Origin of the sequence: Methylocystis iwaonis (assembly GCF_027925385.1) — a bacterium.
GTDB classification, from domain to species: Bacteria; Pseudomonadota; Alphaproteobacteria; order Rhizobiales; family Beijerinckiaceae; genus Methylocystis; species Methylocystis iwaonis.
This window is the reverse complement of the sequence record NZ_AP027143.1, coordinates 230139-287809: the sequence shown is the minus strand read 5'-3', so window position 1 is coordinate 287809 and position 57671 is coordinate 230139. Positions and strand designations below refer to the sequence as shown.

General features: G+C 61.3%; 47 protein-coding genes, 1 pseudogene and 1 riboswitch (1 of these 49 only partly in view). Of the genes and pseudogenes, 11 read left to right on the top strand and 37 right to left on the bottom strand.

Annotated elements, in window-relative coordinates; translation table 11 throughout:
• From moxG to QMG84_RS19065, 3 genes are all read right to left on the bottom strand, one after another.
• On the bottom strand, positions 1-56 hold the 5' end (the start) of the coding sequence (gene moxG, locus QMG84_RS19075; RefSeq protein ID WP_202073197.1) for a cytochrome c(L), periplasmic. The gene continues 520 nt to the left of window position 1, outside the view; only the first 56 of its 576 coding nucleotides appear in the window; it begins with the start codon at positions 54-56; its stop codon lies beyond the left edge, outside the window.
• Positions 57-86: 30 nt separating this feature from the next.
• Positions 87-1004: a methanol oxidation system protein MoxJ gene (gene moxJ / locus QMG84_RS19070; RefSeq protein ID WP_281932239.1), complete on the bottom strand. Its 918-nt coding sequence runs from the start codon at positions 1002-1004 to the stop codon at positions 87-89.
• Between the two features lie 98 nt (positions 1005-1102).
• On the bottom strand, positions 1103-2977 hold the full coding sequence (locus QMG84_RS19065) for a methanol/ethanol family PQQ-dependent dehydrogenase (protein WP_281932238.1): 1875 nt from the start codon (positions 2975-2977) through the stop codon (positions 1103-1105).
• A 343-nt stretch (positions 2978-3320) separates the two neighbouring features.
• On the opposite strand from QMG84_RS19065, the gene QMG84_RS19060 reads away from it, so the two are divergent.
• A complete protein-coding gene (locus QMG84_RS19060) occupies positions 3321-4130 on the top strand; it encodes a trypsin-like serine peptidase (protein WP_281932237.1) in 810 nt (269 codons plus the stop codon).
• Here the strand turns inward: QMG84_RS19060 and QMG84_RS19055 are convergent, their stop codons facing one another.
• Positions 4131-5069 carry a cytochrome c gene (locus tag QMG84_RS19055; protein ID WP_281932236.1) on the bottom strand — a complete coding sequence of 313 codons (939 nt, stop codon included), beginning with the start codon at positions 5067-5069 and terminating at the stop codon, positions 4131-4133.
• A 264-nt stretch (positions 5070-5333) separates the two neighbouring features.
• Between QMG84_RS19055 and QMG84_RS19050 the strand changes: the two genes are divergently transcribed.
• Positions 5334-5762, top strand: a complete 429-nt coding sequence (locus QMG84_RS19050) for a DUF3617 domain-containing protein (RefSeq protein ID WP_281932235.1) — start codon at positions 5334-5336, stop codon at positions 5760-5762.
• Positions 5763-5966: 204 nt separating this feature from the next.
• Here QMG84_RS19050 and QMG84_RS19045 read toward each other — a convergent pair whose 3' ends face one another.
• From QMG84_RS19045 to QMG84_RS19025, 5 genes are all read right to left on the bottom strand, one after another.
• The gene (locus QMG84_RS19045) at positions 5967-7421 is read right to left on the bottom strand and encodes a TolC family outer membrane protein (RefSeq protein ID WP_281932234.1); all 1455 of its coding nucleotides are present in this window, start codon (positions 7419-7421) and stop codon (positions 5967-5969) included.
• 114 nt (positions 7422-7535) lie between these two features.
• Entirely contained in the window at positions 7536-8288 is a 753-nt protein-coding gene (locus QMG84_RS19040; RefSeq protein WP_281932233.1) for a hypothetical protein, read from the bottom strand.
• Between the two features lie 208 nt (positions 8289-8496).
• Positions 8497-9678, bottom strand: coding sequence for an HlyD family secretion protein (locus QMG84_RS19035; RefSeq protein WP_202073204.1), 1182 nt, complete (start codon positions 9676-9678; stop codon positions 8497-8499).
• Positions 9679-9701: 23 nt separating this feature from the next.
• The gene (locus QMG84_RS19030; protein ID WP_281932232.1) at positions 9702-10979 is read right to left on the bottom strand and encodes a glycosyltransferase family 2 protein; all 1278 of its coding nucleotides are present in this window, start codon (positions 10977-10979) and stop codon (positions 9702-9704) included.
• Positions 10976-12358: a TackOD1 domain-containing metal-binding protein gene (locus QMG84_RS19025; protein ID WP_281932231.1), complete on the bottom strand. Its 1383-nt coding sequence runs from the start codon at positions 12356-12358 to the stop codon at positions 10976-10978. The genes QMG84_RS19030 and QMG84_RS19025 overlap by 4 nt, the downstream gene beginning before the upstream one ends.
• A gap of 435 nt (positions 12359-12793) precedes the next feature.
• Positions 12794-12856, top strand: a riboswitch (Fluoride riboswitch).
• A gap of 91 nt (positions 12857-12947) precedes the next feature.
• Between QMG84_RS19025 and QMG84_RS19020 the strand changes: the two genes are divergently transcribed.
• From QMG84_RS19020 to QMG84_RS19005, 4 genes are all read left to right on the top strand, one after another.
• Entirely contained in the window at positions 12948-14537 is a 1590-nt protein-coding gene (locus QMG84_RS19020; protein WP_281932230.1) for an MFS transporter, read from the top strand.
• A gap of 94 nt (positions 14538-14631) precedes the next feature.
• Positions 14632-16122 carry an efflux transporter outer membrane subunit gene (locus QMG84_RS19015; protein ID WP_281932229.1) on the top strand — a complete coding sequence of 497 codons (1491 nt, stop codon included), beginning with the start codon at positions 14632-14634 and terminating at the stop codon, positions 16120-16122.
• Positions 16123-16124: 2 nt separating this feature from the next.
• Positions 16125-17354, top strand: a complete 1230-nt coding sequence (locus tag QMG84_RS19010) for an HlyD family secretion protein (RefSeq protein ID WP_281932228.1) — start codon at positions 16125-16127, stop codon at positions 17352-17354.
• 174 nt (positions 17355-17528) lie between these two features.
• Positions 17529-18755 (top strand): cation:proton antiporter, encoded by a 1227-nt coding sequence (locus QMG84_RS19005; RefSeq protein ID WP_281932227.1) that lies wholly within the window; start codon positions 17529-17531, stop codon positions 18753-18755.
• A 137-nt stretch (positions 18756-18892) separates the two neighbouring features.
• Here the strand turns inward: QMG84_RS19005 and QMG84_RS19000 are convergent, their stop codons facing one another.
• Together QMG84_RS19000 and QMG84_RS18995 are read right to left on the bottom strand one after the other, a co-directional pair.
• Positions 18893-20671, bottom strand: coding sequence for a carbohydrate porin (locus QMG84_RS19000; RefSeq protein WP_281932226.1), 1779 nt, complete (start codon positions 20669-20671; stop codon positions 18893-18895).
• Between the two features lie 536 nt (positions 20672-21207).
• Complete coding sequence (locus tag QMG84_RS18995) at positions 21208-24489, bottom strand: HAD-IC family P-type ATPase (RefSeq protein ID WP_281932225.1); 3282 nt, start codon at positions 24487-24489, stop codon at positions 21208-21210.
• A gap of 223 nt (positions 24490-24712) precedes the next feature.
• Between QMG84_RS18995 and QMG84_RS18990 the strand changes: the two genes are divergently transcribed.
• The gene (locus QMG84_RS18990; protein ID WP_281932224.1) at positions 24713-25012 is read left to right on the top strand and encodes a hypothetical protein; all 300 of its coding nucleotides are present in this window, start codon (positions 24713-24715) and stop codon (positions 25010-25012) included.
• Positions 25013-25049: 37 nt separating this feature from the next.
• On the top strand, positions 25050-26351 hold the full coding sequence (locus tag QMG84_RS18985) for an MFS transporter (RefSeq protein WP_281932223.1): 1302 nt from the start codon (positions 25050-25052) through the stop codon (positions 26349-26351).
• Between the two features lie 53 nt (positions 26352-26404).
• Here QMG84_RS18985 and QMG84_RS18980 read toward each other — a convergent pair whose 3' ends face one another.
• The 24 genes from QMG84_RS18980 to QMG84_RS18865 all read right to left on the bottom strand — a co-directional run bounded on the left by QMG84_RS18980 (position 26405) and on the right by QMG84_RS18865 (position 54814).
• Entirely contained in the window at positions 26405-27094 is a 690-nt protein-coding gene (locus QMG84_RS18980) for an ATP-binding cassette domain-containing protein (RefSeq protein ID WP_281932222.1), read from the bottom strand.
• The gene (gene devC, locus QMG84_RS18975; protein WP_281932221.1) at positions 27094-28263 is read right to left on the bottom strand and encodes an ABC transporter permease DevC; all 1170 of its coding nucleotides are present in this window, start codon (positions 28261-28263) and stop codon (positions 27094-27096) included. Before devC ends, QMG84_RS18980 begins: the two co-directional genes overlap by 1 nt.
• Complete coding sequence (locus tag QMG84_RS18970; RefSeq protein WP_281932220.1) at positions 28260-29180, bottom strand: efflux RND transporter periplasmic adaptor subunit; 921 nt, start codon at positions 29178-29180, stop codon at positions 28260-28262. Before QMG84_RS18970 ends, devC begins: the two co-directional genes overlap by 4 nt.
• Before the next feature lie 158 nt (positions 29181-29338).
• Positions 29339-30115 carry a DUF1295 domain-containing protein gene (locus QMG84_RS18965; RefSeq protein WP_281932219.1) on the bottom strand — a complete coding sequence of 259 codons (777 nt, stop codon included), beginning with the start codon at positions 30113-30115 and terminating at the stop codon, positions 29339-29341.
• 69 nt (positions 30116-30184) lie between these two features.
• On the bottom strand, positions 30185-31333 hold the full coding sequence (gene pigA, locus QMG84_RS18960; protein ID WP_281932218.1) for a prodigiosin MBC biosynthesis dehydrogenase PigA: 1149 nt from the start codon (positions 31331-31333) through the stop codon (positions 30185-30187).
• A 39-nt stretch (positions 31334-31372) separates the two neighbouring features.
• Positions 31373-32458, bottom strand: a complete 1086-nt coding sequence (locus QMG84_RS18955; RefSeq protein WP_281932217.1) for a nitroreductase family protein — start codon at positions 32456-32458, stop codon at positions 31373-31375.
• Entirely contained in the window at positions 32455-33183 is a 729-nt protein-coding gene (locus tag QMG84_RS18950) for a 4'-phosphopantetheinyl transferase family protein (protein ID WP_281932216.1), read from the bottom strand. Before QMG84_RS18950 ends, QMG84_RS18955 begins: the two co-directional genes overlap by 4 nt.
• A complete protein-coding gene (locus QMG84_RS18945; protein ID WP_281932215.1) occupies positions 33167-33514 on the bottom strand; it encodes a hypothetical protein in 348 nt (115 codons plus the stop codon). The genes QMG84_RS18950 and QMG84_RS18945 overlap by 17 nt, the downstream gene beginning before the upstream one ends.
• A gap of 31 nt (positions 33515-33545) precedes the next feature.
• On the bottom strand, positions 33546-36155 hold the full coding sequence (locus QMG84_RS18940; RefSeq protein ID WP_281932213.1) for a polyketide synthase: 2610 nt from the start codon (positions 36153-36155) through the stop codon (positions 33546-33548).
• 3 nt (positions 36156-36158) lie between these two features.
• On the bottom strand, positions 36159-37790 hold the full coding sequence (locus tag QMG84_RS18935) for an AMP-binding protein (RefSeq protein WP_281932212.1): 1632 nt from the start codon (positions 37788-37790) through the stop codon (positions 36159-36161).
• Between the two features lie 11 nt (positions 37791-37801).
• Positions 37802-39931: an aminotransferase class I/II-fold pyridoxal phosphate-dependent enzyme gene (locus QMG84_RS18930; protein WP_281932210.1), complete on the bottom strand. Its 2130-nt coding sequence runs from the start codon at positions 39929-39931 to the stop codon at positions 37802-37804.
• Between the two features lie 36 nt (positions 39932-39967).
• Positions 39968-40228, bottom strand: coding sequence for an acyl carrier protein (locus tag QMG84_RS18925; protein ID WP_281932208.1), 261 nt, complete (start codon positions 40226-40228; stop codon positions 39968-39970).
• A gap of 22 nt (positions 40229-40250) precedes the next feature.
• Entirely contained in the window at positions 40251-41264 is a 1014-nt protein-coding gene (locus tag QMG84_RS18920; protein ID WP_281932206.1) for a methyltransferase, read from the bottom strand.
• A 12-nt stretch (positions 41265-41276) separates the two neighbouring features.
• The gene (gene pigE, locus QMG84_RS18915; protein WP_281932204.1) at positions 41277-43820 is read right to left on the bottom strand and encodes a prodigiosin MAP biosynthesis aminotransferase PigE; all 2544 of its coding nucleotides are present in this window, start codon (positions 43818-43820) and stop codon (positions 41277-41279) included.
• A complete protein-coding gene (pigD, locus tag QMG84_RS18910; RefSeq protein WP_281932202.1) occupies positions 43817-46303 on the bottom strand; it encodes a prodigiosin MAP biosynthesis protein PigD in 2487 nt (828 codons plus the stop codon). Before pigD ends, pigE begins: the two co-directional genes overlap by 4 nt.
• Before the next feature lie 88 nt (positions 46304-46391).
• Positions 46392-49109, bottom strand: a complete 2718-nt coding sequence (gene pigC, locus QMG84_RS18905; RefSeq protein ID WP_281932200.1) for a prodigiosin ligase PigC — start codon at positions 49107-49109, stop codon at positions 46392-46394.
• A 51-nt stretch (positions 49110-49160) separates the two neighbouring features.
• The gene (locus tag QMG84_RS18900; RefSeq protein WP_281932198.1) at positions 49161-50807 is read right to left on the bottom strand and encodes an NAD(P)/FAD-dependent oxidoreductase; all 1647 of its coding nucleotides are present in this window, start codon (positions 50805-50807) and stop codon (positions 49161-49163) included.
• Positions 50808-50891: 84 nt separating this feature from the next.
• A complete protein-coding gene (locus QMG84_RS18895; RefSeq protein ID WP_281932196.1) occupies positions 50892-51344 on the bottom strand; it encodes a DUF6041 domain-containing protein in 453 nt (150 codons plus the stop codon).
• A gap of 259 nt (positions 51345-51603) precedes the next feature.
• Positions 51604-52137 (bottom strand): hypothetical protein, encoded by a 534-nt coding sequence (locus QMG84_RS18890; RefSeq protein WP_281932194.1) that lies wholly within the window; start codon positions 52135-52137, stop codon positions 51604-51606.
• A gap of 30 nt (positions 52138-52167) precedes the next feature.
• Entirely contained in the window at positions 52168-52617 is a 450-nt protein-coding gene (locus QMG84_RS18885) for a cupin domain-containing protein (RefSeq protein WP_350356521.1), read from the bottom strand.
• Positions 52618-52738: 121 nt separating this feature from the next.
• Entirely contained in the window at positions 52739-53143 is a 405-nt protein-coding gene (locus QMG84_RS18880) for a type II toxin-antitoxin system VapC family toxin (RefSeq protein WP_281932192.1), read from the bottom strand.
• Complete coding sequence (locus tag QMG84_RS18875; RefSeq protein WP_281932190.1) at positions 53140-53391, bottom strand: type II toxin-antitoxin system VapB family antitoxin; 252 nt, start codon at positions 53389-53391, stop codon at positions 53140-53142. Before QMG84_RS18875 ends, QMG84_RS18880 begins: the two co-directional genes overlap by 4 nt.
• 157 nt (positions 53392-53548) lie before the next feature.
• Positions 53549-54547, bottom strand: coding sequence for a GlxA family transcriptional regulator (locus tag QMG84_RS18870; RefSeq protein WP_281932188.1), 999 nt, complete (start codon positions 54545-54547; stop codon positions 53549-53551).
• A 117-nt stretch (positions 54548-54664) separates the two neighbouring features.
• Positions 54665-54814, bottom strand: a complete 150-nt coding sequence (locus QMG84_RS18865; RefSeq protein ID WP_281932186.1) for a hypothetical protein — start codon at positions 54812-54814, stop codon at positions 54665-54667.
• On the opposite strand from QMG84_RS18865, the gene QMG84_RS18860 reads away from it, so the two are divergent.
• The 3 genes and pseudogenes from QMG84_RS18860 (at position 54807) to QMG84_RS21485 (ending at position 56123) form a co-directional block, all read left to right on the top strand.
• The gene (locus QMG84_RS18860) at positions 54807-55451 is read left to right on the top strand and encodes a DJ-1/PfpI family protein (RefSeq protein WP_281932184.1); all 645 of its coding nucleotides are present in this window, start codon (positions 54807-54809) and stop codon (positions 55449-55451) included. The genes QMG84_RS18865 and QMG84_RS18860 overlap by 8 nt on opposite strands.
• A 17-nt stretch (positions 55452-55468) precedes the next feature.
• Positions 55469-55567 (top strand): annotated as a pseudogene (locus QMG84_RS18855) (IS5/IS1182 family transposase); the annotation flags it as partial.
• A gap of 358 nt (positions 55568-55925) precedes the next feature.
• On the top strand, positions 55926-56123 hold the full coding sequence (locus QMG84_RS21485; protein ID WP_350356520.1) for a type 2 periplasmic-binding domain-containing protein: 198 nt from the start codon (positions 55926-55928) through the stop codon (positions 56121-56123).
• A gap of 100 nt (positions 56124-56223) precedes the next feature.
• Here the strand turns inward: QMG84_RS21485 and QMG84_RS18850 are convergent, their stop codons facing one another.
• The gene (locus QMG84_RS18850) at positions 56224-56913 is read right to left on the bottom strand and encodes a spermidine synthase (RefSeq protein ID WP_281932182.1); all 690 of its coding nucleotides are present in this window, start codon (positions 56911-56913) and stop codon (positions 56224-56226) included.
• Positions 56910-57575, bottom strand: a complete 666-nt coding sequence (locus tag QMG84_RS18845) for a DUF938 domain-containing protein (RefSeq protein WP_281932180.1) — start codon at positions 57573-57575, stop codon at positions 56910-56912. The genes QMG84_RS18850 and QMG84_RS18845 overlap by 4 nt, the downstream gene beginning before the upstream one ends.
• Between the last annotated feature and the right edge of the window lie 96 nt (positions 57576-57671).

The window sequence follows — 57671 nt, the reverse complement described above, 5'->3', positions numbered from 1 at the left end:
AAGGCTCCGACCGCGGCGACGATCACACGCGCCGCATTTTTTCTTTGCTTGAACACGTTTTCTCTTCCTGCTCAGTATGCGCGCGTCTATTGGGTCACCGGCAAAAGGGGGACGCCTTCGGCTTTGAGGATTTCATCGATCTTCGGCTTGGCGGAGACCAGCGCGGTGTTGACGGCGTCCAGCAACGCCTTGTCGTCACGGCGAACGGCGACCGATTGTTCGAAGCGTTGCGGCACTTTTTCGCCATTGCTCTTCGCCGCGTCGTCTTCGATCAAGCTCATTCGCAAGGGAACGGTCGACGCCTTGACGTAACGCGCGACATCCGGCGCAAATCCCACTGCGATTTCGGCGGAGCCATTCACAACCTCGCCCACCATGCGACTCGGATCGATCTGCGTATATTGATTGCGCGCTGATCTGAAGTTCACGAGCGAGTAAAGATAGGCCATATTGTCTTCATATTGGCCCATGTCTTTGAGGAGCGCCTCGCCCGGCGAGCCAAAGGCGACGACGATGTGGCCAGCCTTTTTCAGTCGAGCGTCGTTCCACGACTTCACGTCGAGGCCGCGATCCTCCCGGCTCACGAAGACGTAGCCAGTCCGGTAATAAGGTCTCGACGTCGCGACGCGCGGATCGCCCGTATCGAGGCCGATGATGACGTCGCAGAGGTTCTTGTCGAGATAGTCGCGGACGAGATAGATTGCTGGCCGCTCGGACCACACGAACTGCGCCTTGCGCTTCAACGCGTCGGCGAGCGCTACCCCGATCTTGTTTTCGAGACCCGAGCCGTCTTCCAACGACAGCGGCGGTTGGTTCTTTGCGGCGCAGATTCGGAGCGAATTAGGATCGACGGCTTGCCCCGGCGCCTGCGCCGGATTCGAAGCCGCGTTGTTTACGGCGTCGCCGGAAACGCCAAGCGACGCAGCGGTCGCCGGCGCGGCGCCGAGGAGCGCCGCAGCAGCGACGGCGCTAAACCATGTAGACGAGCGAGTCGGACGCAACATCTTCGCTTCTTTCGTGAATTTCCTCGGGCGTTTGCCCGGGCGCAGATTTATGCGCCCGAGCAAACGTCTCAATTGCTTCTTGCAAAGCAGAGAGGAGATTAGTTGGCCTTGTATTCGCCGAGGTTCAGATCGTCGTAGGGACCCTTGCCGTCGAGCGCGAAGACCATCACGCCGCCGCCCATCTGCGTATAATTGGCGAGCTGCTTGAAGGCGCCGACCGCGCCAAGACCGGCCGTCGGATCCTGAAGGTCGAACACGAGACCAACGCCCGGCCAACCACCCACGCCGTACAGGATGGCGACATATTCGACGCCCTTGTGCTGATAGACGATCGGATGGCCGATGACGCCGGACGGAAGCTTGAACTTCCAGAGCAGGTCGCCGGTGTCGCTGTTGCGAGCCTTGATGAAGCCGTCGAGCGTTCCGTAGAAGACGACATTGCCAGCGGTCGCGGCGGTGCCGCCCCAAACCGCGAAGCGCTCCATCTTCTCCCATTTGAACTGGCCGGTGATGGCGTTGTAGGCCTTGATCTGACCCAGGCCCTCGCCCTTCTGGCGGTCGCCCTTCGGACCCGGAAACATGTTCAGCGTCGCGCCGACGAAGAACTGACCGGCGCGGTACGGAAGCATGAAGGGCTCCCAGTCCATGCAGATATGGTTCACGCCGAGGAAGAACAGCTCCTTGGTCGGGTCGTAGGAGTCGAGCCCCTGATTGTGATAACCCATCGCCGAGGGGCAAACATCCTTGGCGAGATGATCCATGCGGGTGCCATATTCGGGGTCGCGAACCGGCAGGCCGCTCTTCAGATCGACCTTTTTGAAGACATTGACCGTGTCGTCGATTTTGTCCGCCGAGACCAAGGTGCCGTCCGTGCGGTCGAGCGTGTAGACGATGCCGTTGCGGTCCGGATGGGTCAGCAGCTTGCGAAGCTTGCCTTCCTTATCCTTCTGCTCGCTGAGCATCATGAAGTTGATGCCCGCGTAATCCCATTCATCGTGCGGCGTCTTTTGATAGCCGAATTTCGCCGCGCCGGTTTCGAGATCGCGTCCCCAAATGGTCATCGTCCACTTGTTGTCGCCGGGACGCATCGTCTCGTTCCACGGCGCCGGGTTGCCGCTGCCGTAGTAGACCAGATTCGTGCCCGGATCATAAGCGAACCAGCCCCAATTCGTGCCGCCGCCGATCTTCCAGGCGTCGCCTTCCCAGGTCGAGGTGCCAAGGCCCTTTTGGCCATAATGCGGATTCGCCTTGTTGAAGTCGTCGCCGATCAACACGTCAGAATCGGGACCGGTGGCGTAAGCGCGCCACTTCTGCTCGCCGGTACGAACGTCATAGGCGGTCATATAACCACGCACGCCGAGCTCGGCGCCGGAGCTGCCGACAAGGACCACATCCTTGTAGACATGCGGCGCAACGGTCAGGGTCGAGCCGACTTTGAAATCGGAGTTTTCGATCTTCCAATATTCCTGGCCGGTAACGGCGTTCAGCGCGACGACATTGCCGTCGAGAAGCGTCTTGATGATCAACGACGGCGCCTTGCCATCGCCAGGCCAATAGGCAAGGCCGCGGTTGACGATGTCGCAGCAGGCGACGGCGCGCGCGGCGGCGTTCTGCTTGGGCTTGTGCTGCCAGAGAATGCGCGTCGGATCGCTCAGATCAAGCGCAAATGTATTATTGGGGAACGACGTATGCACATACATCTTGCCGTCGACGACGATCGGAGCGCCCTCGTGGCCGCTCAGCAAACCGGTCGAAAAGGACCAGGAAACCTTGAGGTTCTTGACGTTATCAGCGTTGATCTGCGTGAGCGTGCTGTAGTGGTTCGCGCTGTAGTTCTTGCCCTGCATCGCCCAGTTGTCTTCGCTCTTCGCAAGCGCTTCGAGCCGATCTTCGGCCTGGGCGACCGACGCCATAGTGACGGGCGCCGCGATCAGGACCGACAGCAGGGAAACGGAATTTAAGAATTTCCTCATAGACGAGTCCTCCTGCGACGTCCTGCAAGACCGTTGGCGGCTTCTTGAAAGGATGACGTCGCCTCGTGAAGACGCTCCAGCATTTCTCCAGAGTCGTCATGTTCGTTGAAGGTCGCTTCCTTGGAAGCGCTTGCCGCGCTTTATGGGAGAGACGATCCGCGAGCATATAAATTTAAGCGTCGCAGCGTGTCTCTACGATTTATCGGTAATGTGCCTCGGGAAAGATCGGCATATCGCCTCCCGGTATTTCCTACGCGCTGGCGCTAACGCGTCGTCATCTTGACGCGGGTCGACATGCGGTATCTTCTCCCGCCGAACTGCATGGCTATAAGAAGCATGACGCATGTCTGATCGTATGGTTTTTGGCCTTTTCGGCGCCTATCTGCTGACGCTCGGCGCCGCCGGTTTCGAGGGCCCGAAGGCGCCGATCGTCGACATCGCGCTGTATCCGCAGGACGGGCGCCGCCTGATGACCGACGCCGACTTGGCGCGCTTTCCTGGGGCTGGCGTGCTGATGTGCTATTCTGATTTTGGCGCGCTGGAGCGCGGCGCGGCGGCATGGCTGATCGGCGCGCATGATCTCGTCGTGGTAAACGCGCATAATTTTGTCGACAGCAAGCTGGTTCCGACGCACCCCGTGACGAACTGCTTTTTTCGTATCGCGGGCGGCGATTATTACTTCGACGGCGACAACGTGCGGTTCGGTGCGGCGGTGGAGTCCAAAGGCCTGCACATCACCGACGACTGGGCGCTCCTACGGCTGTTGCAACCGACGCCTGACAATGTGAAGCCGCAGCCCATCCCGGATGCGAGCAACATAATAACCGGACCGGGGATGAAGGTGACGATGGTGGCGCCCGCCGGACATTCCAATACGCGCCTCCCCGCCACGATCGAATTATGCGAGATCCATCGCATCGACGAACCGAGCGAGGGCCATGTACGGCGTGCGCGGCATGATTGTAATGACGGCTACGGCGGCTCCGGGTCGGGACTATTCTCGGAAGACGGTCGGCTGATCGCCATGCACAGCGCCTCGCTGGACATGAACCTTCAGAGGCCCTTCGACATCGAGACGCATTATGGCTCCGCCATGCTTTTCGAGGGCGACCTCGCGAAAGCCATTCGAGCAGCCGTCGAGACCCCGCGCTGATTATTCTTTCGGGGGGATGGTTCGTAGATAGGCGACAAGCGCGTCTAGATCCTCTGTCGACATCTTTGCGAAATGCGCCTTGGCGAGCGTCGACATGGGCGGCTTGAGCGGATCGCCGTTACGCGAGACGCCTTGCGTGATGGCGCGCGCGATCTCCTCGCTCGACCAGGCGCCGAGACCTTTCTCCTGATGCGCGCTGATGTTCGATGCGACAGCGACTCCGCCGGGAGTGCGGAAGATTTTTCCGCCCGCGCCAAGCCGGCTTACGTGATCGGGCGCATCGTCTTTTTCGCCACTGTGGCAGGACAGGCAGCGGGCGATCGAGGCGACATAGAGCCCGCGCTTGATTTTGTTGGAAAGCGCCGCGTCATCGAAAGGGGCCTCGGCGCCGGGTAGCGGATGCGGCGCCCATTCGCCATGTCGCTGTGGCGGTTGCGCAGGTTGGGTTCGAACGGGAGCTGCGGCGCGAAGAAAGGAGATGATCGCGTCGAGATCGTCTTTGGTCAACGCACGGTAGGAGTCGGAAGGCATCACAGGCGCGAGCTGCCCGTCCCGGCCGACGCCGGCGACAATGGCGGCGCCCAGCGCCTCGTCGCTCCAGCCGCCCACGCCCGTCTCTTTGTCGGGTGAGATATTCGAACCACGTACGGCATAGCCATTGCCGGAGAACGTCTGAGACCCGCCGGAGAAGCGCGCGGCGTAATCATAGCCCCCCGAGCCGCGCGGCGTGTGGCAATTATCGCAGGCGCCGAGGGCCTCCACCAGATATTGCCCGCGCGCTCTGTCGGCTGCGGCGGAGTCGCGGATGCTCAGGGCGGCAGCCCCCATGCAGAAGGCAGCAAGGAGAAATACGCGACTGATCATACGAACGACCCGAAACGCCGCGGTTGAATCGACATCGACGTTCCTACAACAGCGCCATTGTGACGTCTTCTTCATTATTTCCCGGCGACTCCAGGAAGAATCGGCGCTTCGCCGCAGCCCCCCGCCTCGCCCGGCAGATTGACGTCGAAGCAGCCTGCGTTATGGGAAATTGCTATGGTCGTAACATTATGACGACGAGAAGCATCGACGGCGGAACGACTCTCGAGCGGGATGCTTTCACCGAAGCAAGGGAAAAATCGGAAGGCGCCTTTACGGCGACGACTAGAAATGATTATGGCCGCACATCGGACCCTGAACGCTCAACGCTCTGCGGGAACAATGTTGAAAAGCCCCCTGCTTTCTCCCAGCCTGTTCGCCTTGGTCATGAGCCTCTCCGGTTCGGTGGGAGAGGCGCCGCCGACGGGCGCGGCGCAAACCGAGCTGCCAACAAGAGCTCCGGGTTTGTGGCGGATCACAACGGTTTCTCCCGAGATCGGGATGCAGACCAATGACGTCTGCATTGCCGAGGGCGACAGCGTCATCGGCCCTCGCGCGAGCGGCTGTGCGCGACCATCCGTCTCGCATGCAGGCGACCAAGTGATCGTCACGGTCGAATGTGTCGCGGGCGGCAGGCGCGAGGTTGAGAGCTTTCTGTTCACCGGCGATTTCAAATCCTGGTATCGCGCCCAATCCAAAATGAGCTCGGGAGCGATACGCTCCGGCTTCACGATCGACGCGAAATTGCTGCGAACGAACTGCCAACCTTGACGCCTGCGGCGTGTTCCGCCGCGCCCGGCGTCGAGCGTCACTCCGGGTAAGCGCTGCCTTCCCGGACGAATTACATCCAGCCCGTCTCCGGAATTCAGTCTCGCGCCCGACCTGAAGTCGCAGCTCGAGGTCGTTATCAACGGACGTCCTGCCAATCTGCTGATACTATGTGAGTTGCGTCGAAAGGTTACGAAAGATCATGCCCTACTCTGCTTGCTTGACGGCTGGCGGGTTCCACGCTTCCAGCCCAAACCATTGATCCTTGACTTGCTCGTAATGCGTCGTCGCGTCATAGACGGGAACGTCGAGCGCCAGCTTTTCCGCTGAAAGCTGCCCCATCGACGCCAGAAGGCCGAACCCGGAGAGAATGCGGTTGCGCTGAGCGTCCACCAGAGCAATCCTCGCGCTCAACAGCGTCAGTTGGGCGTTCAAAATATCCCATGTGGTTCGCAGGCTGATTTTGGCTTCCTGCCGAATGCCGGCAAGAGCGGACTCGGCGCTTCTGACTTGCTCCCTTGCCGAGGCCGCGAGCTTGCTCGATTCGTTCCAGGCGGCCCAGGCGGCCTCGACCGACTGCTTAATTTCGTTGACTTGCTGGTGGTAAAGAAACTTTGCTTCTCCAAGCCTCTCCTTGGCCTGCCGAGCCCGGGCATAGACAATGCCGCCTTCATAAACGGGTACATTCACTTGAACCCCGACCATACCTTGAAAAAGCCGCTCGTTCGGCGCGCCGACATATCCAACGTAATTGAAGTTCTGATTTACCGAACCGACAAGGTTCACTGTCGGCGCCAGCTCTCCTTCCGCAATTTTCACAGCAAGCTCGATGATGTCGACGTTGTATCGAGCCGCGAGCGCGGCCGGATGGTCGGTAAGGGCGAGCTGAACGGCGGCGCCAACATTCTGTGGCAGCATCCGATCCGGCGACCCGACAGCCGTCAACCTGTTCGGCGATCGTCCGATCAACTGGCTGTAGGCGGAAATGCTAGACTGAAGATTCACCGTCGACGTCGAGCGATCCAACTTCCCGCGAGCCAGATAGGATTCCGCCTGGAAGATATCCGTCTTGGTGACTTCCCCGCCGAGAAACCGTCCTTTGGTCGTCACGACCTGATTGGCGACGGCGCGGACAAAATTATTCCGAAGCTTGTAGACCGCGGCGTCGTGCAAAACATTCAGATAAGCCGCTGCGGCGTTTGCCAGAACGATATTCTCGGCATTGCGCAAAATCTGGCGAGACTGGAATATCTGAGCCTTCGCTTGGTCGATTCCGTTAAGCCCTCGAAAGCCGTTGAAGACATTCAGATTGACCAGCAAGCCTGCGCCGGCCGGCTGAGTCAATGTGTAGGACTTGAACGCGCTCGTCAGCAGGTTCTGCTGGAGGACGGCATAATTGCCGAGAAGATTCACCGTGGGAAGAAGGGTTCCGCGCGCCATCGGCAGGTTCTCGTCAACGCTGCGTGTGCTGGCCCGCTGTGCGTTCAGTTGCGGATTCGTGAGATAGGCTTCGGACAATGCGTCTGTCAGCGTTTCGGCGTGCGCGTGCGGCGCAAGCACGGGCCACGAGCAGGCAGCTAAGATGAAGAGCAGCGTGTGCCCCCCGATTGAAGGAACTCTCCTTGCCGGTTTCCCGAAGGGAAATTCTCTCGCCTGTCCCATCACAGTTTTCCCCTAACGATCCTTCGAGCTCCCCGAGAGAGGAGTGCGTTCAGCATGAGCGGGAAAAGACATTTGCAACGATCGACTCGCAGAAACCTCCATTATCGTTCGTTTTCAGCCGTCGACTTCTCCATACATTTGCGCGAGTGAATCGTAGTCGTGCAACGCCAGGCCCTCGTAACGGGGGGACCGGAATCGATCCGTGATCAGATTGTCGAAATCGACCATAGCGGAAGAAAAACGAGCTGGCGGCGTTCCGCGCCAAGTGACGCCGGGCTCGGCGTCACCGACCTCCGCCCCCATCCTCCAACGCCGGCCAGCCCCCTCGATCTGTGCGATTGCTGGAGCGGCCCACTCGAGCGCGCGTTTGGGATCGGATCGATAGGACATGATCGACAGCGAGTCAGCCCGTCTTGCAAGCTCGCGCATGAAGTTGGAGCCGCCTGTCGTAAGCGTCGCAAAAACCGGATTAACGGCGATGTCGATCTTTTGATAAGGCGCGGCGGCTCGCAAAAGGTCATAAAACTTCACCGAACCCTTCATAAGAGCGGGTCGCGTCGGTTTGTCGTTCCAATCCGGCACTGCATTGGGCTCGACATCGAAATGGAGCCCGTCGAACAATCCCGTTTCCACCGCCAACCTGACAAGTAAGGCGGCATGCTCCGGCAGTTGCGCTGGTCCCCACGCCCAGTCGGGCTCGCCGGCCACTGCATAAACGCGCCGTCCGTTTGAACGCATTGCGCGCAGCGTCGCGCAAGCGTCTCTGTCTCTGGTGAGAAGCGCCTCGGCGGCCGTCGGGGTGACGTAAACGAATAGTGTCGATATCCCGCGCCTCTCTGCGAAAGCCAGCATAGCGCCGGGGGACAAAACGCGATCCTTCCACACCCACATCGCCATGCGGGGCGGCGCGTTTCGCGCTTTCGCGAAAGCGCTCGCCAAAGGCGTTACTGCGCAGGCCGACAAGAATGAGCGGCGAGACGTCATAGCTGCTCTGATCATGTGAAGCGGCGCCTTTCGAGAAATGAGCGGCCGAGCAAGCGGCGGCGCGCGACTTTGCAAAAGGCGGTGGCATTGCTCACTTGCGCTGCGCCTTTTCTCGAGGCTCGAGCGGCGTCTCGCGCGCGGCCAAGCGAATCCCTAACATTCCATATTCAGGCGCTGGATTCCTATCGCGAGCAAAAGCGGCGATCAGCCATTTGGAGCTGGACACAACGGCGCTCACAATTGCCTCGGGCGCCGATGTAATAACATTCGAAGGCGCAAGCGGCGTCGTCACTCTGATTTTCGCCAAAAGCGGAAAGGCGCCGCCGTCTTCGATCGAAATTCGCGCGAGTTGCTGACGCTCTATCGTGCGGAAAGCCGATTGAAACTCGGCTGGCAATTGGTCGGTGATGTTCCCAACGGCCTCGATGCGCCCGACCTGGCGCTTGAAGCCATCCGTGATGACAACGGTTTGGCCCGGATCGGCTGCATAGATGCGGTTTGTCGGGAGATAGGCCAGAATGAACTGCTTTCCGTGGTAAATCTCCGCAATCTTGCCCGCTGCCCCCGGCGAGAGCACGGTCCCAGGGGTCGCGACATGCGCGCCGAGCGTTCCCGCGACCGGACTGATAATTGCGCCATCGCGGTAAGAACGCTGCGCCGCGTCAACGGCTTCCTGAAGACGGACGAGATTGCTGAGAACCGAAGCGCGCTCGCTCGTCAGGCCCGCCTGCTCCGCCCGCAACGACGCGACTTCGCGTTCGGCCTCGAAACGATCTCTCGTTGCTTCCAGCAGACGCGTCGTCGTGCTGTAGCCGCGCGCCATCGCTTGGTCCACGACGGCATAGGCGGCGCCGGAATGTTTTATGCGCTGCTGCGCTACTGGAAGCATAGCGTCGATCGCCGATAGCCGCGCGTCGATCTGGGCCTTGCGGACGTCGAATTGACCTTTGCGCGAGGTGAGATCGGAAATCAGATCGATCATCTGTGTCGACAGGACTTTGCCGATCTGATCGCCCGCCGCGACTTTGTCGCCTGGTCGAACCGAAATCGTCAGCAGTTGCGCGCTGAAGGAAGGCGACACGACTTCCTCGTCCTCGAGGACCATGCCGTTGGCCTCCATGAAGATCATCGGGCCGAAAACGAGAAACAAAACCCAGCATCCCGCGCCAACGAGCGCGGCCAGATAAATCTTGCGTGCAAGAGACTGGGCGGCGCGGGCTTGATTCTTCAGGTTGTCGGGCCGCGAAAGCGGACGCAATGAATGGAGCGTCATGGATCCCTGTCTCCTTTTTCGTCTTAGCGCCAGATCATGAGATCGCGTGACTTTTGCGGGACGTAGTTGTCACGGAGCGAAGATGAAAAAATGATCTCCGTGACGTAGGCATATAACCGGTTCATGCGCATGACGTAGGACTGGAACAAGCCAAACAACGGAACGAATGGCGCCAATCGCCAGAAAATGGGTTTGCCCGTGATGAGCACAGCCGCAAAAAACGTCACGACATCGAAGGTAAACAGCAGCATCGCGACCGCGATCAGTAAAAGAACTCCGAACTGACCGTAATTGACCAGGAGCCAGACGACATAAAATGGAGAGGCAAGCGTCGGCAGCATGTTGAAGATGATGAAATCCCACTGATGGAACGCTTCACGCCAGTTGAAGGCGGAGCTGAACGGGTTCATAAGCCGGGGATATTTGCGGTAGCGAACCCAGATGGCGTCACGCTCCCAGCGATTGCGCTGGCGCCAGAGATTGTAAAAGGAGTCGGGGACGTCCGTGTAGCAAACCGAATGTCTGGTGAAGACAACTCTGTAACCGCAGGAACGGAGGCGGAGCGTAAAATCCAAATCTTCGCCGCCGCCCACGTCCATGCCGCTGACACGCTCCCACGCGTCGCGCCGAAATGCGCCAAAAGCGCCAGAGACGCAGACAACTTGGTCGAGAACGTCCGAAAAGGCCTTCCCCAGCGAAATCGAAAGCAAATATTCGATTGCCTGCAGCGATGTGATGATCGACGCCTGCCAGTTGCGCACTAAAATGTTCCCGCTCGACCCTGCGATTTCTGGATCGCTAGCAAATGGTCGCAGCAGCTCCTCGATCGCATCCGGCTCGAAGGAGCAATCGCAGTCGATGACGACAAAGATGTCGCCCTTTGCGATTCGCGCCGCGAGATTGAGCGCGGCAGCTTTACCGCCGCGTAATTCCAGTCGGGCGACTGAGCTCACGAGATTTTCGCGCCTGGCTCGGGTCATGATCTCGTAGGTCCGGTCGTTTGAACCGTCATCGACACAGACGATCTCGAAGTTTTTGAAGGTTTGAGCGTGAAGCGAGCGGATGCACTTTTCGATCGACGCTTCTTCATTGTGCCCGGCGAGAAGAATCGAGACGGCAGGAAGGGGCCCTATCGGACCGGTGTGGCGGCGCTCGCCAAACAGCAATGCGGCGGCGGTGGCTTGCACGCCAAGGAAATAGCGAGGCGCTTCCGCAAGAATTGTGAGCCAAAGAAGCGCGAAGTAAGCCGATCCCGGCAGCGCTAGGAGAAAGTGCCAGGCGGAAATGACAGCGTCGATCATCGTGGCGCCTGCGCATTGGAGTTGGCGGCGGCGAGCGCCAGAAACTCAGTGCATGTCAGGACGGCATATTCGACCGACGGAGCGAGCGAGAGATGCCGCTCGAGGCGCGAGCTAATCTCGGGAAGAGCCCGTTCAACGTCCCGCTTCGCATCGCTCTCGATCATCACGAGGAACACAGGAAGCTCCTCGACGATCTCCGTGTCTTGCACGAAACACTCTCGAAGCAAGGAGCGGAAGAACGACCATGTTTGCTGCCAATTACGGCCCGCGGGCGGCGTTCCGGGCGGCTCATGGAGCCGCACTTTCAAAATACAGCCGACGGCGCCTCGCGAGGATAAACGGTCGGCGAAAGCGCGCACCGCGCCAATCATTCCCTGGTCGGGCGAAGAAGGCGGCAGTTTCGGCGCGGGCGAAATGACGAGGGCTCTCGCGGCGTCGGTGAGACTGTATCGATAAAAATCCTGCCTGCTCATATCGCCGGCTGCGATCGAGGCGCCGCAATTCAGGCAGAGTAACTCGATCCGAATGTCGCCCGACGAATGGCCGCATGCGTGACAGATGTACAGAGAGCCTGGACGGTCGTAGTCGAGACTAAAAAAGGTTAGGGCCTGACGACATTTGGGGCAAATAAGCCCGCCGGTTTCTTGTCGGAAATCTGACTCTGGACCCTGATACGCGCAGCTCAGATGATGCAGAACAGCCTGTTCAGTGACGTGCGGACTGCCACAGGAAGCGCAGAGTTCTCGAACGACGAGCCGGGCGGAACACGCACAATGGGGACAAGCCGCCACGGCGTCAAAAAACCGTCGCTCCAGCAGGCCATTCCCAACAAGGTCTTCCGCGGTAGTCACCGCTCCATCGACAGCGGCCTCGTCACGATAAACAAAAGCGTCTTTCGCAGCAGGATCGATCGAAGGAAGCAAATCGCTGTCTCGCACAAACAACCGCGCAAGAAGCAGAAGGCGTGGATCCGCCGCCTGAAAAATTGCAGGAGAAAGCTGCCTAATTCTCGCAATCATCGGAGACAGTGTGATCAGCGCCTCCGAGAGGGCGCGCGGAGAAGCCATGCCGATGCTGAGATCGCTACGGCGCTTGACGCGATTGTCTGCCGAGATTCCGGTGGCATCCACGACAGGCACGATCGCGGCTGCGGCTGGAGATAAGGCCGATGCAAGGAGAGAAATCGAAGCGGCGTCGTTGATGATTACAAAATCGGGGGCCTCATCGCGCCCGCAGGCGGCAATGCTGTGCGGCAGGTGACTTTCGTCGAGCGGAAACGGCAAGCTTAGAGCGCGCCATTGTGAGCCCGACGCCAAGCGCGTCTCGTTCGATCTCTCGGCACGCGCATCGAAAGAGGCTTTTCGCAAGGTCACTGACATCGCTCTCTACTCGATCATGCAAGCATTTTTGCGTCCGCCGCCAATGGAATGGAGTTCTCCACTTGGCTGAGAAAGCGCACCTTCTTAACCGGGGAGTATTTCCGACGTAAGCATACAGATTGGTCGATAAACGAAAGGCGATGCTACGTAATTGCCGTGCAGATGGGAGAAGGTTGCACACGTCGTGACTACCCCCGATGCGCTGCGGCGCCGGGACGCCATATGAAGGTGCGTGAAGGGTAGCGAGGCGCTTGCTTATCCCTCTGCGGCGGCGAGTGCTTGGCGCTTCGGCCGAGCGAGGCGCCATAAAGACTGTGCTCGAGAAGGACGGGGCCAGCGCCGCTCCCTCGGGGAGACGTAATCGCAAGCGCCCCTGCCCGCCCTCGCGGCGCGGAAAGCCAAGCGGTTGACAGGGATACGTCCCTTCGGCTTATAAATGGCGTAGGCGATGGAGTTCGCCTTATAACCGCCCTTGGGGCTGATGACTCCTGCTTGCGCACGCACGCTAGGAGTCCGCTTTGAAAAAGCCGTTGTTTTCTCTGCGCTTACAGCCGAGCCCGCGTCGGCCTAGCTTCGCAAGGGCGGCAATATGACCGCCTTCGACGACGATGATCGGCTGACGGGTTGGCGATTCCTCCTTTTTAATGCTGCGCTGGCCGTGGGCAACGTCATCGCTCTCTCCAACGTGCCCGGATATACGGTGCTGGCCCCCTATGCGGCTGGCAGCCTCCAGGGCGTCACGCCCAGTTTCGGCACCTGGGCGACGACGGACCACATGATGGGCATCGTGCTCGGCCTGCCTTTCGCCCGCTGGCTGTCGGCGCGCTATGGCGACTACCGGGTCTATGTCGCCGCTTTCGTCGCCTATGCGGTTTTTTCCCTCGCATGCGCTTTGAGCGAAACCATCTGGTTCTTCGTGCCGGCGCGCTTCCTGCTCGGACTTGCCGGCGGCATATTGCTGCCGATCGGCCAGGGGCTCGTCCTGAATGAACTCCCCGAAAAATACCGCCCCTATGGGGTCGCCTGGTGGGGCGTGCTCAGTATGGCGCCTTTCACCCTGGGCGTTTTCATGGGCGGATTCTGGGCCGAATATTTCAACTGGCGCGTGCTTTTCTATTCGAACATTTTCCTCGGCTTGCCGATCGCCGGGGTTGTCGGCGCTCTGCTCTATGGCCGTCCATTCGCCCGGCGGATCACGCGTTTCGACACCATAGGGGTGTTGTTGATCTCCGTTACTCTGGTCGGGTTCCAAACAGTGCTCAACCAAGGCAATGACTTCGATTGGCTTGGATCATCCTTCCTCACGATCGTCATGGTCGTGGTCGCCATCTCCCTCCCGATCTTTATCATCTGGGAGCTCGGCGAACGCCGCCCGGTCCTGGACCTACGGCTCTTTGGTCATCGCAACTATGCGGTCGCGACTTTTTGCTCGGTCTTCGGCTTTCTCTTTATCCAAGGCATGCTGTCGGTCTTTATCGGGCAGCTTCAGTTGCTGCTGGGGTACACCTCCTCGGGCGCGGGGACGGTATACCTTACGATGGCGCTGCTGGCTGTGCCTCTCGTCTCAGTGGTGCACCTTCTCGTAAGGCACGTTGATTTGCGCCTTTTTGCGAGCCTGAACTTCCTTGGCTTCTCGGTGACCATGACGTGGCTGGGCCTGTTCGATAAGCCTGCTTCCTTCGATCAGGTCACAGTGCCGATGATTTTCTTCGGCTTCTTCCTCGCGACGTTCTTCGCGCCGCCCGCCGCCATTGCAGTCCAAGGCCTTGGGGGCTCTCAACTCATCCGCGCCGCCGAAGAGCTTGCGATGCTGCGGACAGCGGCCGGCGCTTTTGGCATCACCCTGCAAGGCGTCGTGCAATTCCGGCGAACGCCTTTCCACCAACTCGACCTCGCGGATCAGCTTGGCGGCCGGCGCTTTCCGTCGCTCGATCTCCTTCCGCAGCTTCTCGATAAGCTGCAGGGGCTCGGGTTGAGCGAATCCGTGGCGCGGGCGCACGTCTCGCGTCTTATTCGCCAGCAAGCATTGCTTATGGGGCTCAACGACGCTTTCCTCACCGGCGCGCTCGCCTTTTTCGGCCTTGCAATTTTTGTCTGGTTGGCCAAACCGGCTAGGAAGCCCGCGCCGAAGCAAAGGTTGGAGCTCCTCCGCGCCAAGGAACTTATGGAAGAGCCCTAATGCCTTGCCTCAACCTAGATGGACTGACCGAATGATCCGGCGCTTGCAGAGGTCCATCCCTGTCGCGGCGGCCTTCGCGTCTCTAGGCGGCTGCATGCCCACGGCGCCGCAGCAACGGGCCGAGTTCATGGAGCCGCCGTCGATGAGCCGCACCATCGCGGCTTCCGGCGTCAAGAGCGTCAGCACGGAAAACGGCTGGCCAAGCTCGCAGTGGTGGAGAGCCTTTCGCAGCGCGGAACTCGACGCCATCATTGGAAAATCGCTGCTCGGCAATCAAGGCTTGAGAAAAGCCGCCGACACCCTGAAAGACGCCGAGGCGGCGGTCGACATCGCAGGCTCGCGTCTTACCCCCTATGTGGAGGCCGACCTCTCCTACAAGCAGTATCGCTACGCCGAGCATGGCGTCGCGGCGGGGCTCAATCCGCTGCAGGGAGGCAAACAAAAATCCGCTGCCTTCCTCAACCCGATTTCCGCCAAATGGGAGCTGGACTTCTGGGGCAAGAACCGCGCCTTGCTCGACGCCGCGATAGGCGACGCGCTGGCGCAGGCGGGCGAGCTCGAACAAACACGCTTATTGCTGACGACAAGCGTCGCCCGCGCCTATCTGCGCGGCTATATTCTGGCGGAGCAACTCAAGCTCGCCAAGGAACTGACGGGCTTGCGCCGCGAGCTGCGTCAGCTCGCCGAGACGCGTTACCAAACCGGCATCGAAATCCTCGACATCGTCCAACTGGCGCGGAGCAATGAAGAGGCGGCCGTCCGCCGCGAGGCCGCATTGACGGCGGCGATCGAGATTCAGGAGAACGCGCTCGCGCGCCTGATGGGCGAGGGGCCGGACGTTGCGCGCGGTCTATTCGCTCGGAGAAAAAGCGTTGCGCCGGCGCAGCCCGCTCTCCCGAGTAAACTCCCGATCGAATTGCTGGCCCACCGCCCCGATCTCATGGCGGCGCTACGTCGCGCGGAAGCCTGGGCCGAACGCATTCACGCCGCCAAAGCCATGTTTTTGCCCTCGATCGATCTGTCGGTCTCGGCGGGGCTGGAGGCCTCGGTCACCTCGACGCAATTCGCAAAGCTTGGCGGCTATTTGTTCAACCCGGGCGCCATGGTCTACAGCGTCACGCCCGGACTGCATCTGCCGATCTTCCAGGGCGGCAAGCTCACCGGCAATCTCGAATCCCAGCGCGCCGACTACGACCAGGCGGTCGACGCCTACAATGAGACGCTGCTCACCGCCGCGCAGCAGGTCGCCGACGCGCTCGCCACGCTGAAGCGCGCAAGGGCGGAGCACGAGTCGCAGGGGCGCTTTATCAGAGCGCGACGCGCCGAGGTCGAGCTTGCGCGCATCCGGCTAGGCGGCGGCCTGCAGGATCGGCGTGAATTCATCCAGCAACACGCCGACATGCTGGACGCCGTCTTTATCCAGCGCGGCATCGAAGGCGACCGACTCATCGCGACGGTGGATTTGTTTCAGGCTCTCGGCGGCGGCTATGACGCTGGCCCGCAAGCCCATGAGCCGAGGCCGGCGCCGGAGACCGACCCGATCACCCCGGTCGTCGATGTCGTCCAATCGCTTGGAGGAGGCTGATTTTGAACGCGGAACAGACAGACGCCCCGCTCTCCCGCAAAAGCATACGCGCGCGCCGCAATTTCTTGCTGAAGGCGGTGGCGATCGGAGTCGTCGTTGGCGTGTTGGCCGTCGCCTATCGCTATCTGACCTACGACCGGGACTGGGTGACGACCGACAATGCTTTTGTCAGCGGTAACATTCTTCCGGTGCAGGCCGACGCGACCGGCGTCGTCGCAAAGGTCCTCGCCGAAGAAACCCAACTCGTGAAGGAAGGCGACGTGCTCGTTCAGCTCGACGAGCAGCGGGCGCGCGCTGCGCTGGCCCAGGCTGAAGCAGAGCTTGGTCGCGCCGTGCGAAATGTTGGGGCGTTGTTCGCCAACCGCCGGCAGATCTGCCAGAAGGTCACGGCGCGCGCCGCCGTTCGCGAGCGAACGATCCATGATCTTGCACGCTATAAGCAGGCGGCGGCGAGCGGCGCCGCCTCCCGTCAGATTTTGCAGAATACCGAAGATACGCTCGCCGCGCAGGACGCTGATCTGCGGGAAGCCCGTGCGGAATATCAGGCGATGGAGTCGCGGCTTGGCGGTGTGACGCCAACGACACACCCCGATGTCGAGCTTGCCAAGGCGCGCTTCAACGACGCTTATATCGAGTTCCTGCGCCAGAGCATTCGAGCGCCGACGACTGGCTATGTCGCCAAGCGGCGGGTTCAAGTCGGGCAGCGTGTGCGGCCCGGCGACCAGATTCTCAACATTGTCCCCCTCGACCATCTTTGGGTCGAGGCCAATTTGTGGGAAAACCGCATGGCGCGGGTACGCCCCGGCCAGGAAGCGGTCATCAAAGTCGATCTCTACGGGTCGAGCGCGATTTTCCACGGGACCGTCGAGGGCCTCGTGCCGGGCTCCGGCAGCGTTTTCGCCACCTTGCCGCCCGATAACGCAACCGGCAACTTCATCCGCATTGTCCAGCGCGTGCCCGTCCGCATTGCGATCGATCCCGACGAACTCAAGAAGACCCCGTTGCGTCCGGGCCTTTCGACCGTCACATCGATCAACGTCGGCGCGGAGCCCGCGCCGCTCGCCGCCTCCACCGTCAAAACCTCGACGAGCGAATATACGACCGGGATATTCAATAAGGATCTTGCTGAAGCGAAGACTCGCGCGGATGAGATCGTCAAGAAGAATATCGTGCGCGACGTAAACGAAGGGGATGGCCGGTGCGTCATGGAAAGGGAGGCCAGCGCACACTGAGCTGAGCTTTCTAAATTACCAGGCAGGCTTCGGTATTGGCGCATTTGCGCGCAAGCGGTGCTTCCAATGATTTTATTTGGCGCAGCGGCAGGGACCGACCTCGGGTTTGCCGCGGCTCCGCAATCCAAGAAAACCAAGCGCTTTGCCGCGCGATAAAACACCACGGGGGACGTTATGGCAGGGATTTGGGCTCAAGTCGCATTGGTTTTCGCTTTAGCGCTTGTCGCAAGCGTCATCGCGCACCATTATCGCTTCTCGACGGCGCTTGTGGAAATTGTCGTGGGCATGGTTGCCGGCTCCGCGCTCGGCGCCCTCGGCTATTACGGCGCCTTCTCGGTCCAGGAGCCATGGGTCAAGGCGTTCGCGGGCATCGGCGCTATATTGCTGACGTTTCTTGCCGGAGCGGAACTCGACCCCGACGTCTTCAAAATGAAGTGGCGGGAGGCGGCGGCCATCGGCGCGGCGAGCTTTTTGCTGCCAGCAATAGGGTGTTGGGCGGCCGCCCATTATCTCCTTGGTTGGGAAAGCGCGCCCGCGCTTCTCGCCGGCATCGCCCTGGCGGCGACCTCCGTCGCCGTCGTTTATACGGTCATGATGGAATACGGTTTCAACCGGGTCGAATATGGCAAGACGATCCTTGCCGCTTGTTTCATCACCGACCTTGGAACCGTCATCACCCTCGGGCTCGTCTTCGCCCCCTTCACCTGGAAGACGCTGGCGTTCGTTCTTGCCCTCGGCGGCGCCTTTGTCGGCCTGCCAAAAATAACGCCGCGCGCTTATGCGATTTTTGGCGGCAAGCCGTCGGAATTCGAAGCCAAATTCTTGCTCTTTTGCCTGATGGGCCTCGGCGCGCTCGCCGTTTGGGCAGGCAGCGAAGCGGTGCTCCCCGCCTATCTGATCGGGATGGCGCTTGCGGGGAGCGTTGGGCGCGATGCCGCGTTGGTCAAGCGTCTTCGTGCGATCACCATCGGGTTATTGACGCCGTTTTATTTCGTCCGCGCCGGCTACTTCGTGTCCATCCCGACGGTGCTCATGGCGCCCTTCGGCGTCGTCGCGCTTCTTATCGTCGAGATCGGCGCCAAGATCGTCAGCGTCTACCCTGTAGCGAGAGCATTCAACGCGCCGCACAAGGACGCTATGTACACGACCTTGCTGATGGCCTCAGGACTGACTTTCGGGACGATATCGGCGCTCTTTGGCCTTTCCAACAAGATTATCGATGACGCGCAATATTCAACCCTGGTTGCCGCGATCATAGGAACCGCTTTGCTTCCAACACTCATCGCAAACAAGTTTTATTTGCCCCGCCATCTTCTACCCAAGGACGAGGCGGCCTTGCACACGCCCGCTCACCAGGCGGAGGTTGAAGAGGCCCTGGAAGACTCCGAAATACGATCCTGATCACGACCGGGAATCCAGAGCCGCAAAAACGCTGGCTTACTCTGGATTCCCGATCGCTCGCGACGCGAGCGTCGAGAGTGGCGACGAACCATTCGAGCGGATCGCGTATTACAGAACGGGCCGAAACGGCCGCACTTTTACCAATAAACCTGGGCGCGCGCTTCAAAGAGGTTCGGGTGCGCCCCATTCATATATGGTCCCTGACGGGCGGGCACGCCCGAGGTGAAGAAGGCGTAATCGTTCAAGGGCGCGGACGCATGCAGGACGTGAACCCAGTTGAACTGGAAATGAAGGCCGTTATCGGGATACCAGTTGAGCCCCAAGGTCACATTCTCCTGGCGCCCGCCTACCATACCCGCGTTGGCGATGGCTGCGGTCGCCGCAGGATTAGGCGCAATCGACGTCGTGTAAGCCAGCATATTGTAGAGGCCGGACCCAGAGAATGGCCCGCTGTTCAAATTGACCTCGCTGTAGCGCGCCGCGACGCCAATCGCGCCGAAGCCGCCTTCACTCAGCGGGTGCTTGATCTTTATCTGGGTGAAATTCGCGCCGAGTTTGTCACCGACGTTGTACGCGGCCGCGCGCTCCTCGCCGGTGAGATACCATTGGCCGTAAACATAGTAGCCGCTAAAATACTGCGAAGCGCCTCCCGGGGCGAAGGCGCCCGCCAGACGCGAGAGGAGGATATTGGTCGCGTTGCGATTGACGAACTGGCCGAAATACTCCGCCTGCAACGAAAAAGGCCCATGAGCCGCGGACAGCTCGACCCCGAATGTCTCGATGTTTTTGACGCAGTGTCCGGAAACGGCCGTCGCGCCGAACGGGAAGGCGACCGAGCCGCAGGAGAGATCCGGAGTCCCCAGCAGCCCTTGATTGAGCATATAGGCCTCCGAGCGAATTCGATTGCCGACTCTGAGCGCACGATCATCCGAAAGCCCCGTCGCATTGTTCGGTTGGTGAAAACGCCCCGATATCCCGACGTGCAGAAGATCATGCTCGGTCATGATCGGCGCATAAGTCATGCGGCCGGAGAGTTCGAAATATTGCCCCCCTCCCGTTGGGACCCAGCCCGCCTTGGCCGGAACGCCGATCACAGCGGGGGTTCCAACCGCAGGATTGGTATTGAGGTCTTCGAAGCTCGTCGTGAAGATGCCTCCCTTCGCCGACCAATTGCCGCCATATGCGCCGATCGCCGCGCCAAGATGACGACTGGGCGCGAATGTTTCGACCGGCATCGCCCGTTCGATGAAGTCACGGAATCGAGACGAGGATGTAAACTCGAGACTGAAGGGTTCGAAGTAGCTTCCCACATGGATAAACGCCGGGTCTTTTGTGAACGGCAAGCTGAGCATCGGATGTTGGAACGCGATATAGAAGTCGCGAATGCCCCCTTGGACCGGCGCGTTGAATGGCGTGCCATATTGGGAGCCGGCGAAATCGTACTGCAGCTTATAAAACCAGTATTTCGCCGCCTTTCCTTCGATTTCGAGACGCACCTGCCGCACGCCTGCCTGGCCATCCCAACCGTTGAGCGGCTGCGTCGCCCCGCCGCCGTCGAACTGCATCCGGCCGCCAATCTTGAAGCTATAAGCCTTGTCCTCGGTCTCGGCGTAGAGACCATTTCGGAAGGATACAAAGACGGGAGGCGGAGGCGGACCGGGCGGCCCTTTGACCGTTCCGGCGTTGGCGACATTGCCTGCTTGGCTCGCGGCCTGCCGAGCCTGTTCCTTCGCTTCGCGCGCCTCACGACGCAATTTGGCGATCTCCGCCTCGAGCGGCCGTAGCTTGGCGACGCGCGCTTCGAGCGCATGCAGGCGTGCTTCGATGTCGTTTGGGCTTTGTGCAGCGTTTCCACTCGTGGCTGTGAGAAAGCCACCAATCGCTACACCGACCGCGGTCTTATTCCGTAGCTTCATAATTGCGTCTCGCGTCGGACAGGTTCAGTCAGGCATGTTTTCGTAGAGATTGCGGCGTGAATGTGTCTTCACCAGACGCATTTCAGTGCGCGAAGCATTTGCCGAATAATGCAGAAACAACGGAAACAATTATACGCTTTGCTTAGACTATGAACCGCCTGCCTGGGCGCAACCGGTCCCATCGTCGCGCGAGGAGAGTCGCAAACCGCTCGAACGGGAAGAAGCGCCAGCGACCGGCGAACGGCTCATGGCGCAACAAGCGCGTGAAGACGTTTTCGGAATCGAAGCCCGCTTGCGCTCTACATTCTGCGCAGTCGGGGCCTTTATGAATATTGCGTGCTTTCGTCACGCGACATCGGCGACAAGGCGGTCGCAACCTCGGTATATTTCGATGCTCACACAGGCAACTTGCTTTCATTGAATCTGCCTACCGGTCTACGTGCCGGCGGGAAGAGCCAGTTGCTCGAAGGCCGGCGGGCGTCTTTGGTCAGGACAAAGCGGAGCGCCGCCCAACGCGCCAAAGCGCGTGGCGCGACTTATCTGGCAGGCCCGATTTGGAGCAACGCCTCTCCAGCCTGCACCTGCTTGCCATACTCGAGACGGCTGTCGCGGACGGTCCCGGCGCTGGGCGCCGTCAGTGGCGCGCCCCTCTCGAGCGTCGCACGCAGCGCCTCCTCGCGCCGGGTGATCTCCGCCCGGACTCGCGCCAGGCGGGCTTCCGCGCGCGCCGCCGCGCCGCGGGCATTGGCCCTGGCTGCGGCGTTGGACACGCGCCGGCTCACGACGCGGTCATAGGCCGCCTTGGCGCGTGCCAGCCCGGTCTCCGCCTTGCCCTGCGCAGCCTGAGCGACTGTCAGCGCCTTGCGCGCACGCGCGAGTTCTTCCTCGAGCTCGGGCGGAACGATCCGGGCGCAGACGCTCCCAGCCTCGACCAGAGCGCCGTCGTGGCATGCGACCGCCTCAATTCTCCCCGAGACCGGCGCGGACGCCTCGATCGGCGGCGGAACGGCGACGCGCTCCGCATCGGCAGTCCGGTCGCGCCCACTGCGGTCGATTGTCGCCAGCTCGTCGCGCGCGCTCTCGCGCGCGGCCTGCCAATAGAGCGTCCCGCCGGCCGCGACGACAAGAAGGAGGCCCGCCGCAATGGGCGCATACCGGCGGGCGAGTCCCGCGTCGGCGGCCGCGACCTCGGGTGGCGCCTTGGGAAGCTTGCGGCGCTCGCCCCACCATTTTTCGAGCTCCATGACCACGAGCAGCGATGCGCCCAAGGCGAGAAGCGCCCCCCATTCGGCAAGCGTCGGCGGCTCGATCCGTAACGTATCGGCGAGGACGGGCATATGCGCCGCCAGGAGATGGATGACTTGCGCGCCGATCACGCTTGCGACGAGCAGCGGACTCGAAAAGAGGCCCTTATAGAAAAGCGAGTGATGTTCCGAGCGCGCGTTCAACGCCTGGAAATTCTCGAAGACGACGAAGAGCAGGAGCAGCAGATTGCGCGCGCTGTCCGTGGCGTAGCCATGCTCGATGAGCCAGTAGAACAAGGCAAAGCCGACGCCGGCCATGACGAACGCCGAATAGACGTTACGGATGATCATCACCCGGTCGAAGATCGGCTCCTGCGGCTTGCGCGGAGGATAGGTCAGTTCGTCGCCTTCGGGCTTTTCGGCGGCCAGCGCGATGTGCTGAACGCCATTGGTGACCAGGTTGAGCCACAAGAGCTGCACGGGCAGTAGCGGCATGGGCAGGCCAAAGGGAATGGTCAGCAGAAACAGCAGCAGCTCGGCCGCGCCGGTCGAAACGAGAAGGAAAATGACTTTTCGGATATTGGCGTAGGCGACGCGGCCCTCCAGCACGCCGCGCACGATCGAGGCGAAATTGTCGTCCGCGATAATGATGTCGGCGCTTTCCTTGGCGACATCGGTGCCTTGCCTGCCCATGGCGACGCCGACATGCGCGTGCTTGAGCGCCGGCGCGTCGTTGACGCCGTCACCCGTCACTGCGACGAAATGGCCGTTGCGCGCCAGCGACAGGACGATCGCGAGCTTCTGGATCGGCTCGACGCGGGCGTATATGCGGGCGCGGCCGGTCAGGGAATCGAGCGCCGCCTCGCCGGCTTCCTCGGCACGCTTCACTTCTTCGCCCGTCACGATCTGATCGTCTGAAAAGACCATGCCCGCGTCCTTGGCGATGGCGGCGGCGGTGCCGGGCGCGTCGCCCGTGACCATCGCCACCGCAATGCCCGCGTCGCGGCACTTTGCAATGGCTTGCCGCACTTCCGGACGCAGCGGATCCTGCATGCCGACCATGCCGAGGAAGACGAGATTTTGAAGATGGCTCACGCCATAGCCGTGCTCCGGCTCCGGCGTCACCTCGCCCTCGGCGAAGGCCAGAACGCGCAGTCCCTTCGCCGACATCTCGTCCTTCTGGCGCCAGAGCGCCTCCCGATCGATCGGAGCCAGCGCGCCGCCGACATCCATGCGGCTGGCCATGGCGATCAGCGTCTCCGGCGCGCCTTTCGCAAAAGCGAAGACAGCGCGCTTTTCCTCGTGGCGGTGAAACGACGCCGCATATTTGAGGTCCGGTTCGTAGGGAATGCGCTTCACCAGCGGATAGCGCGCCCTCAGCTCCTCATGCACGACGCCGCCTCGATGTGCGGCGACCAGCAAGGCGACGTCGACCGTGTCGCCCACGCCCCTGATCTCCTCCTTCTCGCGCCGGATCTCCGCCTCGTTGGGCAGCGCCGCCGCGCGCAGCAGGGCCGCCAGGAGAAGATCGGCTTGTTCGTTGCGCGTCGCGCCGCGAAAAGAGTAGGAGTCGAGTCCCTCGCCCGACTGCAGGGACAGAGCTGAGCCGTCCGGCAGCGCGATTTGGGTGACGGTGAGTTCGTTGCGCGTCAGCGTGCCAGTCTTATCCGTGGCGATCATGGTGCAGGAGCCGAGCGACTCCACCGCCGCCATCTTGCGCACGATCACATTGGACTTGGCCATGCGCCGCATGCCGATCGCCAGCGCCACGGCGATCGCAACCGGCAGCCCTTCGGGAATGGCTGCGACGGCAAGGCCCACCGCCATCATGAAGAGTTCGACGAACCCCATATGGCGCAAATAGCCGACGACCATCAGGACGCCGACGGCGATGGCGACGAGAATGGCGATGAGCTGCGAAAACCGCTCCATGCGGATGACGAGCGGCGGCTGCGAAACCGATGGTCTGACGAGCTCCCCGGCGATCTTGCCGACCTCTGTCGCGAGCCCTGTCCCTGTCACCTCGCCGGTTCCACGCCCGCGCGTCACCATCGCCCCCGCGAAGGCCCTGCCCTCGCGTGCGCTCTCCTTGGCGTTCGCCGCCCCGGTTTTCTTGACCGGCGCCGACTCGCCCGTCAGCAGAGATTCATCGCAACGCAAGTCGACGGCTTCGATCAGCCGCATGTCGGCAGGCACGCGGCGGCCGGCTTCGAGCAACACGACATCGCCCGGCACGAGGTCGCGCGCCTCGATCTCCTGCTGAACGCCGTCACGCAGGACGAGCGCCTGCGGCTGGTCCCGCGCGCGCAACGCTGCCGCAGCCTGGCCGGCAGAGTATTCCTGAACCGCGCCAATGATCCCGTTGATCAGCAAGACGACGCCGATAAAGACGGCGTCCTTCGCGTCTCCAACCACCATCGCGACAATGGCGGCGGCCACGAGAACGTAAATCAGCGGACTGAGAAACTGTCTGAGGAAGACCGCCACGAAGGAAGGCGGTCGCGCTTCTGGTAACGTGTTCGGTCCGAATTCAGCGAGGCGGCTCCGCGCCTCGAGGCTCGTCAATCCCTGCATGACGCTCCCGGAATATCCTGGCCGTCGCCGCGTCGCGGAGCATGATCTTCCGCCGAGAAAGCATGCTCCGTTCGAGGCGCCTGCGAAAGAACTAGCGTTGCCGCCGGGAGGGACAAGCAGGCGGGTCGCGGGCTCAGCCGTTGTCGAGAGACCGCTGCACGGAGCTTCGCCCCCAGTAGATGAGGAGGCGGTCGCGAGCTTGACGGCTGCAAACAAACATAGGATGAGGGTCCTCGAGCCGGGCGGCTTGTTCATCAACGGCAATCGCTTCGCGCTGGACGATCACGCCCTTCAGCCCGCCGCCCCCCAGGCGGACATCCGCAACTGGTTCAAAGTCTTCGGCAAGGCGAATCGCGACAATCTCCTCGAGGATTGGATCGTGCATTTGTTCAGCGACGAATCCGCGGATCGCCTCATGCATTCTTCGGAAACCCTGTCGGCAATGTGCGCTCTCGGCTTCGCGGATGTGCGATCGATTTATCGTGAGGGTGTCGACATGCTCGTGGCGACGACGAAAGCCTGAAGCGCTTGGCGCGACATCGACGAATCGGAATAGACCCATGACAGTTCAATTCCGGCCTTTGGCGCCGGGCCAAATCGAAGCGCAGCGCGGTCTCTCACGCAATGAGGCGAAGACGCTGGCGCTCGCCTCTCTCGGCGGCGCGCTCGAATATTATGATTTTATCGTCGGCGTCTTTTTCGCTAAAACCCTCGCCGCGGTGTTCTTCCCGCAAAACAGTCCGGAATGGCTCTCGCAGCTTCAGATCTTCAGCATATTCGCCGCCGGCTATCTCGTCCGTCCAATCGGTGGCGTCGTCTTCGCGCATTTCGGCGACCGCGTCGGCCGCAAGAGAATGTTCGCGCTTGGTCTCTTCCTGATGGCCTTTCCCACGCTGCTCGTTGGCCTGACGCCCGATTACAAGACGATTGGCCTCGCCGCTCCCCTTGTTTTTCTCTTCTGCCGGCTGCTGCAAGGGCTGTCGGTGGGTGGAGAAGTGCCCGGCGCATGGATTTTCTGCGCCGAGCATGTCCACAAAACCCGCGTGGGCTTCGCCTGCGGGCTGCTGATGGCCGGGCTCTGCTGCGGAATATTGATGGGCGCGCTTACCGCCAAAATACTGACGTCGAGCCTTAGCGCCGACGATCTCATCGCCTGGGGCTGGCGCATTCCGTTCATCCTCGGCGGCGTCTTCGGCCTGATCTCCGTCTATCTGAGGAAATATTTGCAGGAGACGCCGGTCTTCGAGGCGCTTCGCGAGCGGCGTGTCGCCGACGCCCGACTGCCGATCTCGCTCGTTTTCGCGCGCTGCAAAAGCGAGGTTCTCCTCTCCATGGCCGCGACCTGGGTTTTCGCGGGCGTCTTCGTGACCTATTTTCTCTATCTGCCGACCTATCTGCAGTCGCAATTCGACTATCGGGCGGCGGATGTCTTCACCGCGAACTGCTGGTCCATAACGCTGCTGATCCTCGGCAGCGTCTTCGTGGGCCGGGTCACGGATGTCATCGGCGGCGGGAAAGCCTATGCGATCGGCGGCGTTGCGATGGCGGCGGTTGTCGCCGCGCTCGGCTTCGCCCTTGCCAACGGCAGCGCATGGACGCTGCATCTCTATGCGATCGGCGGTTTCGCGATCGGAACGATCACGCTCACCCCTTATCTGATTATCCGCAGCTTCCCGCCTGAATTGCGATTCACGGGATTTGCTTTGTCCTACAACACCGCCTACGCCATCGTCGGCGGAACGACTCCGCCTCTAATGACCATCTTAGTCGGAGAGCGCGTCCTTGCCATGGCGCCCTTCTATTACATGTCGGCGCTCTGCCTTTTCGGCGCAGCGATCGGCTGGCTACGGCGCGAAGGGTGAGGCGATAGGGCTTTGAATGAATTGCGACATCGCGGTCGAGACCCTACTATCGGTTAACTCGACGGCGCCCGCGTGGGCGTTATTGCGCCATCCTCGAGAGTGATGACCCTGTCCGCGATATCGAGAATCCGATAGTCGTGAGTTACGAGGAGGATCGTTGCGCCATAGTCCTTAGCAAGGCGTTTGAGAATATTGACCGCTTCGTGACCGCTCGCCTTGTCGAGAGAGGCGGTTGGCTCGTCGGCCAGCACGAGCGTTGGTCGCGAAACCAAGGCGCGCGCGATTGCGACACGCTGGCGCTGTCCTCCCGACAATTGTTTCGGCCGACGGTCGAGATGGTCGGCCAGACCAACCTCGGTCAGCATATCGCCGGCTCGCTGTCGGCGTTCGTCCTCCGAAAGCCGATCGTCCAGTTCGAGCGCCATGCAGACGTTTTCCATGGCGGTCAGCGGCCAAAATAAATTGTGCTGCTGGAAAATGTAGCCGATTTGTCGCCGCACGCCCATGCGAACATTTTCGTCGCTGTTCACCAGCTCGCGGCCCAGAACGACGGCGCTTCCCGTCACGGCGAGGCGCAGGCCGCCCAGGATCGTGAGCAAGGTCGTCTTGCCCGAACCCGAGGGTCCGGTGAGTATGACGATCTCCCCCCGATCGATCAAAAGATCGACATTTTTGAGCACCTGGCGGCGGAATTCGCCGACGCCGTAAGCAAAGCTCACTCCTTTCACGTCGACCAGCGCCATCAGAACATATCCGCTGGATTCGCCGCTTTGAGGCGGCGAATGGCGAGCGCGCCGGCAAGCGAGCACATCGTCAGAATGAATGCGAATACTGTCGCGACTTTGCCGAACGGCATCGGGAAGGGAATGAATATTTCCTGTTCGGCAAGACGATAAAGCGCGAGGGACAAGGCAAGACCCGGCACAAATCCGAGAAGCGCGAGATAGATCGCGGACGAGAGAACCACCAGTTGGAGGTAGAAGTGCGAGTATCCCATCGCTTTGAGCGTCGCATATTGGCTCAAATTGTTGCTCACGTCCGTGAAGAGAATTTGGTAGACGATCACCATGCCGACAACCAATCCCATTACGACGCCGAAGCCGAAGATAAATCCCATCGGCGCAGAATTCTCCCAGTAGCCTTTCTCGAACTCGACAAGCTGGTCGTAATTAAACACGCGCATCTCCCGGCCCATCAACGCGAGCAAATCCGCCTGCGCCTTGCGAACGTCGGCGCCCGAGCTGAGCAGGACGAAACCGAGATCTATTTTATCCAAACTGCGTTGCGGAAAGATGCGATGGAAATTCAACTCGCTCGCGACGACGTTTCCGTCGGCGGCGAATGTCGTTCCCATGCGGAACGTCCCGACGATCGTGATCCTGCGCCCGTTGATTTCCGTCACATCCCGCCCTTCAGAAAGTTGCTCGGACACCGGGCCGAACTCGGGCCTCGAGGCAATGTCGAAGAGCGCGACATCCTGGCGTTTGAGATCGTCGCGGCGCGCGCGAATGTCGGCGCTATCGATCAGATTGCTGTTGAGATCATATCCATAGACCATCAAAGTTCGCTGTATGCGAGTGTCCATGTTCTTGAATTGTCCAAGCAACATGTACATGGGATAAACCGCGCGAATGTCTGGATGGCCGAGCGCGCGCATCAACGCGCTACGCTCGAATTGCACGGGCCGCCACAGCGCCTCCGTCTGCTTGTGCAGCACGAACAAATCGGCCCGCATCTTGATCGGGGCCGACGCGGCGCTCGCGTAAAGCGAATCGAGAAAACCGAGCTGCATGAACACCAGCACGCTGGCGAACAGGACGCCCAGCGTCGCCGCGATGAGCTTCGGTTTGTCGTATATCAGTTGCCGCCAGGCCAGACGAGCGGCGAAGAAGAAAATTGGAAACGACGTCATGGCGCGATGTGGACCTGAACCTGCCTGTAAATCTGATGCTGGAAATCTTTTCGCGCGGGGTCGGAGAGGGTCAGTCGAACTTCGACGACCCTGGCGTCGTGGTCCACGAGAGGATCCGAGCTGTTCACGAGATTCTTCTCAACCGTGAAACCGAGCGTTCGAACTTTCGCTTCGTAGGCAGCCTCGCTCGGAGGCACCCTCACGACGGCCGTCTGACCAGCCTTGACGCGCGCAATGTCGGATTCGTACACCTCGGCGACGACGTCCAGCGACGAAAGGTCGGCCATGTCCAAAATCCCCTTGTCGCCAACGCGTTCGCCCGCCCTTGCACGAATTTTGAGAATCGTGCCGTCTATGGGCGCCGTCGTCTGCGCTTGCAATAGCTGGAGCTTCTTGAGGCGAAGATTCGCTTCGGACTGTTTGAGGCTTGCGCGCGTCGCTTCGAGGTCCGCCTTCGCCTTGCTGGAGCGCAGTTCCGCCTCGTCGAACGCGAAGGCCGAGACCGTGCCCGAAAGGCGCAACGAATTCTTTCGGTCGTAATCTCGCTGGGCTTTCTTGAATTGGGCGTCCGCCGCGGTCAGATGCGCCGTCGAGACGGCGAATTCGGCTTCCGCGAGATCGACCTCCGCCTGGCGGCGCTCATAGTCGCTAAAGACGGCGACAACGTCGCCTTTGGCCACCTCCTGCCCTTCGCGAACCCGTATTTCCGAAATGACTGTTCCCGCGGCTCCCTGGTCGGGCGAGACGCGAATGACGCGCGACATCGGCTCGATGCGCCCAAGCGCGCCTACGCCCATAACCGTTTGGGGAGCAGCGGAATTTGGCGGCGACGTCTCTGCGGCCAGCGGCGCCGGGCGCGCTTGCAAGAGCGCGCCCGCAGCGATCAGCGTCAGTCCGATAAAGTTTCGCGCTACCATGAGATATCCTTGCGAATGTTTTTTTATGAACCGCTTTTCGCGTGGCGAAACGCGCCGACGGCCTGGCGTCTCGCACGCTGTCGAAAAAGATCGTTTCGGCAAAGCTTCGCTAACTGTGCGTCGCCTCCCATCGACAAGGGTCCCCGCGATCGACGCCTTTACGCGGACGGCCCTTTATTCTCGCCGGGAGAGTCGCCTGCCGACGGCGAGAACCGCGGCGCGAAGCAAGGGACGCGATTGCAATATTCCTCCCACGCGGCGCCGTAACGCTCCTTGGACATGGCCTCGCTCTTGGGGATCGCGTCGAGAAAATATTGCACAGCATTGGCCAGTGGCGCAATTAAACCCCAAGGTGAGGCGGAAAGAAGAGCGAAGGATACGAAAATGAGAAAATCGCCGAAATAATTCGGATGGCGCGACAGGCCCCACAAGCCCGTGTCCAGAATTTTGCCTCGGCTGCCCGTTTTCTGTTTGAAGCGCCATTTCTGGTAGTCGCCGCCGATGTGAAAGACGGAGCCGACGAGATAAACGCCAATTGCCGCGGCGTCGAAGGCGTCGAACCGTTCGGTCCGATCGGCGGCCCAAAGGAACGGCAAGCAATAAAGCCAACCGACGGTATTCGCCAGAATGACAGGCAAAGCATAGAGCGTCGGCCGATCGATCTGACCCTCGAGCTTGGCGGCGGCGGTCGCGCGATAGGCCGCCGTCAGCACCCAGTTCATATGGACGAGATAAGCGATCACGAAGGCCAATATCATGATCTGGCGCCAGAGCGCGCCGGTTCCATATGCGACGATGGTTGCGGCGACGACAAACAGCGTATTGAAACCGATGATAAATGGCGCTCTTGGCTCTTGGGTGACCTTCGCGGCGATCACGCCGAAAATGGCCAGCGCCTCGATAACAACCAGAAGAACAATATATTTTTCGTCCATCCTCAAATCTCTTTCTTCTTCATTTAGCTTGACCGCGCGAGGCGGCGCAGCCAGGCCCCTCACAAAAAATCAGCGCAATCCCATGTGGCGCGCGACGATCTCCCTCTGTATCTCCGAACTCCCGGAGAACAGGCGCGACGGGAGGCTGTCGAGCAACAGGCGGTCGAGCCCGTTGTCGGCGATCGCGGCGGAAGCGCCGAACAGTTGAATGGCGTCGAGACCCGCCTTCACGGCGCTTTCCGATATCCAGAGTTTGCTGAGCGCGCTCGCCTCCTCATGAGGCAAACCCGCATCGTGCAGCCAGCCAGTGCGGTAAAGCAGCAAACGGGCGGTCTCCAGACGAAGCTTCATGTCGACCAACTTGTCGGACACGCTCTGATTCCGCCCAATCGGCTTGCCGAACTGTCGCCGGTCGCGCGCGTGTTCGACGCACTGCTTCAGCACTCTCTCCATGGCGCCGACATATGCGGCGAACAGGCAGCCGCGCTCCCATATCATGCTGTCGTGGAAGATCGCGGCGCCTGCCCCCTCGGCGCCGAGCAGATTGGCCGCCGGGATGCGGCACGCGTCGAAATAGACGCTGCCCCAGGGACTGGTGGGCAGCCCACTTTTGCGCGCCTCGGGTTGGACCGTCAGGCCGGGCGCGTCGCGCGGGACAATAAAGCAGCTTATGCCAAAAAAACCCTGTCGCGGGTTTGTCTTCGCATAGGCGACGAAAACGTCGGCGATCGGCGCGTTTGTGATGAAACATTTCGAGCCGGTCAGCACATAGTCGTCCCCATCGCGCTGCGCCGATGCGCGCATCGCAAATGCGTCCGAGCCCGATTCCGCTTCCGTCATTGCATTTGCGGCGATAACGCGCCCGCTCGCCATGTCGCGCAGCCATTTCTCGCGAATCTGCAGGGAGCCGTGACGCCAAACCGGCACGACGCAGGCGAACATATGCGCGCACAATGAAAATATGAGGCCCAGATCGGCGCATTTGCGACCCAGCGCCTCAATCGTCAGCATGGTGTCGACCGCGCCGAAGCCCAGGCCGCCCCAATCGGCGTCGACCGGCAGTCCGGCCAATCCCATCTCTGCGGCGGCGGCCCACTTGGTCCGGTCGAAACGCGCGTCACGAATGCGCTCGGCCGCGCCCGCCGACAGAATTTCGGCCGCGAAGCGGCCAAGGTGGTCGTTGCGGGCAATCTGGTCGTCGGTCAGTTGAAAATCCATTGCGCGCTTCCTTACGAATGCGAAAGTTTTTCTTGATCTTCAGGTAATGTGAAGGAGTGCGTCGACCGCCCGGCGCGGACTTATCGACGGATTCGGCAAAGCGAGGCCAAATCTGGCGACGAAGACTGGACGGCCCGAGAGGCAGAGCAGTCGCTGTAACTCTCGACGCGGCGCCTCGTGCTGCAAAAGAACGCTTACCGGATGAAGAGCGAGGCCGGCCGCCTGTGCGTTCAACCAGATCTCGGCCAGCCGGGCGCCGGCCTGGAGCAAATCCTGGCGGCGAGGGCGCTCCTCGGGCAGGCTGCAGCACAGAAGACCGGGGCCGGCGGCGACGAGGCCTGCCAAAGCGTCGGCCATGCGCGAGGGGACGCCGAAGGGGCGGAGAGCTTGCATGACCAGGGGCGCGAGCGCAAAGCGTAGGAGCTGGCGCTTGAAAGGCGTCAGTGGCCCGAGCAGGCTGTCGATGAAAATGCCGTCGGTGACGTCCTCGTCCCCAGGTTCGCCGAAGCGAAGATGACGATAGGTTTCGGACCAGGCTCTAAGATGGGTGAAATCGAGGGCGGCATAACGCGCGGTCAATTTCGCAAGGCTCTCCAATGTTTTCGGGTCCGTTTCGGTGCGGATCTCGAGCGCCGCGCCGGTCACCGTTTCCGGCCAGCGGCGGGCGGACAACGCGGCAAGGGCTTCCGTCGGCGGCGGATCTGGAGCGAAGGGCGTGCGACATGTCCGGCGGCGGCGCCCAAGATCGACGAATGAGTCCAGGTCAGCGCCGCCAAAAACCTGGGCAGTGGCGCGCCGCACGGTTACGATCGCCATTAAAATCTCGCCGTTCGGCGACGGATCGTTCGCGTCGCACAAGGCCCACTCACAGGCCAGGCCGAGGCGCTGGAGCGCCGTCACGAGAAGGCCGAAGAACAGGCCGACGCTGAGAGCCATCTCCAAATCCAGGCTTTCGAGCGCAGTCAGCCGTCGGCCCTGATCGAGCGTGAGACAAAGCAAACGCTCATTCTCGCTGGCGCCGGGAATGACGGTCACCCGCCAAGGCTGACAGTTGTGCGACGACGGCGCCCATCGAGCCGCCTCGACGGCCTGTCGGAGGAGCAGCTCGAAATCCGGCCCGCTCATGTGCGCTCCGCTTTGCGTTTCGGCGAGGCGCCGACGACGACGATGGCGTAGTCGTCGATCAGCCGCCCATGCGCTTGCCAGTTTGCGAAAATGGCGTCCTTTTTTCGCGGCGCGGCTTCCAGGGGCCAGCGCCACAGCAGCCGGCCATTGTCGTCCCATCCGCGCCATTCCGGTCCCGGCAGGCCGTCTTGAATGCCGATCAACCGGGCCTTGCAGAACGCCTCCTTGAAAGCCCATCCCAACGTCGGCAACTCCGGCTGCTCAGCCTCCGCCCGGCCAAGCCAGGCGCGCTCGGCGTCGTTGAGAAACACCGTCCGAAGAGAGGCGTTGAACGGCCGCAGCCGTTCGATATCGACGCCCACCGGCGCCGATCCGGCAACCGCCGCGGCGAGCCCATGGGAGTGGCTAATGCTGACGACGCCCGCGATCGGCGAGACGGGCGGACCGCTGGCGCCGTCGCGATTCGAAACCGCGATGCGCGCGAACGGCGGCGCCGTTCCGCCGCTCGCGCGTAACCGACGACGCAGAGCCAGCTTTGCGGCGAGCCGGCCCGCCAGCCACTCGCGGCGGCGCTTCTCGAAACGCAGCGCGTTATAGGTTTCCGCTTCCTGGGGCGACAGCACGGCGCGGCGGCGCTTCTCGTCGGCCAGGCTTTTCGCCGTGACGTGAACGTCGACGAGGGTGACCGTCCAGTCGCCGAGCCGCACGTTACGAGCCCATCGCATCTGCGACATTCTTCGAATTCGCACGGTAACCTGCGCCAAGACGCGTTCCGATCGCCTCTTCGGCGATCTCGGCCATGGTGGAGAAGCGATCGACGAGCCGGCCGAATGCGGGGACCGCCATGTCGCGTTCGAAATCGGTCATGGACGTGACGAAGATCAATTCGAAATAATGGAACGCCGCACCGGGATCGAGGCTGACGCGCTGAACCGAGAATTGACGCACGCTGGGTAGGTCCGGGCAGGCGGCGTAGTCCTCCGTCATCACCCACTCCTCGAATGCGGGCGCGCGTTCGACGTCGAGCAGCCGAATTTTATGTATGACGATGTCCATCGGTCAGGTCCGTTTCCTCGCAACTGCGAAATCAGGGCGCTTCCACCAATATGTGGAAATTGACGCCGCCAGTGCCGAAAGAGTTGATCGCCGCCCGCCGCGGCCCGTCAGAGGCGGGCCAGGGTCGAGGCTTCGAGACGATGGCGCCCGGGATCGCCGCAAGCGCCAGATCGGGGTTGAGTTCTCGCCGCAGCAGCGTCGGCGGCACCGTTTCGCTGTTTAGAGCGAGCAGCGTCTTCATGAGGCCGGCGGCGCCCGCAGCGGCGAAAGCATGGCCGATGTTGGATTTTACCGAACCGATCAACAGCGGATCGCGGCGTGCGCCGCCTCCATAAACGTCACGCAACGCCGAAATTTCGACCCCGTCTCCGATGCGCGTTCCGGTTCCATGGGCTTCGACATAGGCGATGCTGTCGGGCGAGGCGCGGCCATCGGCAAAAGCGCGCCGAATGGCCAAGGCCTGTCCCTGGGGATCGGGCGCCGTCATCGACGCGGCGTCGCTCGACGCGCCGACGCCGATGATGCAGCCATAGATCGGGTCATTGTCACGACGGGCGTCGCTCAGCCGGCGCAGCACGAACATGCCGGCGCCGTCGCCTGGCGAAAAGCCGTCGGCGTTCGCCGCGAATGGCGCAATCTTGTCCCTGGACAGCATGAGCTGGGTCGAGCACAGGATGAGATCGCGCATGTTGACAGGCAGTTCGACGCCGCCGGCGACGACAAAATCGGCATAGCCGAGCCGCAGCGCCTGCATCCCGACATGCACCGCGGCGAGCGACGACGCGCAGGCGGCTTCGATCGCCATCGTTTCCGCGGAAAGCTGGAAGCAGCTTGAAATCAGCGCGGCGATATTGCCAGCAAGAAGCCCGTCGAGCGTGAATGAATCGATCTCCTCGGCGGCGCGCTCGGCGTCGGCCAGTCGCGACTCGTCGGGGCCGAGCACAGAGCCAAGTTCCGGCGAATGCAGGCGATTTGAAAGCTCGCGCTCTCTCGCGAGACAGAGGGGGGAGGCGCACACCACCATTGCCTTGCCCAGATCGGCCCGCCGCCCGGCGTCGAGGCCGAAATCATCGAGCGCTTCGGCTGCGACGCTCAAGGCGATCCTGTGTGCGACGTCGAGCGCCGCGACGCGCTTGGGGAACAACCGCAAACGCTTCGCGTCGAAACGGTGGATCTCCCAATCGGCGTTCAGCTCTCCGCCATTCTCGGCGTAACTGGTCAGGGCGCGGGCGGCGCCGCCGCTGAACGCCGCGCCGCGCGGCAAAACCCTGTCGCTGATCCGGCCGATCCCGTCGGCGCCGGCGCAGAGCGCCTCCCAATAGGCCGAGCGGCCAAGGCTCGGGCCAAAGCAGCCGCCGAGGCCGACGACGGCGATAGGCTCGGGCGCGCTCGCCGGTTCCGCAAACGGCCCACCAGCGGAGCGCGGCTTGTCGCGCCGATCGAGAATGACCGTCCAGGTCAGGCCGCCGAGGCCGACGCCGAACACAGCGAGAGGCTTTTTCGGCGCATCTTCGTCGTCGAGCGAAAGGATCGCCGCGACGATCCCGGTCAGTCCCGCGTTCGCGAACCCATGGCCCAGCGCGCTTGTCGCGCAGGTCAGCGGTCTTCCGGGAAAGGCCGCCGCGGCGGTCGCCGCACCGGCGTGGCGGAGGCCCGGAACAACACACTCGACCGACGCCACGTCAGCGATGTCCAGCCCCGCCTGAAAGCAAGCCTCCCGAGCGCATTCGCGCGCCGCATCGTCGCTCCCGGCGTAGCGAAATTCGAGCGCATCCGTTCGCCGGGCCGCGATTCCCGCGACGACTGCGCGGATGCGGTCGCCGTCGCGTCGCGCGTCCTCCAATCTCTTCAGGAGCAACGCAACCGCGCCTTCGCACAACGGCGCGCCGGCGCCGGCCGAGTCGCCGTCAAAGCCTTTCGCCGCCAGCACGAGCGGCGCCAGAACGCTCTCGAAGCGCTGGCCGGTCGCAATGAGCGCGGCGTCGCTCTGACGCTCTGCGAGCGACAGGATGGCGGTCCTCAAGGCGGCGTAACCGGTGGAGTCGCCGTCCTCCATGGCCATGATGCGGCCACGCCAGCCATACATTGCGCCAATGCGGCTCGCGATGCTGCTCGACATCTCGCCGAGCCGGTCGTGCGACGAGGATCCAAAGCGCGCGCGCAAGGCCTCACGACCGGCTTCGACGGCCGCTGGATCGCCGTCGGCAAGCCACGTAAGGCCGTGTATTTTGAGCGCGTTGGTCAAGGCGCTGTCGAGCCCGAAGCAGGTCCCCACGATCACGTCGACGGTTTCCTTGGGCAGGCCGCTCCCCTCGTCGCCATAGCCCGCATCGCGCACGCAATCGCGCGCCGCCTGCATCAGCATGGGCGTGATGGTCGACACCGCGCGGTCGTAAACTTTCGGAATTCGGAACTGACGCAGGTCGACGCCGAGCTCGCCGAAAAAAGCGCCGCGGCGCCGACTGAGCCGCGCGCGAACGGCCGGCGGCGCCCGCCAAAACCGATCGATCGGATAAGGCGCGAATTCGGGACGCTCGTCGGCGAGCAAGCGGCGAAACGCGTCGATCCCGGCGCCCCAAGGATGAAGGCAGCCGACGCCGACGATAGCCACTGGCTCGATAGTGAAAGGCTCTCGTTGCACGGTTCAGCTCGCCATAGCGGGCGCCGTTCGATGCAAGCCCGGCCCCGCGATGGCGTGCTCGGCGACCTGGCGCAGCGCGAGATAATCGATCTTCCCGTTGGCGTTCTTCGGCAAAGCGTCCAAATGGCGCGCAAGATGCGGGATCATGTATCGCGGCAGCCATGCGCCGCAGTGGCGCTTGATCTCGATTGCGCCGGGCGGCGCGGCGCCTGGGCGCACCGAATAGAAGGCCGCCAATGTCTGGCCGGTCTCCGTGACGACGCCGATGGCGGCAGCTTCGAGAATCGCGGGATGCCGCGACAAGGCCGCCTCGATCTCGCCAAGTTCGACCCTGTTGCCGTTGACTTTCAGCATCCGGTCCTTGCGGCCGCAATAATAGAGCAGCCCGTTCTCTCGCGTGACCAGATCGCCCGTCGCGTGACGGCCTGTCCGATGGTTGTCGTGATTGGCCGGATCGATGCGATTGAAATAACCCGCGGTGACGCAGTCACCGGCGACGATCAACTCGCCGATCTCGCCGTCTTTTTCCACGGGTCGGCCCTCGCCATCGATCACCATGGCGATTTGCTCTGGCAGCGGCAGGCCGATGGGAATCGGCCTTTCCTGCTCGAGATCGCTCGGGCGCACTTTATGAAAAGTGCAGACGTTCGTTTCCGTCGGACCGTAGAGATTATAAAGTGCGCATGTTGGCGGAAGCTGCTTTGCGAGCGTTCTGAGATGCTTGATCGGGAACGGCTCGCCGGCGAACAGCACGCGCTCGAGCCTTGCCGAGATTGCAGGGGTCAGCGCGCCGCTGCTCGCCAGCATCGTCAAAAGCGAGGGCACGCAATACAGCGTCGTCGCGCGGTGCTGGGAAAGACCGTTGACCAGCGCATAAATGTCGCGCTGCTCGTTCTCACGAACAATCCAAACCGCTGCGCCGACGGTTGCCGCCGCGAATAGATCGAACGTGCTCAGATCGAAGTGAAATCCGGCATGATTGACCAAAACGTCGTTTGCCGTCAGCTCGAACTCCTCGACCGCCCAGCCGATGAAGCGATTCAGATTCTTGTAACTGATCTGCACGCCTTTCGGCATTCCGGTGGAGCCCGAAGTGAACAGAATCGCCGCTATGTCGTCGGGGCCTACCCTGGCGGGTTCGGGCAAAGACGCCGCACGCGCCGCGGTTTCATGCAGGGGCGCGACGACGTCCGTCTCCACGCCCGCCATCAGGACTGGCCAATCCCCGCCCTCGCCGTCGAGAAGCAGGACGAGGCGCAACGACGCCGGTAGATCGCCCGCAAGCGCGTCAAATCTTTCGCGATCGGTCACGAGTATGGCTGGCTCGGCGCTAGCGACGATCTTGCGCCCGCGTTCGGCGGGCTGGGCGCCGTCGAGCGGAACATAAGCCGCGCCCGACTCCATCGTCGCATAAATGGCCGTGACAAAGAGGTCGCTTTTTGGCGCCCAGATCGCGACGCGTTCGCCCCGGGCGAGGCCCGCGCGGGCGAAACGCTGCGCCCAGTGTCGAACCCGCCGATAAAAATCGCCATAAGCGATGGCGTCGCGTCCGACAAAGGCCGTGCGGTCGCCGTGAACGAGAGCGGCGGCGCGCAGCGCGTCGATGACGGTCGTCAAATTCCGTATAGGCCGCATATGAAAATTCCTTAGAATGCCGCGCCGGAAAATGCAGGCGCGCCCTGCGGTTCGCAACGAAGGCCAACATCCGTCGCGCTGTCGATTAGAATCTCGGCTGCGAGATCGAGATCCTCGAGCGTGTGTTCCGAGGTCACGCTGATGCGGAGTCTCGCGTCGCCAAGCGCCACCCCCGGATAAACGACGGTCTGGCAGAACATTCCCCGCGCGCGGACGAGGCGGCCGAATTCCAGAGTCTTCGTCTCGTCGCCGATCACGACTGGTATGATCGCGCTCGCCGACTGACCAAGATCGAAGCCAGCGCTCAAGAGCAAACCGCGCAGGCGATGGATGTTGCTCCACAATTTTTCCAGCCGCTGCGGCTCTCTTTCCATAACGTCGATCGAAGCGATCAGCCCCGCGGCCACGGAGGCCGGAATCGTCGCTGCGAACACATACGAATTCGAATAGAAGCGCAGATATTCGACGACTTCGCCTTTGGCCGCAACGAAGCCGCCGACGCCCGAGAGCGTCTTGCTGAAGGTTCCGAGCTCGAGATCAACCTCGCCTTTCATACCGAAATGTTCGCTCGTGCCGGCGCCTGTTTTTCCCAGGACGCCGGTCGCGTGGGCATCGTCCACAAGCACTTTCGCGCCGTATTTGCGCGCCAGCGCAACGACCTTCGGCAAATCGACGATGTCGCCATGCATGCTGAAAACGCCGTCGGTGACGATCAGCTTGCCGCCGGGATGGTCGGCCCATTTTTCCAGCGTGCGTTCGAGCGCATCGACGGCGTGCGGATATATTTTCTTGGATGCCCCCGACAGTTTGCAGCCGTCCTGGATGCTCATGTGATTGATGGCGTCGGTGAAGATGAGATCGTCATGTCCCGCCAACGCGGATATGCAGCCGAGATTAGCCGAGTAGCCGGACGGGTACACGATTGCGTCATCGGTGCGTTTCAGCCGGGCGAGACGGCGTTCGAGCTCCTTGTGGAGAACATTGGAGCCGCCGATCAGCCGGCAACCGGTGTTTGTCGCGCCGTAACGCCGGGCCGCGTCCGCGATGGCGTCGATCACTTCGGGGTGATTGGCGAGGCCCAAATAATTGTTGGACGCGAACATGAGGAACTCGCGCCGCCTGCCGGTAATTTCATCGAAGATCACCGCGCGGTTGCGGCACTTGCTTTCGAGCGGCATACCATACCAATATAGTTGTTCCGCCTGTTTGCCGCGATAGAAGGTGTTGAACTCGTACGCCTTGTGGAAGAGGTCGCGATGGGGCAGCCCGATGAAGTCCTTCATCGTGCGGTTGTCGCCGCTGGGTGCGGCGAAACGATCGCGCGCGCTCGCAACACGCTCGCGCGTTTCGACGAGCGTTTCGATCTTATGGGCGTCGGACGCGCGCAAGAAGGCGTGAAGTTTTTCCATGGTGTCGCAGTCGGAGAGACGGACAACCTCCGGCACGCCACGCTCATCCCGCAGCCTATTGCGCAGCGATTCGACGGCGCCTTCTCGCAGCCCCATCGCCGAAAAGCTCGGGGGCTCGACGGAGCCGAAACTCGCGGGTTGCGCCTCGCTCCCGCTTAACCCAGCGCTTCTGGCGTCCGCGCGAGCGAAGCTGGCGATCATGTCACCGATCGTTACGAGCTCCGCGGTAACGTCCCGCCGGGCGACGTCGAGGGCCGCCGCCGTGTCCGCGAGCACGTCCATCAGCTTCGCCGCGTCGAGGCCCAGATCCTCGCACAGTCTGGCGTCTTCGATCAATCGAAGCCGCGAGTGGCCTGTATGCCTCTCGAGCGTCGCAATCACCGCCTCAAAGATGGGGTCGCGATCTTTGCCGTTTTCGTCGACCGCTTTATCGAGAGCAGGTATCGGGCTGCACGCGCCCTCATTATCCAGGCGGGAGCGAACGAGCTGGACGAGATCGTCAACCGTTCGCAGACCGCGCCCCGTCGATTGCAAGCTCACGCCATAGGCGTTTCCGATGTCGGCGAGGATGGAAACCAGCACGATGCTGTCAACTCCGAGATCGCCCTCAAATTCGGCGTCGGCCGTGATGTCGTCGCGCGCGTATCCGGTGTGACGTTGAATGACGTCGACGGTCGTCTCCCATGGCGAGGATTCGACGCGCCGCGCATTTTCCACGATCATGGCAGTCATTACTGACCCCTAATGCCTAGAATGATGAAAAATCGCTCACGCTTGCGCGGCGAAAGCGTCTGACTGCAATCGCTCGACCAAATCGATTATCGCTCGCACAGAGGCGAAGTTGTCCGGCGTGACCTCTCGTAGCGGGATGGCGACGCCAGCTTCGCGATTAAGCAGATCCACCAAATCAAAAAACGCGCTCGAGTCGAGGAAGTTGAGTTCCAAAAGCGGGGTATCCAGCTCGATCTGATCCGACTCGCAACCCGCACACGTTTCGGCGATAAGCAGCAGAATCTTATTTGCCAGCATTATTTCCTCCAAATGCTCTCAGTCAGGCCTTTTCGCCGATCAACAGTTTGCGTGGCCCGGGAATTGTCTGGGCTCGTGTGTTGACGAACCCAGCATCACGGAAACGACCGAGGTATTCCTCTGTCGTGGATTCGACGCCCCCGTCGGTGGACACAAGCATGTTGATCGAAAGAAGCGATGTGAAGAGCGGCCCGCTCTCGTCGTCGTTGAGCGGCGTTTCGCTTGCAACAAAAGTTGCGCCCGACGGCATGGCCGCCAATATGTTTTCGAGAATTGTCCTTTGGCTTTCGATGGCGTAGTCGTGCAGCATCCAGCCGAGGTGAACGAGATCGAAGCCGCGAGGAAGGTCGCCTTCTAAGACATTGCCTTCGAAGACAGCGATGTGATCCTTGAAGCCTCGCGCGTCGAGCTTCTCGCGCGTGAAGGCCGCGGCCTGCGGAAGTTCGCAAACCGCAACTTCTAGCTTAGGATGGCTTCTGGCGACCGACATCGGCAATGAGCCGCATCCGGAGCCGATATCGATGAACCGCCGGTAGGGCGAGAAATCGAAGGATTCGATCATGCCGTCGACGAAAGGCTGCGCGAGGACGCCCAGAAATTCCTGGAAATCCGCAACGTCTCTCGGATTCTGATAAAGAATGTCGAACCAGCTACGATTGTCTCCGAACACGGCCGTGCGCCGATCTTCGTCTTGGCGAATCGCCTCCGCACATTGGCCCCACAGCGGGTAAAGAAAGACGTCACAGTGGCGCGCCATCCACCCCATCCATTGCGGCGACGTGCTGACCAGGCAGCGTTTAGCGGCGTCGGAGAGGCGATATTCATCGTTTTCGCGAGAAATAAGCTTCATGGCTTCGAGCGCGATCAAAAGTCGCTTTCCGGAGGCAAGCGGGACGCCCGCCCTACGGCACACCACCTCGGCGCGCGCTGGCGGATCCATGGCGTCGAATATCCGCAACTCCAACGCGGCGGCGACTGTTTTCGACTGGAAAAAACCCGTCAAAATGCCGGCGATTTCCTTTACTGCTGACTCCAAGGCTCAGTCTCCTCAATCCAAGAAAGTGGACATCTCGTCACAGACAACTGCAAAGGCTCGCACGAACGCGTCAATTTGCTCACGGGTGATAATGAGAGGCGGCTGAATGCGGATGACGGTCGAACTATTAGCCGTCACGAACGTCAAGATGTTATGGTCGTTGCCGAGCTTGGTGACGAAGCGCATGCAAAACATCTCGCCGAGCGTTTCCTCCATCTTGTTCATAGCGTGCATCAAATCGTCTCGGACAGCGTCGGGAAGAAAACGCCATGTGAGGTGCCAGTCTCCAGGCAGGCGTGTAGCGAATTCCTTCGCGCTCGCCGCCACGCAGCCGCGAAAATCGCTGGCAAATTGAATCGCGAGCATCAATCCGCGTCCGCGAACTTCGGCGACGAATGGATAGTCGGCAGCAACTCTGGTCAGCTCGTTCTTGAAATAGGCGCCAAGCTCCTCGGCGCGGGCCGGCAGATTCTGTTCGATCAAGCAATCCAGAGTGGCGAGTCCGGCGACGGCCGCGAAGTTGCAGCCGCCAAACGTGGATGTATGCAGGAGAAAGCGGTCGGCCGTCGCATAAGCGGCGTCCCACGCCTCGGGCTTGGAAAGCGTCGCGCCAATCGGCACGAGCCCGCCGGAAAGAGACTTCGACAAAGCCAAAATATCCGGTTCGAGCCCGTCCCATTGACTGGCGAGCATACGCCCCGTGCGGCCCAAGCCCGTCTGGACTTCGTCGACGATGAGCAGCGCGTTGAACCGTCGGCAGAGATCCTGCACGCCCGCGAGGTAGCCAAGTGGCGGCACGATCACCCCGCCTTCGCCCTGGATCGGCTCGACGACGAACGCGCTGACGTCGCCTTTGGCGAGTTCGCGTTCGAGCGCCTGCAGGTCGCCGAAGGGAACGCCGAAGCAACCGGGAAGCAAGGGCCGAAACACGCGCTGATGCTTATCGCGCCCTGTCACGGAAAGGGCGCCGAGCGTCTTCCCGTGGTAGCTGTTCTCGGCGAAAAGCAGTCGCGGGCGAGGGTTCGCGGCCTTCGCCAATTTGATCGCCGCCTCGATCGCTTCGGCGCCCGAATTGCTGAAGAACGCCCGCTGTAGCCCGCCGCCCACCATCTCGCACAGGCGTTCCGCGAGCAGCGCGGTGCGCTCGGGCAATGAAACATACTGAACGAAGTTCGGCTGGGCTTCCGCTAAAAATCGTTGAAGCGCATCGACGACGACAGGCGGATTATGCCCTAGGTTGAGACAGCCGTATCCAGCTACCATATCCAGGAAGCGACGCCCTTCCGTATCGGTCAGGACGCAGCCCTCGCCTTTTGCGAACACATGATCGCAATGGAGCATGTGCAGGAAATCGGCCATCATCGGGTTAATGTGCCGGCGGTAGCGATTGATCGTTTGAAGCCGACTGTCTCGTCCGCCCGTAGCCGGCGTCTCTATCTCGCCGACGGGAGGCGCGGTCTGCCCCCGAACGCCATTCGGCTTCAAATGGAAACGGCGGAAACTCGCGATCGTGTCTTCGGCAAGGCGCTCACCGTACGAGGCGAGGGGATAGGGGACGAAGCCGTGGCGCTCGGCGATGCGCCCGATTTCGGCCACCTTCTCTGGAGGGAGTTCGCGCCCGATCGAGAAACGCTCGGCGCGACCTTCGAGCGCCAGAACCATCGTCTCCGCCAGACAGCCGTTGAGCTGCTGCTTGACCGAGAAATTCATCGACTCCGTTCCCAGCCGCACCGCGCCGGAGCCCGTCAGACAGCCGCCGTCGATCACGAGAATATCGTCGCGGCGCTGCGAGCCTCGCTTGACGTCAAGCGGCAGGCCGACGTCGATCACCACCGAGCCGGGGAGCAGTCGATCGGCGTCGATCACGCCGCCGGTCGAGGTCGCGGCGACAAAGAATCGATCCATTGGATAACAGTCCGCGACCTCGCCGGTCAGAGTGACCCGATTGCGCCACTCGGGAGGCACATGCGAAAGCACGTCGTCGGGATTGGCGCCCGGGCGATGAACCAGATCGAGACAAACGCCAATTTCCAGCAGCATTCGAGCAATTGCGAGACAAATTGAGCCGGGAAAGCCGACCACAGCCACGCGATGCGCCTCGGGATCGAGGCGCATCAGCTCGAATACTTTACGCAGGCCTTTGAATCCGGCGTAAGACGTCAGCGAGTTGCCGCTCGTCACTGGCACCGAGGCCCGTTTCGCCGTTTCCAGAGCCCGGCGCCCGATGATCGACGTGAAGCCGCCCAGGCCGACAAGATCGGCGCCCTTGTCGGCCATCTGCTCGACGCCCTCGACGACGCGTCGAAGGATGATTTGCGGCTCATCAAGCATCTCTTCCGCCGTCAACGGAAGATACTGGACCCAGCCCGCGCATTCGGCGCCGCAGGCCGAGCGAATGGGCGCAAATTCCATGAATGGGACAAGGTTGCGGCGGCTCCACAACTCTCTCGAATAGCCGTCATGCAAATCACGCGACGTGCGTTCCACCATGTCGATCATCTTGACGTAGCGTTTCAATCCAATCGACGTCGGATGCGCGATGAAACCGAATTTCATATGCCGAATTCCTCCGTGAGGTCGCGCACTTCGGCGCCCGCTGCGTTCAGCCGGGATCGCAGCGCCGGTTGCTTGACGAAAGCGCCATCGCGCTGCCAGCCTTTGGCGCTCGCCAGCGAAAGCCCGTCGCCTTCGTTGTTGTGCGACAGATTGACGTTGAAAAGATTCAGCCGGCCGCGTTCGAGCAACGCGCATTTCAGCATTTGGGCGTCGAATGAATCGAGGGTGCGGGAGACGACCTTCAGCCCGCAGATGTTTTCTTCCCATTCTTCGGCGGCAATGTTGACGAGTCGCATTTGCCGTGACGTGCGGTTGAAGAGCACGAGCTCCTGATACGTGTTGATTGCAGACAGGCCGCCGTTGAAGAAGGTGAAGATGGTGATCGTCTTGTCGCCCAATGGGGCCTGCGCGAGTATGTTTTCGGCCATGCTGGGCAGAACGTCGGGGACCATCGCGCGCGCGCCGTCGCCGACGAAGGCGATCAAATCGGTTGGGCAAGTGTGGGCCAATGACATTGTCGCGAGCAAAGCGTCGCCCATGAGCGCGCGTCCGTACCAGCCCGAAAATCCGCGCCTCGTGCGCGGAACATTGCGCACGGCCGAAATGCCGCAGCGGCCGACATCGTAGACGCCGGTGTAATCATAGCCATCTGCGACAATGAGGCCCTCGATCAGCCGGCTGAACTGGTGAAAGAAGTAGTTTGGACTCATCGGCGCCGCCGGCAATTTGCTGATGATGTCGGACGGCGTATCGCAGAGCGCCGACATTGCAGCGATTCTTCGCTGGCGCCGGGCAGGATCAACATCGAGACGACGATCCACCGCTTGCAGAAACGCACGGCTGTCCATGACCAGCGGATGGTCGGTAAAGGGCGAAATATGAGCCGGGTTCTGCGTCACCTGAACGATGTCGAAACTTCTGCCAAGTTTCGCCTCCGTGAAGGGCGTCGCGATCTGGGAGATTTTGCTCTTTACGAAGAAGAGGCATTGTTCGTTGGGCGGATTGATCCGCCCGTCGGTGTGTAGAAAACGATAGACGCGTTCGCTGAATGCGTAGACCCCCAATGTTCCCAGAAAATTCGCGTTTCGCTCGCCATTACGGAACTTTGGGATCGATCCCGGATAAGCGAGACTGTCGGTCAACGCGACGCCGGCGCGATCGGAGATGTCGAGGACGAGCTCCAACTCGTCGTCCTCCATTGGGCCGCACTGCCACAACACTTTGTCGGGCCCGTTGTTGAGTAAATCCATTACAGCCGTAAGTTCAGGCGGATCACCCTCCGCCGTCGCAAACGGGCCTGTCAGGTTATGGGCTGGCGGCAAGCACGCCTCGATTGGGCCACTGACGTCCATGACTGCGCGGGTCGCGAGTAGCACAACCGGACCCTCGCCGGCGTCGTAAAGCGTCGCCGCGATTTGCAGATCCTCGGCAAGGCGCTCGGGATCGTCCATGTAGACGCAGGGCAAGCGCCGCGCCTTGACAACCTCTCTGCTGTCCTCGTCGGGGGTGATCGTGGCCTGAAACGCGAACCAGGAATTCAACCGCTGTTCGGCGCACACGATGAATCCTTTTGCGCGCGCCTCGCGCAGATTCGCCAACGTACCCTTGAATTCGTCGATCATGCCGCTCGTCACGACAATGACGAATGGCTTGCTATAGAGTTGCCAGTTGGCCATCGCCCCGCAGGCCAAGCTATGCTCATTTGGTCCGCGAAGGACGGCGGCGCCAACATTTTGGCAGCAATTTTCGAGGGCGTTGATCAGCGTCGAGACAACTGAGCCAGTGTAATAGAACATCAGCCAATTGGATCCGGCGCGCTCTGTGAGAAAGGCGGCCAAAATCTCCGCCAGCGCGGATTTTGGCCGCCGCGCGGCGCCGGGTTTGACCCGCTGGTTGGCATAGCTCATCTCGAAGAAGTCCATCCACAGACACAAGAGCCTCGTCTGGAGAACCTCGCGTTCCTGAGGCATGACGCATCGGATGTAGTTCATTGGGTGATATTGAATGCGCGCAAAGCCGGGACGTTGAAATACGACAGTCGAGAACGACGATTGAAACGCCGGAATCGAGGCGTCGCCGAGCGTCGCATAAAAATCGGCCAGGGCGCGGTCGAAGTCGTCGATCGACATTGCCGCGAAGTCTGAATCGCTGAAATCGACGAAGGCCATGCCGACCTGGAAACCGCCTTCCGTCCGCTCCCGCAACGCAATCAATTTTCCTGCAACACGCTCCAAAGTCGACGACTGCACAACGAGCAGGGTCAGTCGATCCTTGCGGCTCGATAAGAAACGGATCGCTTTCTCGCGCGCCTCCGAGTAGACGGAATCTTCGACGAGATCATCCTGGCCGCACGGCCATTCCGCGTCAACGAAGACGCGGTGGAAGACGTCTGTTTTGATGTCGTTAATGACGCTCACGCCAGTCTGGAAAAACGACTGGCTTCTCGTAACGACGACGACGGCGATGGAGATTGAAGTTTCCACGGTCGGCTTCCAGCGTTTGTGAAAAATTACGAAGTAAACCTCCCGCCGGGCGCGATGCCCGAAGGGCCACGAATTTTGTGCGGTTCTGTCAGGCGGCGGCTTGCCGCTCGGCGCGTTCTTCGATGCGAACGACGCCCGCGTCTCCGTCGAGATAAAGGAAGTCGCCGGTTCGGATTTTCAGCGTCCCCGATCGAGTGTTGACGACCGCAGGGATGCCGAATTCCCTCGACACGATGGAGCTGTGGGACAACGGCGAACCGATGTCGGCCACAACGCCCGCGGCGAGAACGAAAAGCGGAGTCCAAGAGGCGTCCGTGAATTTGGCCACGAGTATTTCGCCCGGCTCAAACTCCTCGGCCTGACGCTGCAAATCGGTGATGACGCGGGCGCGCGCGACGACGACGCCGGGGCTCGCGGCGAGTCCCACAAGGGCGTCGCTATCATCCGCGAGTCGCGCCGCTGCGTTTGACCGTTTCGGCTTATAGCCCCCAACAATGCTCATGGGTGGCTCCTCGGCGCGCAGATTGATGAGATGCTCGCGCCGATTTTTCTCAATGAGCTCGCGCGAGAACGCTTGCGCCGCAGTCTTTTGGCCCGCGACGTAAGCGCGCAGCTCGTTGAAATCGAGAAAGGGCAGGTCGGATAGATTCGCCACGCCCTCTTCGCTCAACCGCCGTATGATCTCCAGCGCAATTTTGCGATAGAACCAGGTTTCGGCGACGAAAACGGGGCGGACGCGCTCGCGCAGGTCGGCCATTTTCGCATAGGCGGAGATCACGAAGCGCAGCTTCAGCCGCGCCTTCAGCGGAAGGGTCGAAAGCAGACGCGTGGTATCTTCGCGCCGCTTCGCGTCGCTCTCGCGCATTTTGTCGTAAAGATCGAATTCGTTCAGCAGATATAGACGGATGACTTTCAGCAAATAAAGCGGATCGTCGTTCCAGCGCGCAATGCTCAAATCGAATTCCTGACGCCCACGCGTTCCGAACTGGCGCAGAAACGCTGCGAACGGACCGTCCCAAAACGTCTTGCCGGAGCTACTGAGTTGCAGCCGCTCGACCAGCTCGTCCGGCGAGCCGTTCAAAAAGAGATCGCGCAGCTCTGGTTGGGCCTTCACCGTGTCGGCGAGCGCGACGACGCCTTTGGTGACGTCGATCGTCCGCAGATTATTGAGCGACGCCTTGATGCGATTATGCAAGCCTTCCCCTCTCCCGCCGAGCCACGTCTCGCATAGCTCCGCTAAAGCGTCGTAAAGCGCGAAGGATTGCAGAAAGAACGGCATATAGGCCGAACAGCTCGCTAAAAAGTTGCGGTCGATCAGTTCGAGCTCGGCGTTGAGCTCCTCGAGACTCATTTTCGTCAGATCGAGCGCGAGAAACCTGTCGATGCGGTCTTTGCCCAACGCCTCCATGCGCCGCGCGGTCTTTTCAGCAGTCGCGACATTGATGAGTTGCTGGCGCAGCCAGTAAAAGGCGCTGCGCAGATAGGCCAGCCCCTTCACCGGTTCGCCGTAGGGATTGCGGTAGTTGGAGAGATCGACCTCGTCGGTGGCGTATCTCTTGGTGAATTTCATGTGATCGCGGGTCGGCGGACACTGGGTCAGCATGTAGGCCGAGGCCGAAATGTTTAGGTAGACGTATCCGCGGATGTAGCCCATGAAATGCCGCGACGACGACATATTCAGCAGCCCCATCTTCTTGACCGCCGGGCCGTGAATGTTGTTCTGGTAGAACCGGCAGAATGACAGACCGAACGGCGTCATCAGCCCGGTGACGATCTCTCCTGTGTCCATGCGCGAGAACATCGTATTGTCTCGCAGCGAGCTTTCCGCTTCCTCTGGATCGGCGAAAACCGCGTGGGCGGCGCGCGGGTCGCTCACAGTGATGGGCCGCGCTTGCAAAATGGCGATCTTCCCGTCCTTGATCGCCCATTCGACGTCGAGCTCCTTGTCGGCGAAGGCCGGACCGCACGACTGCCTGATAGTCATCGCGTGTCGCGCGAGCTGTGCGGCCTGATCGTCCGTCAGCGTGGCCGCGTCGGCGAGCGTGGCGGGCGTTTTTTCCAGCGCCACGCCGCCGTCGCGGTTGCATACCGTGCGCATCGGCTTGTGGCGGATTGTCCTCGCGACGGCGAAGTCCGTGCGATCGACGAGATAGCTGTCGGTGACGACCTGGCTCGACACGACTCCCTCGCCGACGCCCCAGGCGGCCTCGATGACCATGCGGTTGGCGTCTCCGCCGATCGGGTCTGTCGTGAAGAGTACTCCCGCGGCGTCGGCGCTCACCATCTGCTGAAGGATTACAGCGATGGATTTTTCCGTGTCGCCGCTCTGCGCGACCGCGTCACGCTGACGACCGTAGACCGCTACATGGTCGGCCCATAATGACGCCCAACAGCGCTTTACGCAGTCGATGACGGCACGCTCGCCTTCGACATTGAGGAATGTCTTGTATTGGCCGGCGAACGAGCTTTCCGCCAAATCCTCGCTTACGGCAGACGAGCGCACGGCGACCCGCCCGCCTCCGAGCGTCGCATAGGCGGCGATGATTTCGCGTTGCAGGTCTTGCGGTAGCGTAGCCGCCTCCAAGACGTCTCGCAGGCGCGCCGGATCGTTTTTGGTCGTATCTTCTGTAAGGCCGAAGCGTTCGACGAAAGCGCGATAGGCTTCTGTCGTAACGCAATAGGCCTCTGGCGCGGGCAAGCCGGCTCGGGCAAGCGCATTCAGCGACATGGCCTTTCCACCCAGGATCAGGCGGTCCTCCTCGAACGTCCCATCGAGCGCTCGGACGTATTTCATCGCTTCGGCCATTGTTATCTCTTCGTATGTGGAAATTGCGCGAATTGAATGGTTAGGTAACAGTTAGACCATCGAGAACTCTGCACTGAGCGGCACGCTTGTTGCGCCCAGCGCCATCTTCAGACGTTCGGCCGCATCGAGTCCCGCGCCAACGGCCGACTCGAAATTGCCGACGCCATAGGTGTCCTGATTAGCGAAAACCATGCGACCAAAGGGCGCCGACGCTCTGCGGAAGAGGTCGCTTTTCATTTGTCCTGGACGAGGCGATACGAGCCCTTTGGGCCATAGCCACAGGCGAATGTCCTCGACGGCTTGCGGGGGAACGCCAGCGCAGGCCAATATGTCCGAAACCTCCGCTCGCGCCGTCTCTTGAAGATCCCGGAACGCCACTTTTGCGAGCCGACCCGTGTTGTCGCGACGAGAAACCGGCTTAAGGAGCGTGAGGACGCCCCCTGGATGGCTTTGCGTCGGATCGAGCCAGTTTGCGGAGATGCAGCCGCCAATCCGGCACCATCCCATAGGGGCGGCCTCGTCTTTTCCGGCAATGATATATGCGCCGAAGCGGTCGCCCCAGACCGGCTGCTTCAAAATGACGTTCGCGACAATGTAGTCGCCATATTCGATCTCGGCCATCGCAGCCCGCTGGGCGGAGGGAAGATCGTGTATCGCTTTGAGCGCCGCGTGTTTCGACGCCGCCCATACGACCGCACGCGCCTCGACAACATGCTCCCGTCCGTCGCGTTGAAAGGTCACGCGATAGCGATCGGCGCCGTGGCTGCGTATGGATGTGACTTTCGCCCCATTGACGCAGCGAAAGCTCTCGCGCAGTTCCAGACGCTCGCGCAACCGCTCCGTGACGAAGCCGTTGCCCCCCGGAAACGCGACAAGCTCGCCATACAGGTAGCCAATAAGGAAATGAAGCCCGACGTAGCCCGATACATCGTCGAGCGTCAGGCTTTCGACCTGCAACGTCGTGACGATGGCGTCACGAACCAGATTATCGAGGTTTTTGGGGGGACGCAGGTCTGGCGGCAGCGTCTCGCGCAGGCGAGCGTCGGACAGCAACTGCTCCAGAGTGACGCTGTCGAATTGCTCCATTTCGGCGCGGCTCCAGCCGTCGGCGGGCTTCCACGGAATGGAGGGGTAGCGGCCCTTTCCGGGCGCAAGGCGCGCCAGATAAGCGTTCAGATGCGCGAAGATCGGGTCGCCAAGCCGCTTTTCTGCGGCGACATAGGCTTGGCCTGATAACGCGGCCCCGATGAGCGATCCGGTCAGGCGATAAACTTTCGGGTTCATCAGTGACGCTGGATGGGAAAGGAAAGCGTGCGACACGACGCCGAGATTTCCAATCAAATCGCCGGTCTTGAAAAGCACCAGCAAATCATCCGACGTCGAGCGCCACGAACCCCACAGGCCAAGATCTTTCAAGAGTTCCGCGACTCTTCCGTCCGGCGCCGGCGATTGCAGGCAGGAAGCTGCAGTGGGAAACCGCAATTCGCCATGGCGTTCGAAACGGGCGGCGCCGCCGACATTGCGACCCTCTTCGAGGAGAGTCACATCAAATCCTTCCATGCGCCAAGCGGCGGTCAGTCCCGCCAGTCCGCCGCCGACGACGATGACGTCCGCGAAACCTGGCGCGTCAAACGTACGGGTATCCCCAAAGTGGTCGAACTCTTGCGAGCTCGGTCTGTCGAATTCTCGCGTAAGCATCGCAATCTCCCAAGCTTCGAGACGCGCGGGATCAATCGGCCGCGGCGCGGCCGCAATATCATCGATGTTCAACGCCGGCTTGGTCTATCGGTTCTGCGTCACAGCCGATGCGCGCTGTCGTAGATCATCTTGCTTCGCTGTCGGTGGCGTTGCAGGAGCGCGCCGCTTTTGCAGTTTGTCGCGGATCAGTAAAATTGCGACGATCGCAAAAGGCAGGTCGATAGCGACGATCTCCGGAGTCGTCTTTGCGAGGATGGCGATGAAACAGGCGATCATCGCCAATTGGCCGACCGCCGCCGCCATTACGAGGCGGTCGAAAAGATAGCTGACGCCCGAAGCGAACAGCGCGACGCCAACGATGACCGTCACGACTCCGCCGTGGTCTGCGAGCCATCTGCTGATCGGCTCGAGAATCGTCCCGGTGTTGTTGAACGCCGCTGTGCGCAGCGTTTGCGGCACGTTCTCAATGTCGGGGAAGGCCTTCGCCAAGCCCGCGAGGACATAAAGCAGACCAAATATGTAACGTGCGTAGCGCATGAATTTCCACCAATAATGTTTACGTTGAATTGGGCCGCTTAACAATGCCTGAGCCAATACTATGCGAAAGCTTGTGACGATAAACAATGGTCAACTATTTGTGGCTCATTTGCTATTTAGGTATACATCTGAACTTTGACAGGCTCATGACTAAGTGCACATCCGCACCTCATCACCGTCATTTCTGTTTCTAATAAACACGGCCATGCTCGGAGGGCCATCGATCCAGCGTCGATCACGTTTTTTGAATTATTGCTCCCTAATGCATCATTGATGGGCGGAGCATTCCGAAACTACGATGCGCTCTGGCTTTGAACTGACTAGCGCTATCTTGAACGTAGCGCCGCAACCCGATGTTTCCTCGATCCAATTTTCCCCCAAGCTTGCCAATAATTTCTCTTGCAATGGAGAGCCCGAGTCCTGTGCCAGTAGTCGTATTTTCTTTTCGCCAGAATGGTTCGAAAATGGCGCGTGAGGCATTCGTGATCAAATTGCCGAGCACGCTTTCCAAAGCCAGCCGCTGCGCAAATATGACCTGGGGCAGCGCGGCTACCGGTGGCTTTTCGCCTTTCCCCACAGTTGGGATTGGCGCCCGCTCATCGAAGCGCGTCCGCTCTGGGACGTCGTCATGCTTCTCCTTTGCGGCGGTGGTTTCGTGCTCGGCGAGACGGGCGTCGTGATCGGCTGGCGGCGGCTCGATAAAAAGCTGGCGGCGCGGCCAGATCGCCAAACAAAGCTCAGGCGTCTCCTGCACAAAGCGTAACATCAAAGGGCTGCGCAGTGCGCGTTCCAATTCCCGCGACGCCGAGCTATCGGCCCCGCATCATCCAGCTTTGGCGCCCACATGCACTGCCAGCCACACCGTCGGTTCATTGGCGTCCGTCCATTCGATGCGGTGCCGAGCGTGGGCCGGGATCTCCACGTAATCGCCCGGACGCAGGATGCGCGGCGCCGCCTCGCCCTCGAACAACAAGCCCGCCGAGCCGCCCAGCAACACGACCCATTCCGCCTGCTCTTGGTCGTACCAGAAGCCAGGCTGGCTGGCCTGCCCGGTGGAGACGATCCGCTCGATCCTCGCGCCCGGCAACTCGGCCAAGATCGTGATCTCTTCGTCGATCAAGCGTTCGGGCACGTTCGCAAACAGGTTTCTGGCGCCGAGCATCGGCTTCCTCCGTGCGGCTGCAGCAGTCCCCTCTTGCACCCCGTGGCCCGTCAAATGGAAGTAGTCGCTTCTTCCGGTGAGCATCTGGGCCAGCCCGTCGACGGCGGCCAAGACCGTAGACGACGAGAAATATAGCGGGCCAGAAGCGAGCGTAGCGCACGCGCATGAGGAACCATGCCGATCGGCAATCGCGCTGAATTGCGACGTTGGCTCGAAGATTCGTCCCGGGGCGTCAATATCTCACGGAATCATTGATGTCGGTCTGCGAAAAATCATTGCCTTTGAACAAGAGGCGCGCGCGGTAGGCGCGAGCACAGGCGTAAGCGAAGCAATCCCCGAAATTGAAAGCGGCGGGATGGCGGCTTCGCCCGTATTTCTCGAACGCGCCGAGCGCGACGCTTGTCATGCCTTCAGTGATAGGAACGACGCGCACGGCGGCCTCGTCCAGCAATTCGCGCAGCATGTCCTGCGCGTCATTGGCGGCGATCTGGCGCGCGCTCATCAGGCGCGCGCAGGTCTCATAAACCGCGAGAGGGGACGTATATGGCGCCTTCGCCGCAGCGATACGCTGCGCCATCTCCGGGCCATCCGGCTCTTCCAGAAGGATCGCGAGAAACGCGGATGCGTCGATCATCATTTCTCGTCGCTCCACATATCATCGAAAAAACCCTTGTGGCTCGCGTGCGTTTGTTCGGGCCGGGCGGGGTGCGACGCGACGCGCGCGCGAAGCGGCTGCAGTCGTTCCCACAAAGGGATTTTCGCCCGCTCGCGCGCGAGCTCATTCGCGCAGGCTTCCTTGATCGCCTCGACGATGGGCTTGCGCTTCGCCTTTGCGAGCTTGCGGATGAGCTCGTCGGTTTCGGGGTCTTTGATGCTATACGCCACTAGATACCTCGTTTTGGATATACGGATACCCTGACAATAGGTATATAGCATTAGGGAGGCGCTAACAAGCCGGAAGCTGTTGATCTGCTCCGCTATTCCTTCGATCTGAGGGATGGCGCTGCAAATTCCCAATTTACCGCCGAAGAGCCCAAGAGATTCATGCTCGATCCGCTCCACCCATCGCCGGGGACCCAGATCGCGCGTTCAGCCGGCTGGCGCGTCGTAGCGATTGCGGTGGTTGGCCGTAAATCCTCACGAATGCCCTGCGCATTCTTTCTACGTCGCCAAAGCCGACGCTTCGCGCGACTGATTCGATGGGTTCGGTCCCCTTTTCGATCAGGGGGATTGCAGCCTCGGCGCGCAAGCGCTCGATGGCTTTTGCGGGCGTTTCTCCTGTCTCGTTGACAAACGCTCGCGCAAACTGACGCGCACCGATGCAGACCGCTCCAGCGAGTCGTTCGACCGTGAGCGGCTCGTGCAAATGTTCACGCGCGAAGGAAAGCGCGTCCTTGATCCGACCTGACGCCGGTTCGAGCTCGAGAATGGTAGAGAACTGGGACTGGGCTCCCGGCCTGCGGTGATAGACCACCAAGTCTTTCGCGACGGCCTTCGACAGTCCCGCGCCAAAATCCTCCTCGATGAGCGCAAGCGCCAGATCGATGCCGGATGTGATTCCCGCCGCTGTCCAGATGTTGCCATCCTTGATGAAAATCCGGTCGGCGTCGACGCGAAGTTTTGGAAAGCGCCTTTGAAGCGCAGCGGCATATCGCCAATGTGTCGTAGCCTTGCGGCCGTCGAGCAGCCCCGCTGCCGCCAGTAGGAATGCGCCTGTGCAGACGCTCGCAACGCGCCGCGTTCTCGGCGCTAGGTTTTCGAGCAGCGCGACCGTTCGTCGATCGCGTTCGAGCGCCTGGCCTTCGGGACCGCCGACCACCAGGAGTGTGTCGATACCATCTTGCGTTAATTTCGAGGAGCCTACGGACACCCCGGAACAACTGACGACCGAACCACCTCGCGCCGAGATGACCGAGAGCGCGTAAGGCGCCTCATGCATGCACGAGGCGACATTGAAAGCGCACAGCGGACCACTGAGATCGAGCAATTCGAAGCCGGGATAAACGACGATCGCTATGGACCGTACGACATTGTGAGCCATGGCTGATCAACCTTGCAGCCATAGGCTGCCTCCATTTGCTGGCGCCGTCAATGACAGATTTTGAGGTATATATGTCATTTCTGCCATCGTCTGCGTTGGCTATGGTGTCCTCGATAATCACAGCCGGGGAGTAACGCGCATGCCCATTTTACCCGAGAAATCCAGCGTGCCTTCAATCGAGAAACTCCGCGCCATGATATCGCCGCAGGGGACCGCGCCATTCCATGTCGGCATCGTCATCGGGCCCGGCTTCATTCCCATGGACATGGTCGGCGTCCAGACAATTTTCGGGCTGATGCCGGGCGCCGAAATTCATTTGGTCTGGAAATCACTGGACTTGGTCGAAGGTTTCCCTTCCTGGTGGACGAAGCCGACAACGACCTTCGCAGATTGTCCAGATCTTGACGTCATCGCTGTCCCGATGCTGCCGCCGGAAATCCAGAACGACGCCGAGGCGATTGAATTCGTCGCAACGCAGGGGCGCAGGGCTCGTTGCGTCATCGGCATTTGCAATGGCGTTCTTATGCTCGGCGCCGCAGGTCTTCTCAAGAACAGGCGCGTGACCTCGAGCCATAACGCGTTGCCGATTTTAACCCACCTCGGGGCGGCGGAGGTGGTGCAGGGGGGCGCTGGCGTTGTCGTCGACGGTAATCTTTACACTGCGGGCCCTGGCGTTGGCAGCTTCGAGGCTGCACTGCTCGCAGTCGAACGCATTTTCGGGCGGGCTAGCGCTGAATTGGCCGAGTGGATTATCGAATACGATCCCCATCCACCCTTTGGCACAGGAACCGCGACACAAGCGCAGCCCTTGCATGTCGAGCAGTCCGAGGCGCTGATGGCCGACATGGCTTCCCAATACTCACGCGGCGCGGTGGAGGCGTTCGCCAAAATGTCGCAGTGTTGACCGAGAATCCGTCTGTTTTGCCTTCCAGCAGGCGCTTCGCCACACGCGACGATCGGAGCACGACCAACTTCCTCGCAGCCGTCTGCATCGCAGCGACTGTCAGCTATTGGTCATGAGTTTAGATGTGGGGTCTAAGGAGGTTGTTTGCTGACCAGCCCTCGGCCGCTGTCGCCGCCGGCTTAGGGAGAGCCTGTTCGACCAGTCCGGCACATTTTTTGGAGCGAAACAGCGCCGCGAAATCTCGCGCCCCTCGAAGCGGCGGCGTCGAGCGCGCTTTGGCCACCCGAAATTTCTCGGGTGGCGGAAACGTCGATCTCGGGAGCGCCACAGCTATGGGCATGGGGAGCCGCACGCTCGCGGTCTACTCCCGCCTCAGCGCGTCGATCGGATTCATCGCCGCGGCAGGCCGGCACGGAAGATAGCCGAAAATTAAGCCGAATCCTACTGCAGCTCACGCCTGCCGGCTATGGAACGATGCTTGTTCCGCAACTCGCCGTAGAAGCATGGCGGGATCGGAAGAATCGCATGACCGTTCTGCCGATAAAGGGGACTAACGTATCGCGGCGCGTCAGACTGGTTTTTCGCCGTGGCGAGCCGCGGCACAAAGCGATGAACGTCTTGGCGCAAACGCTCCGCGCCAGTCTCCCGGCTTGCGTGACCGTCGCGCCGTAGATCTTCCGCTTGGTCGTCAAAGAACTTGGTTTCCTTTTCAAGAGGGGCCAAGGCTCGTTGGCTTACCAGCCGTTGACGAAGTCTTGATCGACTAGGGGAACTATTGGGCGCCACGATCGATGCGCGTCGCGATCCAGACGACGTGTCGGGCTCCGCCTCGTCCGCCATTGGCGCGCACCTTGATCTCCTCGACGCCGAACCCCGCCTTGTGGAGTCGCTGTGTGAAGCTGCGATCCGGGGCGCAAGACCAGACGGCCAGGACGCCGCCTGGACGCAAGGCTTTGCGGGCCGCCGTCAATCCCGCGCTGTGATAAAGCCCGTCATTGGCTTCGCGCGTCAGCCCCTCGGGGCCGTTATCCACGTCTAGGAGGATTGCGTCATAGGACCCCCGCCCCGAATGAATGAGGCGGCCCACATCCGTTTCCTGGATCGAGACGCGCGGATCCGTCAGACTCCCCCCGTGTAATTCGGCCATTGGGCCGCGCGCCCATGCCACCACGGCTGGGACGAGTTCCGCGACGACGACTCGCGCCTTTGGATCGAGGACCGAAAGCACGGCGCGCAAAGTAAAACCCATCCCAAGTCCGCCGATGAGGATGCTCGGCGCTGGGCAAGAGCGAATTCTCTCATATGAGAGTGTGGCAAGCGCTTGCTCGGATCCACTCAAACGGCTGTTCATCAGTTCATTATTGCCGAGCATGATCGAAAATTCGCCTCCCCGACGCATGAGTCGCAGCGCGCCCTCGCCGCCCGGTATTTGCGCCGTGTCGATCAAAGACCAGGGAATCACGCTCGCCTCTTCCGTTCGTCGAAGATGTCTTTCGCCGCCGGCGTCGGTTGTCTGGTCTCGGCGCTGCGGCGAAAAATCAAGCTTAGATTATTCGCCGGCATTTCCACAATGTCGGGTCTTTCGAAGCCTGCCTGGCGGCCAAGATCGGCCACTGTTTCGAGATCACGCACGCCCCAGGAGGGATTTTGCGCGCGAAGGCCCGCGTCGAATTCCGCGTTGCTCGGCGCGGTATGCGCGCCGTCCCGTTTGTAGGGGCCATAAAGATAGAGCGGCGCGCCGGCCGGCAGAATCGCGCCTGCATTGTCGAACAAGCCCACCGTCGCCGCCCATGGCGAAATATGGACCATGTTGATGCAGATGACGGCGTCGGCCCGTTCGATTGGCCAGGGCGCGCTCGCCGCATCGAGAGCGAGCGGCGCCCGCACATTCTGGGCGCCAGAGCACGCGATCCACGCCGCGACGCTCGCACAGGCCTTTGGGCTGGGGTCCGATGGCGTGAACGTCAGGTTTTTCAGGTTGGCCGCAAAATGCACGACATGTTCGCCGGAACCACTCGCGATCTCCAACACGAGCCCCTGTTTGGGCAGAACCGCCCGCAACACATCCAGGATGGGCCCTCGGTTGCGGGCCGCTGCGGCCGAGAAAAGGCGATTGTCGTTCATGCGCTTCTCCGGATTCCGCGGCTTGAAGGAAACGGGACCGCTGGTCGTCCCGCCCCATCGAGCGGAGATGCCCGACGAGAGAACTCTATGCGAGAG

Bases quoted from the DNA above. Each gene is read 5' to 3' on its own strand.
- moxJ (WP_281932239.1), bottom strand. From the start codon at position 1,004: ATGTTGCGTCCGACTCGCTCGTCTACATGGTTTAGCGCCGTCGCTGCT.
- QMG84_RS19065 (WP_281932238.1), bottom strand. From the start codon at position 2,977: ATGAGGAAATTCTTAAATTCCGTTTCCCTGCTGTCGGTCCTGATCGCG.
- QMG84_RS19060 (WP_281932237.1), top strand. From the start codon at position 3,321: ATGTCTGATCGTATGGTTTTTGGCCTTTTCGGCGCCTATCTGCTGACG.
- QMG84_RS19055 (WP_281932236.1), bottom strand. From the start codon at position 5,069: ATGAAGAAGACGTCACAATGGCGCTGTTGTAGGAACGTCGATGTCGAT.
- QMG84_RS19050 (WP_281932235.1), top strand. From the start codon at position 5,334: ATGTTGAAAAGCCCCCTGCTTTCTCCCAGCCTGTTCGCCTTGGTCATG.
- QMG84_RS19045 (WP_281932234.1), bottom strand. From the start codon at position 7,421: ATGGGACAGGCGAGAGAATTTCCCTTCGGGAAACCGGCAAGGAGAGTT.
- QMG84_RS19035 (WP_202073204.1), bottom strand. From the start codon at position 9,678: ATGACGCTCCATTCATTGCGTCCGCTTTCGCGGCCCGACAACCTGAAG.
- QMG84_RS19030 (WP_281932232.1), bottom strand. From the start codon at position 10,979: ATGATCGACGCTGTCATTTCCGCCTGGCACTTTCTCCTAGCGCTGCCG.
- QMG84_RS19025 (WP_281932231.1), bottom strand. From the start codon at position 12,358: ATGTCAGTGACCTTGCGAAAAGCCTCTTTCGATGCGCGTGCCGAGAGA.
- QMG84_RS19020 (WP_281932230.1), top strand. From the start codon at position 12,948: ATGACCGCCTTCGACGACGATGATCGGCTGACGGGTTGGCGATTCCTC.
- QMG84_RS19015 (WP_281932229.1), top strand. From the start codon at position 14,632: ATGCCCACGGCGCCGCAGCAACGGGCCGAGTTCATGGAGCCGCCGTCG.
- QMG84_RS19005 (WP_281932227.1), top strand. From the start codon at position 17,529: ATGGCAGGGATTTGGGCTCAAGTCGCATTGGTTTTCGCTTTAGCGCTT.
- QMG84_RS19000 (WP_281932226.1), bottom strand. From the start codon at position 20,671: ATGAAGCTACGGAATAAGACCGCGGTCGGTGTAGCGATTGGTGGCTTT.
- QMG84_RS18995 (WP_281932225.1), bottom strand. From the start codon at position 24,489: ATGCAGGGATTGACGAGCCTCGAGGCGCGGAGCCGCCTCGCTGAATTC.
- QMG84_RS18990 (WP_281932224.1), top strand. From the start codon at position 24,713: ATGAGGGTCCTCGAGCCGGGCGGCTTGTTCATCAACGGCAATCGCTTC.
- QMG84_RS18985 (WP_281932223.1), top strand. From the start codon at position 25,050: ATGACAGTTCAATTCCGGCCTTTGGCGCCGGGCCAAATCGAAGCGCAG.
- QMG84_RS18980 (WP_281932222.1), bottom strand. From the start codon at position 27,094: ATGGCGCTGGTCGACGTGAAAGGAGTGAGCTTTGCTTACGGCGTCGGC.
- devC (WP_281932221.1), bottom strand. From the start codon at position 28,263: ATGACGTCGTTTCCAATTTTCTTCTTCGCCGCTCGTCTGGCCTGGCGG.
- QMG84_RS18970 (WP_281932220.1), bottom strand. From the start codon at position 29,180: ATGGTAGCGCGAAACTTTATCGGACTGACGCTGATCGCTGCGGGCGCG.
- QMG84_RS18965 (WP_281932219.1), bottom strand. From the start codon at position 30,115: ATGGACGAAAAATATATTGTTCTTCTGGTTGTTATCGAGGCGCTGGCC.
- pigA (WP_281932218.1), bottom strand. From the start codon at position 31,333: ATGGATTTTCAACTGACCGACGACCAGATTGCCCGCAACGACCACCTT.
- QMG84_RS18955 (WP_281932217.1), bottom strand. From the start codon at position 32,458: ATGAGCGGGCCGGATTTCGAGCTGCTCCTCCGACAGGCCGTCGAGGCG.
- QMG84_RS18950 (WP_281932216.1), bottom strand. From the start codon at position 33,183: ATGCGATGGGCTCGTAACGTGCGGCTCGGCGACTGGACGGTCACCCTC.
- QMG84_RS18945 (WP_281932215.1), bottom strand. From the start codon at position 33,514: ATGGACATCGTCATACATAAAATTCGGCTGCTCGACGTCGAACGCGCG.
- QMG84_RS18935 (WP_281932212.1), bottom strand. From the start codon at position 37,790: ATGCGGCCTATACGGAATTTGACGACCGTCATCGACGCGCTGCGCGCC.
- QMG84_RS18930 (WP_281932210.1), bottom strand. From the start codon at position 39,931: ATGACTGCCATGATCGTGGAAAATGCGCGGCGCGTCGAATCCTCGCCA.
- QMG84_RS18925 (WP_281932208.1), bottom strand. From the start codon at position 40,228: ATGCTGGCAAATAAGATTCTGCTGCTTATCGCCGAAACGTGTGCGGGT.
- pigE (WP_281932204.1), bottom strand. From the start codon at position 43,820: ATGAAATTCGGTTTCATCGCGCATCCGACGTCGATTGGATTGAAACGC.
- pigC (WP_281932200.1), bottom strand. From the start codon at position 49,109: ATGGCCGAAGCGATGAAATACGTCCGAGCGCTCGATGGGACGTTCGAG.
- QMG84_RS18900 (WP_281932198.1), bottom strand. From the start codon at position 50,807: ATGCTTACGCGAGAATTCGACAGACCGAGCTCGCAAGAGTTCGACCAC.
- QMG84_RS18895 (WP_281932196.1), bottom strand. From the start codon at position 51,344: ATGCGCTACGCACGTTACATATTTGGTCTGCTTTATGTCCTCGCGGGC.
- QMG84_RS18880 (WP_281932192.1), bottom strand. From the start codon at position 53,143: ATGATGATCGACGCATCCGCGTTTCTCGCGATCCTTCTGGAAGAGCCG.
- QMG84_RS18870 (WP_281932188.1), bottom strand. From the start codon at position 54,547: ATGGCTCACAATGTCGTACGGTCCATAGCGATCGTCGTTTATCCCGGC.
- QMG84_RS18860 (WP_281932184.1), top strand. From the start codon at position 54,807: ATGGACATGGTCGGCGTCCAGACAATTTTCGGGCTGATGCCGGGCGCC.
- QMG84_RS18865 (WP_281932186.1), bottom strand. From the start codon at position 54,814: ATGTCCATGGGAATGAAGCCGGGCCCGATGACGATGCCGACATGGAAT.
- QMG84_RS21485 (WP_350356520.1), top strand. From the start codon at position 55,926: ATGCTTGTTCCGCAACTCGCCGTAGAAGCATGGCGGGATCGGAAGAAT.
- QMG84_RS18845 (WP_281932180.1), bottom strand. From the start codon at position 57,575: ATGAACGACAATCGCCTTTTCTCGGCCGCAGCGGCCCGCAACCGAGGG.